This window comes from Sediminibacterium ginsengisoli (assembly GCF_900167075.1).
GTDB lineage: Bacteria > Bacteroidota > Bacteroidia > Chitinophagales > Chitinophagaceae > Sediminibacterium > Sediminibacterium ginsengisoli.
This window is the reverse complement of sequence record NZ_FUWH01000002.1, coordinates 489,582-547,252: the sequence shown is the minus strand read 5'-3', so window position 1 is coordinate 547,252 and position 57,671 is coordinate 489,582. Positions and strand designations below refer to the sequence as shown.

The 57,671-nt window shown below is 46.9% G+C and carries 45 protein-coding genes and 1 tRNA gene (2 of these 46 cut by a window edge); 19 read left to right on the top strand and 27 right to left on the bottom strand.

Annotation, left to right across the window (positions count from 1 at the left end; genetic code table 11):
* Both B5D42_RS05510 and B5D42_RS05505 read right to left on the bottom strand, forming a co-directional pair.
* Positions 1-2,043 carry the 5' portion of a SusC/RagA family TonB-linked outer membrane protein gene (locus tag B5D42_RS05510; RefSeq protein ID WP_078830434.1) on the bottom strand. It extends 1,110 nt beyond the left edge of the window, so 2,043 of the gene's 3,153 nt are visible here — the first part of the coding sequence; its start codon is at positions 2,041-2,043; its stop codon lies beyond the left edge, outside the window.
* 441 nt (positions 2,044-2,484) lie between these two features.
* On the bottom strand, positions 2,485-3,231 hold the full coding sequence (locus tag B5D42_RS05505; RefSeq protein ID WP_078830433.1) for a DeoR/GlpR family DNA-binding transcription regulator: 747 nt from the start codon (positions 3,229-3,231) through the stop codon (positions 2,485-2,487).
* Positions 3,232-3,336: 105 nt separating this feature from the next.
* Between B5D42_RS05505 and dnaG the strand changes: the two genes are divergently transcribed.
* Complete coding sequence (dnaG, locus tag B5D42_RS05500) at positions 3,337-5,271, top strand: DNA primase (RefSeq protein WP_078830432.1); 1,935 nt, start codon at positions 3,337-3,339, stop codon at positions 5,269-5,271.
* A 75-nt stretch (positions 5,272-5,346) separates the two neighbouring features.
* On the opposite strand, the gene B5D42_RS05495 is transcribed toward dnaG, so the two are convergent.
* The 6 genes from B5D42_RS05495 to rpsO all read right to left on the bottom strand — a co-directional run bounded on the left by B5D42_RS05495 (position 5,347) and on the right by rpsO (position 11,298).
* Positions 5,347-5,997, bottom strand: coding sequence for a YdeI/OmpD-associated family protein (locus tag B5D42_RS05495; RefSeq protein WP_139366994.1), 651 nt, complete (start codon positions 5,995-5,997; stop codon positions 5,347-5,349).
* A 160-nt stretch (positions 5,998-6,157) separates the two neighbouring features.
* Positions 6,158-6,973: a M48 family metallopeptidase gene (locus tag B5D42_RS05490; RefSeq protein ID WP_078830512.1), complete on the bottom strand. Its 816-nt coding sequence runs from the start codon at positions 6,971-6,973 to the stop codon at positions 6,158-6,160.
* Positions 6,974-7,068: 95 nt separating this feature from the next.
* Positions 7,069-7,716: a glycerol-3-phosphate 1-O-acyltransferase PlsY gene (plsY, locus tag B5D42_RS05485; RefSeq protein ID WP_078830431.1), complete on the bottom strand. Its 648-nt coding sequence runs from the start codon at positions 7,714-7,716 to the stop codon at positions 7,069-7,071.
* Positions 7,717-7,842: 126 nt separating this feature from the next.
* Positions 7,843-8,661, bottom strand: coding sequence for a 50S ribosomal protein L11 methyltransferase (prmA, locus tag B5D42_RS05480; RefSeq protein ID WP_176112911.1), 819 nt, complete (start codon positions 8,659-8,661; stop codon positions 7,843-7,845).
* A 75-nt stretch (positions 8,662-8,736) separates the two neighbouring features.
* Positions 8,737-10,887, bottom strand: a complete 2,151-nt coding sequence (gene pnp, locus B5D42_RS05475; protein ID WP_078830429.1) for a polyribonucleotide nucleotidyltransferase — start codon at positions 10,885-10,887, stop codon at positions 8,737-8,739.
* A 138-nt stretch (positions 10,888-11,025) separates the two neighbouring features.
* Positions 11,026-11,298, bottom strand: a complete 273-nt coding sequence (rpsO, locus tag B5D42_RS05470; RefSeq protein WP_078830428.1) for a 30S ribosomal protein S15 — start codon at positions 11,296-11,298, stop codon at positions 11,026-11,028.
* Between the two features lie 266 nt (positions 11,299-11,564).
* Here rpsO and B5D42_RS05465 point away from each other — a divergent pair, with 266 nt between their 5' ends.
* The gene (locus tag B5D42_RS05465) at positions 11,565-12,467 is read left to right on the top strand and encodes a ribonuclease Z (RefSeq protein ID WP_078830427.1); all 903 of its coding nucleotides are present in this window, start codon (positions 11,565-11,567) and stop codon (positions 12,465-12,467) included.
* Between the two features lie 5 nt (positions 12,468-12,472).
* On the opposite strand, the gene B5D42_RS05460 is transcribed toward B5D42_RS05465, so the two are convergent.
* From B5D42_RS05460 to B5D42_RS05435, 6 genes are all read right to left on the bottom strand, one after another.
* Positions 12,473-13,573, bottom strand: a complete 1,101-nt coding sequence (locus B5D42_RS05460; protein WP_078830426.1) for an alpha/beta hydrolase-fold protein — start codon at positions 13,571-13,573, stop codon at positions 12,473-12,475.
* 77 nt (positions 13,574-13,650) lie between these two features.
* The gene (gene lolA1, locus B5D42_RS05455) at positions 13,651-14,283 is read right to left on the bottom strand and encodes an outer membrane lipoprotein periplasmic chaperone LolA1 (protein ID WP_078830425.1); all 633 of its coding nucleotides are present in this window, start codon (positions 14,281-14,283) and stop codon (positions 13,651-13,653) included.
* Between the two features lie 127 nt (positions 14,284-14,410).
* Positions 14,411-16,996 (bottom strand): FtsK/SpoIIIE family DNA translocase, encoded by a 2,586-nt coding sequence (locus B5D42_RS05450; protein ID WP_078830424.1) that lies wholly within the window; start codon positions 16,994-16,996, stop codon positions 14,411-14,413.
* An 89-nt stretch (positions 16,997-17,085) separates the two neighbouring features.
* The gene (locus B5D42_RS05445) at positions 17,086-17,472 is read right to left on the bottom strand and encodes a DUF423 domain-containing protein (RefSeq protein WP_078830423.1); all 387 of its coding nucleotides are present in this window, start codon (positions 17,470-17,472) and stop codon (positions 17,086-17,088) included.
* Positions 17,465-17,971: a shikimate kinase gene (locus B5D42_RS05440; protein ID WP_078830422.1), complete on the bottom strand. Its 507-nt coding sequence runs from the start codon at positions 17,969-17,971 to the stop codon at positions 17,465-17,467. The genes B5D42_RS05445 and B5D42_RS05440 overlap by 8 nt, the downstream gene beginning before the upstream one ends.
* A 26-nt stretch (positions 17,972-17,997) precedes the next feature.
* Entirely contained in the window at positions 17,998-19,182 is a 1,185-nt protein-coding gene (locus tag B5D42_RS05435; RefSeq protein ID WP_078830421.1) for an acyl-CoA dehydrogenase family protein, read from the bottom strand.
* Positions 19,183-19,346: 164 nt separating this feature from the next.
* Between B5D42_RS05435 and B5D42_RS05430 the strand changes: the two genes are divergently transcribed.
* Together B5D42_RS05430 and B5D42_RS05425 are read left to right on the top strand one after the other, a co-directional pair.
* On the top strand, positions 19,347-20,285 hold the full coding sequence (locus tag B5D42_RS05430; RefSeq protein ID WP_078830420.1) for a hypothetical protein: 939 nt from the start codon (positions 19,347-19,349) through the stop codon (positions 20,283-20,285).
* A gap of 148 nt (positions 20,286-20,433) precedes the next feature.
* Positions 20,434-21,660, top strand: a complete 1,227-nt coding sequence (locus B5D42_RS05425) for a cation:dicarboxylate symporter family transporter (RefSeq protein WP_245825565.1) — start codon at positions 20,434-20,436, stop codon at positions 21,658-21,660.
* A gap of 2 nt (positions 21,661-21,662) precedes the next feature.
* Here the strand turns inward: B5D42_RS05425 and B5D42_RS05420 are convergent, their stop codons facing one another.
* From B5D42_RS05420 to B5D42_RS05410, 3 genes are all read right to left on the bottom strand, one after another.
* Positions 21,663-22,268, bottom strand: coding sequence for a response regulator transcription factor (locus tag B5D42_RS05420; protein WP_078830418.1), 606 nt, complete (start codon positions 22,266-22,268; stop codon positions 21,663-21,665).
* 17 nt (positions 22,269-22,285) lie between these two features.
* The gene (locus B5D42_RS05415) at positions 22,286-24,442 is read right to left on the bottom strand and encodes a histidine kinase dimerization/phosphoacceptor domain -containing protein (protein WP_078830417.1); all 2,157 of its coding nucleotides are present in this window, start codon (positions 24,440-24,442) and stop codon (positions 22,286-22,288) included.
* A gap of 364 nt (positions 24,443-24,806) precedes the next feature.
* Positions 24,807-27,329: a S9 family peptidase gene (locus B5D42_RS05410; protein ID WP_078830416.1), complete on the bottom strand. Its 2,523-nt coding sequence runs from the start codon at positions 27,327-27,329 to the stop codon at positions 24,807-24,809.
* Between the two features lie 159 nt (positions 27,330-27,488).
* On the opposite strand from B5D42_RS05410, the gene kynU reads away from it, so the two are divergent.
* Together kynU and B5D42_RS05400 are read left to right on the top strand one after the other, a co-directional pair.
* The gene (gene kynU / locus B5D42_RS05405; protein WP_078830415.1) at positions 27,489-28,754 is read left to right on the top strand and encodes a kynureninase; all 1,266 of its coding nucleotides are present in this window, start codon (positions 27,489-27,491) and stop codon (positions 28,752-28,754) included.
* A gap of 59 nt (positions 28,755-28,813) precedes the next feature.
* Positions 28,814-29,443, top strand: a complete 630-nt coding sequence (locus tag B5D42_RS05400) for an SGNH/GDSL hydrolase family protein (protein ID WP_078830511.1) — start codon at positions 28,814-28,816, stop codon at positions 29,441-29,443.
* A gap of 6 nt (positions 29,444-29,449) precedes the next feature.
* On the opposite strand, the gene B5D42_RS05395 is transcribed toward B5D42_RS05400, so the two are convergent.
* The 4 genes from B5D42_RS05395 to B5D42_RS05380 form a co-directional block, all read right to left on the bottom strand.
* Positions 29,450-29,842, bottom strand: a complete 393-nt coding sequence (locus tag B5D42_RS05395) for a hypothetical protein (protein ID WP_078830414.1) — start codon at positions 29,840-29,842, stop codon at positions 29,450-29,452.
* Positions 29,843-29,930: 88 nt separating this feature from the next.
* Positions 29,931-32,171, bottom strand: coding sequence for an SBBP repeat-containing protein (locus B5D42_RS05390; protein ID WP_078830413.1), 2,241 nt, complete (start codon positions 32,169-32,171; stop codon positions 29,931-29,933).
* Positions 32,172-32,464: 293 nt separating this feature from the next.
* Positions 32,465-41,434: a LamG-like jellyroll fold domain-containing protein gene (locus tag B5D42_RS05385; RefSeq protein ID WP_078830412.1), complete on the bottom strand. Its 8,970-nt coding sequence runs from the start codon at positions 41,432-41,434 to the stop codon at positions 32,465-32,467.
* Positions 41,435-41,800: 366 nt separating this feature from the next.
* Positions 41,801-42,679: a GH25 family lysozyme gene (locus B5D42_RS05380; protein ID WP_176112910.1), complete on the bottom strand. Its 879-nt coding sequence runs from the start codon at positions 42,677-42,679 to the stop codon at positions 41,801-41,803.
* Positions 42,680-42,799: 120 nt separating this feature from the next.
* On the opposite strand from B5D42_RS05380, the gene B5D42_RS05375 reads away from it, so the two are divergent.
* Together B5D42_RS05375 and B5D42_RS05370 are read left to right on the top strand one after the other, a co-directional pair.
* The gene (locus tag B5D42_RS05375; protein WP_245825563.1) at positions 42,800-43,174 is read left to right on the top strand and encodes a helix-turn-helix domain-containing protein; all 375 of its coding nucleotides are present in this window, start codon (positions 42,800-42,802) and stop codon (positions 43,172-43,174) included.
* A gap of 46 nt (positions 43,175-43,220) precedes the next feature.
* A complete protein-coding gene (locus B5D42_RS05370; protein WP_078830410.1) occupies positions 43,221-43,985 on the top strand; it encodes an SDR family NAD(P)-dependent oxidoreductase in 765 nt (254 codons plus the stop codon).
* Positions 43,986-44,029: 44 nt separating this feature from the next.
* On the opposite strand, the gene B5D42_RS05365 is transcribed toward B5D42_RS05370, so the two are convergent.
* Positions 44,030-44,320 carry a chaperone modulator CbpM gene (locus tag B5D42_RS05365; protein ID WP_078830409.1) on the bottom strand — a complete coding sequence of 97 codons (291 nt, stop codon included), beginning with the start codon at positions 44,318-44,320 and terminating at the stop codon, positions 44,030-44,032.
* Complete coding sequence (locus tag B5D42_RS05360) at positions 44,307-45,209, bottom strand: DnaJ C-terminal domain-containing protein (protein ID WP_078830408.1); 903 nt, start codon at positions 45,207-45,209, stop codon at positions 44,307-44,309. The genes B5D42_RS05365 and B5D42_RS05360 overlap by 14 nt, the downstream gene beginning before the upstream one ends.
* Before the next feature lie 176 nt (positions 45,210-45,385).
* Between B5D42_RS05360 and B5D42_RS05355 the strand changes: the two genes are divergently transcribed.
* The 4 genes from B5D42_RS05355 (at position 45,386) to B5D42_RS05340 (ending at position 47,524) form a co-directional block, all read left to right on the top strand.
* Positions 45,386-45,685, top strand: a complete 300-nt coding sequence (locus B5D42_RS05355; protein ID WP_139366993.1) for a hypothetical protein — start codon at positions 45,386-45,388, stop codon at positions 45,683-45,685.
* 25 nt (positions 45,686-45,710) lie between these two features.
* The gene (locus B5D42_RS05350; protein WP_078830509.1) at positions 45,711-46,007 is read left to right on the top strand and encodes a hypothetical protein; all 297 of its coding nucleotides are present in this window, start codon (positions 45,711-45,713) and stop codon (positions 46,005-46,007) included.
* A 141-nt stretch (positions 46,008-46,148) separates the two neighbouring features.
* On the top strand, positions 46,149-46,769 hold the full coding sequence (locus B5D42_RS05345; RefSeq protein ID WP_078830406.1) for a SatD family protein: 621 nt from the start codon (positions 46,149-46,151) through the stop codon (positions 46,767-46,769).
* Positions 46,766-47,524 (top strand): DUF3307 domain-containing protein, encoded by a 759-nt coding sequence (locus B5D42_RS05340; RefSeq protein ID WP_245825562.1) that lies wholly within the window; start codon positions 46,766-46,768, stop codon positions 47,522-47,524. Before B5D42_RS05345 ends, B5D42_RS05340 begins: the two co-directional genes overlap by 4 nt.
* Positions 47,525-47,542: 18 nt before the next feature.
* Here B5D42_RS05340 and B5D42_RS05335 read toward each other — a convergent pair whose 3' ends face one another.
* The gene (locus tag B5D42_RS05335; RefSeq protein ID WP_245825560.1) at positions 47,543-48,166 is read right to left on the bottom strand and encodes a class I SAM-dependent DNA methyltransferase; all 624 of its coding nucleotides are present in this window, start codon (positions 48,164-48,166) and stop codon (positions 47,543-47,545) included.
* A gap of 208 nt (positions 48,167-48,374) precedes the next feature.
* Here B5D42_RS05335 and B5D42_RS05330 point away from each other — a divergent pair, with 208 nt between their 5' ends.
* Together B5D42_RS05330 and B5D42_RS05325 are read left to right on the top strand one after the other, a co-directional pair.
* Entirely contained in the window at positions 48,375-49,778 is a 1,404-nt protein-coding gene (locus tag B5D42_RS05330) for a chloride channel protein (RefSeq protein ID WP_078830405.1), read from the top strand.
* 202 nt (positions 49,779-49,980) lie between these two features.
* Positions 49,981-50,619: a hypothetical protein gene (locus tag B5D42_RS05325; protein WP_078830404.1), complete on the top strand. Its 639-nt coding sequence runs from the start codon at positions 49,981-49,983 to the stop codon at positions 50,617-50,619.
* A gap of 78 nt (positions 50,620-50,697) precedes the next feature.
* Here the strand turns inward: B5D42_RS05325 and B5D42_RS05320 are convergent.
* Positions 50,698-50,768: transfer RNA gene (locus B5D42_RS05320), tRNA-Cys, on the bottom strand.
* Between the two features lie 95 nt (positions 50,769-50,863).
* Here B5D42_RS05320 and B5D42_RS05315 point away from each other — a divergent pair.
* The 4 genes from B5D42_RS05315 to B5D42_RS05300 are packed head-to-tail and all read left to right on the top strand — an operon-like array spanning position 50,864 to position 53,987.
* The gene (locus B5D42_RS05315) at positions 50,864-51,742 is read left to right on the top strand and encodes a nucleoside phosphorylase (RefSeq protein WP_078830403.1); all 879 of its coding nucleotides are present in this window, start codon (positions 50,864-50,866) and stop codon (positions 51,740-51,742) included.
* 20 nt (positions 51,743-51,762) lie between these two features.
* The gene (dapF, locus tag B5D42_RS05310) at positions 51,763-52,539 is read left to right on the top strand and encodes a diaminopimelate epimerase (protein ID WP_078830402.1); all 777 of its coding nucleotides are present in this window, start codon (positions 51,763-51,765) and stop codon (positions 52,537-52,539) included.
* Positions 52,540-52,579: 40 nt separating this feature from the next.
* A complete protein-coding gene (locus B5D42_RS05305; protein WP_078830401.1) occupies positions 52,580-53,521 on the top strand; it encodes a magnesium transporter CorA family protein in 942 nt (313 codons plus the stop codon).
* A 1-nt stretch (position 53,522) separates the two neighbouring features.
* The gene (locus tag B5D42_RS05300; RefSeq protein WP_078830400.1) at positions 53,523-53,987 is read left to right on the top strand and encodes an NUDIX domain-containing protein; all 465 of its coding nucleotides are present in this window, start codon (positions 53,523-53,525) and stop codon (positions 53,985-53,987) included.
* Here the strand turns inward: B5D42_RS05300 and B5D42_RS05295 are convergent.
* Entirely contained in the window at positions 53,984-54,790 is an 807-nt protein-coding gene (locus B5D42_RS05295) for a queuosine precursor transporter (protein WP_078830399.1), read from the bottom strand. The genes B5D42_RS05300 and B5D42_RS05295 overlap by 4 nt on opposite strands.
* Complete coding sequence (locus B5D42_RS05290) at positions 54,787-55,092, bottom strand: hypothetical protein (protein WP_078830398.1); 306 nt, start codon at positions 55,090-55,092, stop codon at positions 54,787-54,789. The genes B5D42_RS05295 and B5D42_RS05290 overlap by 4 nt, the downstream gene beginning before the upstream one ends.
* 124 nt (positions 55,093-55,216) lie before the next feature.
* Between B5D42_RS05290 and B5D42_RS05285 the strand changes: the two genes are divergently transcribed.
* A protein-coding gene (locus B5D42_RS05285; protein ID WP_078830397.1) for a YfhO family protein crosses the window boundary here: on the top strand, positions 55,217-57,671 show its 5' portion. It continues 50 nt past the right edge of the window; the window shows 2,455 of its 2,505 coding nt (coding positions 1-2,455); its start codon is at positions 55,217-55,219; the stop codon falls past the right edge of the window.

Sequence of the window (57,671 nt, the reverse complement as noted above, 5' to 3'; positions counted from 1 at the left end):
ATCGATTACATAAGCAGAAGCTGGTCCTTTACCGGTAGTTGCGTAAGAAGCACGCAGTTTACCGAGGCTCAGCCATGATTTGGTTCCTTTCATGAAACCAAGGTCTGAGAAGATAAAGCTTGCAGAAGCAGAACCGTAGTTGAAGAACGGCTGCAGGTCGGCAAATTTAGAAGTCAGGGTTGAAGTACCTTCCCTTGTTCCTGATAAAGTAACATACAACAGGTTGTTGTATCCGAAAGTATAACCGCCGAAGAAGCGGACTTTCCTGGTTCCGATCTGGGTCAGACGGGCAGTTCTGGATACAGGATCTGTATTGTTGATAGAGATAAAGTCTGCCTCGAAGAATTTCTCACCGCGCTGTGCAGTCAGGTAAGTATTGTTGTTCTCGAGGTAAGCTCCCAGGTAGAAATCATTGGAGAATTTATTAGCAACGATCTTTCTGTAGTTGAGACGGGCAGTACCGTTCACGCTTCTGAAGATATTCTGATAGGTACTCAGGTAGCCGCCCAGTGAAAACGCCTGGCTGGATTGAGGGTGATAAGCCATCAGACCCTGAGTGGTTGCCTGGTTAATACCAATGATCGTAGTAGCAGTAAGACCTTTCGCGATGGTAGCGGTCAGGTTCAGGTTACCACTGAAATCATCTTTCTTATCCTGAGATACGTTTTTGTAAACATCCCAGAAAGGACTGTTCAGCTCAGAAGAAAGTGCCACGTTACGGATCGTTTTCCTGGTACCATCCGGATTCTGGTAAACGCTTGCATCGATATCTGTAGGATAAGTGATCAGGTTGGTATAGAAACTACCGGCACCTTTTGTTGCTTTCTGGTTATTAGAGTTGATATAAGACCAGGTAGTGCTCAGCGTGATATTCTTCGCCATTTTGGCAAAAGCAGTGAAACGCAGGTTGATCCTTTTCAGGCTTGTGTTTGGTACAACACCACCATTATCCAGGTAACCACCGGAGAAACGGTAGTTCAGGTCGTTTGAACCTGCTTCCATGGTAATGTTATGCTGTTGTGTAAACGCATTCTGGAAGAAGTTGCGCATATTGTCATAGTGCTTGGTTCCTTCAGGGTATTTAGGACCGAAGAAGATATAACCATAGCTACCATAAGAAGACGGATCGTAAGCACCGTTAGCTCCCCTTGAGTAAGTAGTCTGGATCTCAGGGAACCTGTACACTTGTGAGAAAGAGAAAGAATTGGTATAAGTGATACGTGTTCTTCCTGAAGTTCCTTTTTTGGTAGTGATCACGATCGCACCACCGGCACCGTCAGAACCATAGATAGAAGTAGCTTCAGGTCCTTTCAGTACGGTTACGTTATCGATATCTTCAGGGTTCAGACCAGCGATACCATTGGTGTAGTCACTGTTACGGTTTGCAAGGCTCAGGCTGGCTGCACCTGCAACTGCAGAGGAAGAAGCACTCACGAGATCTTCCTGGTTAACAGAACCGTTGTTCATAGGTACACCATCCACCACGAAGAGCGGCTGGTTGTTACCACCCACAGAAGTACCGCCACGCAGCATTACCGTAGCACTCGCACCAGGTAAACCTGAAGTGGAAGTTACAGTAAGACCGGGTACACGACCCGCCAGTGCGTTCAGGAAGTTATCCCTTCTTGTCTGGGCAATTTCCTCACCTTTTACAACAGGTGCCTGGTAAGCGAGGCTTCGTTTTTCTCTCGACTGACCATAACCTGTAACAACAACGTTACCGAGATCTTTGTCGCCGGAAACCAGCCTGATGCTGATGCTCCTATTATCACCTACCACTACTTCCTTTGCAGTGTAGCTGACATAATTGAAAACCAGTGTCTGGCCTTTTTCGGCAGCGATTGAATAATAACCAGCCTGGTTGGTTTGAGTTGCCTTTTTGGTTTCTCTGTTGGTAACCGTTACGCCAACGAGCGGAGATCCGTCTTCGTCGGCCAGAACAGTACCCGAAACCGTGCCGGGTGTCTGAGCCCATGAGGCAACAGGCGGAGAGAACAGCAGCAATAACATGATTGCCTGTAAAAAGAGTGCTAATCTTCTCATACTAGTAGTTTGGTTGTGTAAAAAACAGTTATTTGATTGGGTGATAATCAGCGAGCGCGGAAAAAGAAAAAAGCGCACAAAGACGCAGGAAACGTCTGGGATTGCAGTTTTCGTTCGGCAGCACTCGTCAATTAGTTGCACGAATATATCGGTTTAAACCAAATAATGTGCACAAAACCGATAATTGTTGAAAAAAACAAAAAAATAGTGCACAAATACGCAATTTACTGCGGCTCTTAGCTTGTTTGAAGGCTTATGATAGAGATAATAACAAGGTAAAAATCAGACTCAGGCAAAAAGTTAATCAACTTTACACTCGAAAACTAACATCAATGCTGTTGGCTTCAGGAATTAATACAATAAAAATGCAACCGGTCTGTTGAATAAAATAAGCCCGGTACTTGCCGGGCTTATGGATATGCATCGTTGATGACAATTTGATTATAAAACAGTAAGACCTTTGTCTTTATAAGGTTGCAGGAAAGGACTCGATGGATCCAGCTCTGTTACCAGTATATCGATCTCTTCCGGCTTACATACCTGCAAACGCTGGATGGTATTCAGCTTTTCTGAGATAGCCAGTGAAATGGTTTTCTGCGCAGCATGGATCATGGCTTTCTTGACTTCGATGATCTCCCACTCCAGGTCGGTGATCCCGTAGGTAGCATCAATACTGTTGGTGCCGAGAATACAAAGATCCGCTTTGATGCCGGACAAACGCTGCACCACTTCCGCTCCTACCGACATCTGTGCATTCTTAGACAGCTTATTCCCAAGGAATATCACTTCGCAGTTAGGGTGCTCCAGTAATTCAAGGGCAATAGGCACACTTACTGTAATGAAAGTGGCATTCAGTTCCGGCGGCAAAGTCTTCACGAGCTCACGTATCGTGGTACCGCCCGACAGTAATACCAGCATACCGTCCTTGATCATATCGATCGTCTTGTACGCAATGCTTTTCTTTTCGGGAAGTGAATAGATGGTGCTGCTTTCCAGCGTGAAGTGGAACGACTTGGACAATGCCCCGCCATGCACTTTAATAAGCTTGCCTTCTTCCGCAAGCTCCTGCAGATCCCGTCGAACGGTATCTTCAGAAACATCCAGCTGTACGCTCAGATCAGACGACAACACTTTGTTGTGGATATTGATCTGCTGGATAATATAAGCCTGTCTTTCTTTCTTAAGCATGGATAAAAATAAGGGAAATGACGGAATTTATATATTACACGGGCAAAATGTAACTTCGTAGCCTTTTTACCCCCCAAGCCCAACTTTAAAGGATCCGGATTTAAAATGATCACGCCCAATACCATACAACAGATTACCAGCAGGATAGACATCATAGACGTGGTGGGCGAATTTGTGAAACTCAAAAAAAGAGGCACCAATTATATAGGTCTTTGCCCTTTCCATAATGAGAAAGGTCCCTCTTTCACAGTCTCTCCCGCCAAAGAGATCTATAAATGCTTCGGTTGCGGGAAAAGCGGTAATACCATCACGTTCCTGATGGAGCATGAGAAATACAGCTACGTGGAAGCGCTCCGCTGGCTGGCCGCCCGTTATCATATAGAAGTGGAAGAAACGGAAACCAGTGCCGAACAGAAGCAGCTGATCCAGACGGCCGACAGTCTCTACGTGATCAACAATTTTGCGCAGAAATTCTTTATAGACCAGCTCTTCAATACCGAGAACGGACAGGCTTATGCACTCTCCTATCTCCGGGAAAGAGGATTTAACGAAGAGATCATTCGGAAGTTCCAGATCGGTTATAATCCCGATTCGAGGGATACACTTACCAAAGCATTGCTGGCAAACCAGTTCAACCCGGAATTGCTGCCCAAAACGGGCCTGGTATCGCAACGCAACGGGAATGAGCTGGTGGATAATTACCGCGGGCGGATCATCTTTCCTATTCACAACAATACGGGCAAAACCATTGGTTTCGGCGCACGTGTGATCGGTAAAGCCGACCGCGCACCGAAATACATCAATACACCGGAAAATGAGATCTATGTTAAAAGCAAGATACTTTACGGTTCTTATTTCGCACGCACCGCTATCGACAAAGCCGATGAATGCCTGCTGGTGGAAGGTTATACCGATGTGGTCAGCCTGCACCAGGCCGGTATTGAAAACGTAGTGGCCAGCGGTGGCACCTCGCTCACGATCGACCAGCTGCGGCTGATCAAAAAATACACGAACAATCTTACCATTATTTATGATGGCGACAGTGCCGGCGTAAAAGCAGCACTTCGCGGGCTCGACATGGCACTCGAAGAAAGCCTTAATGTAAAGCTCGTACTGATCCCCGACAATGAGGATCCGGATAGTTACGTAAACAAAGTAGGTGCTTCTGCTTTCAATGATTTTGTTGCAACATCAAAAAAAGACTTCGTGCTCTTCCAGCTGGAAGTGATGCTGAAAGAAGCCGGTAACGATGTAACTAAAAAAAGCAATGTTGTTAACCAGGTAGCGGAAACACTGAGTAAGATCAGCCGCGCAGAAGACTTTACCAAACAGCAGGATTACATCAGGCAATGCGCCGGCATATTACGTATCGACGAATCCGGGCTTACCAATCTTGTTAACAAATACAAGCGCGATAAGATTGCCAAAGATGAGAAAAAACATGCTTCTTCATTTGAACAGGAAATGCCGCCCGATTTCCAGGGACAGCCGGAAGATGTGCTTTCCGATTCGGAACTGCTGCTCATCCAGGATGAAGCACATGAACGGAATATCCTGCGTTTACTGCTCGAATATGGCCTGAGAAACTGGAACGAACAACAGTCCATCGCTGATCATATTTTCCAGGAACTGGAGCAATTTCACTTCGACAGCGCACCGCTTGCACATTTATTTGAAATCTACCGCCAGCAATATTACCAGGGCCTCGAACCTACTACCAAAACGCTTCTATATCACGATGAAGAACAGGTAAGAAATCTGATTGTAAGCATTACAGTATTTCCTTTTGAACTGAGTCAGAAATGGGATGAAGTAATGGAAAGCATCGATATCGTAAACCAGGATACCAGTCGTGCTGATGTTGAAAAAAGTCTGCTGTATTACAAGCTCCGCAAAATAAAACGCATGCTCGAAGAAAACCAGCGCGACATGGAGAATGCGTCTTTTGACGATTACAAACGCTTACTCGAAGTACATAAACACCTGAAAGACCTGGAACGTGATATTGCGAAACAGTTCGGTTCTGTGATCATCAAATAATAAAATCACAACAGGTTGTGCCAATTGAAAAGGCACTTCATCTGAAGTGCCTTTTCAATGTATATTTTCTGATTGTTATTTTTCCGATGGATTCTTTTTACCTGCCAGCAGTTTTTCGAGCGTGGTCTCTAATCTTCTCTGACGGGTCTCTTCTTTTTTTGCGCCTTCGATCCAGGTCACATATTCTTTCTGGTTGGTGAAAGAAAGTGAGCTGAAGAAATCCTGTGCTTCCTTGTGTTTGGTGAACAGTTTGTTCAGTTCAACAGGAGGAACAACGAGTCTTTTTTCGAAATCGATCCCTTTAAGTTCTTCGCTTTTCATTTCCGAAAAAGCACGGGTTCTGTTGGGGATCTTATCGAGTTTTTTAAAACGGATAGCCGACCAGACATGGTCCAGGGCAACCTGCCTTACAGATTCGTACTCCTTGCATTTCAACATTTCCCAGCTGCAATCGCGGTTAAGATCACTTACGATCTTGCTGGTTGTTTTCGGATAAGCGATCCATAATTTACTGTCTTCATGCAGCGCCGGAAACACTTCTTTCAATACATTGTTCAGTTGCGACTGGCTGAGTGCAAAAATCAAAGCGAAATCTACTTTTTTACTCCTGAGCAAAGGGGTCACATTCTTTGCATAAGAGAGCTTGGCAAACTGCTTTTCAATCGCTGAAGGAAGTCCCTGTATCAACAGGTTCTTTTCGTCCTTTAACTGTAATTTTTCAATCATACGTTGATTTTACAAACCTAAAAAGGAGTTTATGGATTACACTAAAAGTGTGCAAAGTTAAAAAATTGTAACCGTAATTCGCAAGCAAAAACGCCGGAATTTGCGGTTTTGGGTCTTTTTTAACCGATCGAAAAGCAGTATTCAGGCAAATCTCACTTCCTTATTTTACAGGTCTGTAATATTTCGTATATGTATCATTCATGATCTTATTCAGTTCTGCGATCCGGGTTTCATCAGCAGGGTGAGTACTCAGGAATTCCGGTTGTTTGGCGCCAGAGCTGGCTTTTGCCATGCGTTGCCAGAAGCTGATGGCTTCCCGCGGATCATAACCTGCCAGTGCAGAGAACATCAATCCGTAGCGGTCTGCTTCCAGTTCATTCTTACGGCTGAAAGGCAGCATGAGCCCGACATTGGTTCCGATGCCATAAGCGCTGTTGAAAAGATTCTGTGTTTGTGCGGGTTTGTTGGCGATAGCTGTAGATAATGCCACGCCTCCCAGTTGCTGCAGAAGGCCCTGGCTCATACGTTCGCTTCCGTGTTTGGCGAGTGCGTGCGCGATCTCATGGCCCATTACCACCGCCAGTGATGCATCATTCTGGGTAACCGGAAGCAGGCCGGTATATACAACTATCTTTCCGCCGGGCATGCACCAGGCGTTCACTTCCTTATTGTTTACCACATTGATCTCCCAGCTGTAGCCCTGCAGTTCTGCCGAGAGCCCCTGCTGGTTATAATAATTCTTTATGGCATCGATAATGCGGTTCCCTACCCTTTTTACCGTTGCGGCATCTGAACTGCTTGCTGGTACCACACTGTTAGTGGAAAGGAATTCCTTGTATTCTGTAAATGCCATGGCCTGTACCTCTGATTCGGGTACCAGGCTCAGCTGGTTACGGCCCGTGATGGCGTTGCGGTTGCAGGATATCACTGAAAACATGGTTGCCCCTGCCAATAGCATTAGGGTTATCTTTTTCATAGCTTCTTCTTTAGGGAAACAAAGATAATAACTGTGCCAATGAAGCCATGGACTCTTCATTCGCTCCAACAGGTTAAAATATGCGGAATCTGAGATCAGGACCTGCGCTGCCTGCGGCGGTCGCGGTGCTTGAGGATCGGCACCTTGCTTTCCGTCCCTTTCAGTATCCTGCTGATGTTCTTCTGGTGTGTAAGCACCACCATCAGGGCTACCAGTACGGCAAATATGCGGTACAGTGTCTCTTTTTCATTGAAGATAAAAAGGATGAACACCATAAATGAAATGCCCGCCAGGATCGAACTCAGTGATACAAAGCGTGTAAGATATAATACGAGAAGAAAAACGCCGATGCAGCAGATGGCCACTACCGGTTGTATAGCCACTGCCATACCCAGCAGGGTTGCAACACCCTTACCGCCCCGGAAACCAGCCCAGATCGGGAAAATATGGCCTACTACCGCGGCAAGCCCCAGGCCGATCATCAGATTGGTCCTGTCCCATTCGTCGGTAAGATAATAAGGCAGTAATATATATAATGATGTAGCAATAACACCCTTCAGAATATCAACCAGCATTACAAAGCTTCCCCATTTGGAACCCAGTACGCGGAAGGTATTGGTTGCACCGGCATTACCGCTGCCATAATCACGGATATCAATGTCGAAGAAGGATTTACTCACCCAGATGGAGGTAGGTATAGAGCCGATCAGGTAAGCGCATACTATGAGCAACAATTCGTTCATTGGGGGTGGTTGAAGTTTGTTGGTACAAAGATACCAGGAATGAAGATAAGGATAAGTTAACATACGGAGCCTGTTTTGGGGAAAATTATCCCCCTGACAGACAATCACTTAGCTGCAATTCACATTCTATGCCTTAAAACTACAGGCGATCCAGCCGTTCCTGCTGATGGTGATCTGGTGCTGCCACTGGTGCTTGCCTGCCGCTTCAAGAATATCTGCCTCATCCTGTTCCAGCAGGCCACTTAACAATACCGTACCACCGGGCTGCACGGCCGCAGCCAGGTAAGCAATATTATCGAGAATGATGTTCTTGTTGATATTGGCAATGATGATATCGAAGGGTCCGGACTCTTTGCCATCGGTCACTTTTTTAATGGTAATACGACCGCAGTTGTTGATCATACTGTTTTCTGTGGCATTTTCTATACACCAGTCGTCGTTATCCGTGGCCAGCACTTCCCCCGCACCCAGCTTTTCTGCCAGGATGGCGAGGATGCCGGTACCTGTACCGAAATCAAACACCTGCTTACCGGAAAAATCAATATCACGCATCAGTTGCATCACCATATGCGTAGTAGCGTGATGCCCCGTTCCGAAGCTCATTTTCGGGGTGATCACGATCTCATACTGTACGGTATCCCCGAAAGGCGGATGAAAATGGGCCCTGATTCCTGCAAAATCATTTATGGTAACCGGTTCAAAATTCGATTCCCACACTGCATTCCAGTTCTGTTTCTCTACCAGTTCTGCAGTGAATGCGAGCTGGTGGGGCTGTAACAGCGCTTCCAGTATGGCGGCATCGTATAATTCAGCAGGGATATAAGCTTTCAGCTCTGATTCAGTTTCTTCAAATCCGTCGAACCCTGCATCGGCCAGCAATGCAATGATGATCTCCCGCAGATCTGTATTTTCTGTTGTAACGGTAACCTGGTAGTGATTGTTCATATTTTTTCGGCTGCGAATGGGTAAACAAAAGGCCCGCATAGTACGGGCCTTTCGATATATAAAGATGATTACATCTTAGTTTTCAGCAGGAGCTTCCTGGCGTCCGCCACCTTCCGGTCTTGGCATCAGGGCTTTACGGCTCAATTTGAACTTACCGGTTTTAGGATCGAGTCCTACCAGTTTCACTTTTACCATATCTCCTTCTTTGAAAAGACCGTCCATGCTTTCAAGGCGTTTCCAGCTGATCTCACTGATATGCAGCAAGCCCTGTTTGCCCGGCATGAATTCCACGAATGCACCGAATTCCTTGATGCCTTTCACCGGTCCTTCATACACATCTCCTACCTGAGGAACTGCAGCAATACCACGTACCCATGCTACTGCTTTATCAAGTCCTTCTTTGGCAGCAGAGAAGATGCTTACTTCACCTGTGTTGCCCACTTCTTCAATATTGATGGTAGTACCGGTTTCACGCTGGATCTCCTGGATCACTTTACCGCCTGGTCCGATCACCGCTCCGATGAATTCTTTATCGATGATCAGTTTGATCATCCGCGGAGCATGTGGTTTCACTTCCGGACGGGCAGCAGGCATACACTCATACATAGCGTCGAGAATATGGAGACGACCTTTTCTTGCCTGCTCCAGTGCTTCACGCATTACATCCATGCTGAGACCGTCTACTTTGATATCCATCTGAACACCGCAGATACCATCGCGGGTTCCGGTTACTTTAAAGTCCATATCACCCAGGTGATCTTCATCTCCGAGGATATCTGTCAGGATCGCGTATTTACCATCTTCGCGGGTGATCAGTCCCATTGCCACACCACTTACGTGTTTGGGAACCGGTACACCTGCATCCATCAGCGCCAGTGAACCTGCGCAAACCGTTGCCATGGATGAAGAACCATTACTTTCGAGGATATCGCTCACAACACGCACTGTATACGGATATTCACCTTTAGGCATCATCTGTTTCAGTGAACGCATGGCCAGGTTTCCGTGCCCTACTTCGCGACGGCTTTGTCCGCGCATCATTTTCACTTCACCTGTGCTGAATGGAGGGAAATTGTAATGGAGATAGAATTTTGAATCTACTGATTTGGCAGCGCTTTCGATCAGCAGGTCGTCCAGAGCGGTACCGAAAGTAACGGTAGTCAGCGACTGGGTCTCGCCCCTGGTGAAGAGAGAAGAACCGTGCGGTGTAGGCAGCGGATCTACTTCCATGGCGAGCGGCCTTACCTCGTCGAGTTTACGGCCATCGAGGCGGATACGATCTTCGAGGATCATATTACGTACCACTTCCCATTTCAGGTCTTCGTAGTATTTTTTAACGAGTTTTTTGTCGGCATCCGTGATCTCTTCGCCGAAGCTGGCGATCAGTTCATCTTTCAGCACGCTGTATGCATCGCTGCGGTCGTGCTTTGCAGATCCTTTGCGTGAGATCTCGTAAACTTTATCTTTTGCAAAAGAGTAAACACCCTGCCTGATCACTTCGTTGTGCTCAGGTTTCTTGTAATCCCTTTTGGTAGTAACTCCTTTTTTGGTGCGCAGTTCTGCCTGTGCTTTGATCTGGATACGGATTGCATCATGCGCCAGTTCCAGTGCGCGGATGAGGTCTGCCTCATCGCACTCTTTGGCTTCACCTTCCACCATCATCAGGTTCTTTTCAGTAGCTGCGATGATGAATTCGAGGTCAGAAGATTCCAGTTCCGTACGGGTAGGGTTAATAACGAACTGACCGTTGATACGGCCCACCCTTACTTCACTGATGATCTCCTTGATAGGAATATCTGAAACAGCCAGTGCGGCAGAAGCAGCAAGGCAGGCCAGTGAATCAGGCAGTACTTCCGCATCGCTCGACACGAGGCTGAGCAGTACCTGCACATCGCAGAAATAATCTTCAGGGAAAAGCGGGCGCAGCGCACGGTCGATCAGGCGGCTGGTCAATATTTCATAATCGTTCAGTCTTGCTTCACGCTTGAAGAATGAACCCGGGATACGGCCTGCTGCTGCAAACTTCTCCTGGTAATCCACGCTCAGCGGAAAGAAATCCTGACCCTCTTTAGGGTCTTTGTTGGCTACAACAGTAGCCAGGATAACGCAATTGCCCTGGCGAACGGTAACAGCACCATCTGCCTGGCGGGCAAGTTTTCCGGTTTCGATAAATACTTCGCGTCCACCGCCAAGATCGAAACTGACACTTATAGGTTGTGATAACATAATCTGGTTTTGTTAAGGCGCGGAAAATTCCGCGGCTCCTGTGAAGGAATGACATGCAAATGAGAGGCACCAATAGAAATGACTATTCCCAACCGTTGTATAAAATCAGTTGGGAATAGACTATAGCATAGCTGGAAATTACTTTCTCAGACCAAGTTTTTCAATCAGTGCGCGATAACCCATCAGGTTATGCTTTTGCATGTATCCAAGCAGGCGCTTACGCTGACCTACCATCATCATCAGGCCGCGCTGGCTTGAATGATCATGCTTATTGCTCTGTAAGTGCTTGGAAATGTGCGTGATACGCTCAGTCAGCAATGCAACCTGACCTTCGATAGAACCCGTGTTAGTGGCTTTTCCACCAAACTCAGCAAAAATGCTTGCTTTCTTTTCTGTTGTTAAATAAGGCATTTCAAAAAATGTTTAAAAGGACTCCGTTTGTATTCTTTCTTTTTTTATCGCGTGCAAAGGTAGGAAAAATAATATAACATATGGCAATTATCAGGCAGTTTTTAGCTCAGATACTTAAAATTAGCGTATTTAAACGTGTAATTCACCATACCGGCAGCCACAATTCATTCTTTACCAGCTGAAAAAACGCATTTACAGGTAGAAATACAGCAGAAAAATCATTAATTTGTAATAGAAATCACTGTTACTCATTACCCAAGCCATCCATGTTCGGCATTACCATACTCGGCAATAACTCTGCAATTCCGGCTTACGACAGGCATCCTACTGCCCAGGTTGTAACGCTGAACGAACAGTTATTCCTGATCGACTGCGGCGAAGGTACGCAAATGCAGCTGGCCAGGTATAAGGTCAAAAGAGGCCGGATCAACCATATTTTTATTTCACACCTGCATGGCGATCATTATTTCGGGCTGATCGGGCTGATCACAAGCATGGGCTTACTGGGCCGTGAGCAGGATCTGCATATTTACGGACCTCCGATGCTGAAAGACATCATCGATATCCAGCTGCAGGCTGCCGCCACAACGCTGCCCTATCCCCTGCATTTTCATGCGCTAGGTGACGACGGCATTATTGCGGATTACCCGAAATTCACGGTAAGCAGTTTCCAGACACAGCACCGCATTCCGTGCTGGGGTTTTATATTCAGTGAAAAGAAAAAGCCGAGGAAGATCAACAAAGACGCAGCCGTATTGCATGGAATTCCTTCAGCTTATTACGACAAGCTCAAAGATGGTGCAGATTATACTACCCGGTCAGGTGAAAGGATCCCGAACAGCGAAGTGACTTTTGCCAATACTCCGCCCAAAAGTTATGCATTCTGTGCTGACACCGTTTACCATGAAGAACTTGCGGAAAAAACCTCCGGAGCATCCCTTCTGTACCACGAAGCTACCTATCTGAAAGACCTGGAAGAACGGGCAGCCTTACGCTTTCATTCAACCACCGTGCAGGCTGCATCCATTGCTATAAAAGCCGGTGCACAGCGCCTGCTGATCGGGCATTTCAGCAGTAAATACGAAACACTGGACCCATTCCTTTCCGAAGCCCGGGAAATCTTTCCCAACACCCAGCTCGCTATTGAAGGCGTTACTTATGTGATATAGGAGCGTTACAGCCATTTAAAGAAATCATCGAACTCATCACGCCAGTAAGTTTCACTGAACTGGCCGAGCGGATTCAAGACATTTCTTGTTACGAATTTTTCTTTCTGCTGAAGAATATTGAGCAATTTCTGCACTCCGGCAGGAATTGCAGCCGGCTCGCGCGAACCGGTATAGAAATAAAATTTAGCAACCTGTTCCGGTTTGAATTTTTCTGCAATGGTATAAATCAGATCATTGTTGAAAACAGGAGAAAAAACACCGGCGCCGCCAAACACTGCAGGATACTGTAATGCCGTGTAAAGACTGATCACTGCTCCTGATCCGCTTCCGCAGAGATAATTATTCTCAGCGGCTTTACGCGTGCGGTATTTACTGTCGATGTATGGCTTCAATGTCTGTACAAGAAATTCCGCATATGCTTTTCCGTCTGGCTGCGCGGGATCATATTCAGCCTGGCGTTTATCGCCGCCGTTATCTATTCCTACAATAATGTATTCCTTGTTCAGCTTCTGCTGCAATGTATCCATACATTCATCCACGCCCCATTCATGTGCCGTTGCCGTTTTTTCGTTGAACAGGTCCTGGCCGTCCTGCATATAAATAACAGGATAGTTCTTAGATGCGCCTGCATACCCTTTCGGCAGGTAAACCCAGATGCGTCTGGTGCGGTTCAGTTGTGGTATTGCAAAGGCAGTATCCATAACCCGCACCTGCGGCGTAGCAGTGTAGGGCTTTGGCTTTTCAGGATAATCGTCTTTCCAGCCGGCTATGGTAAATTCCTGCGACAGGTCATTGTTTACCTCCAGTACGCGGTCTGCAAGATCCCTGCCATCCGCCGTTGTTTCCATTTTATCTGCTGCCCCGCGGGTGAAACGGAATGCATAGGTGCCGGCAGGCATGTCTTTGATCACAAGACTTTTTCTCGATCCGCCGAATGGCTTGAGTTTGTAGTTCTCATCCTTCGGATTCCAATTGTTGAAATTACCGGAAACGTAAATATCTTCCTGTGCTTTCGTTGCCACCTGCGTAACGATCAGTCTTACCGAAAACTGGGCTTCCGCAAAAGCAGAGACCAGTAATGCCGCCAGTAATGCTATTTTTTTCATGCACTGAAAATACAAAGTCCCGGTTGTTTTACCGGGACTTTATCCTTCAGACCTAAGGTCTTCACAAAGTTTTAATCTTAATCCAGTATTTCCACATCTTTCGGATACTTGCTGCGGTTGAACACAAAGTAACTGTCGGGCAGATCTGCATTTGTTTTCAGGTTGCTGAAAGTAACCACGAGTGTATTGTTGCTCTTATCGAGGATCACGGCTTTGGTGATCAGTGATTTTGATTTATCAACAAATATGTTCACTTTCTGGAAGTTCTTGCGGTTATCGAGCGGCCTCAGTTCTATTTCATGAAAACCGCCTTTTGAAGAGATCAGTTTGTAGCTGAAATCCTTGTCATATGCGCCGGACATGATCTTCTGGGGAGTAAGCGACTGTCCCGGTTCGTCAGCTGCGGAAACGGTGATGGTTTTGCTGCCATCGAAATTATATATTTTGGAACCGTCTGATACAACTTCCATTTTCCCCTGCTTCAGCACATAACGCTGGCCTTTGATAGAAATGGTTCCTGATTTGGTTCCGTTATCTTTTCCTTTGCTGGTAAGCTGCTTGATGGAAAAACCCGTACTGATGCCCTTGAAGCTTTTTACTTTAGCGCTTACCTCATCCAGCACTTTTTTCGCATTCGGGTCATTCTGTGCAGAAACGGAGTTCAGAGCCAATGCAAACATTAACAAAAAAATAGTATACAGTTTCTTCATGTGTGTCTTTATAAAATTCGCGCAAAGATAGGCGTTACTATCCTGTATGACTACCGGCACTTAAAATAGTTTATTAAGGATCGGCTTTCCGGGCTTTTATGTCGGTGAATGCAATTATTGTACCCGGCTATACGAGCGAATCGAGGAAGTCCTGCAATTCCATGTCGGTTTTGAACAATACTTCCCTGGCTTTGCTGCCCTGGTTGGGGCCAACGATGCCCGCGGCTTCCAGTTGATCCATCAGCCTGCCTGCCCGGTTATAACCCAGTTTCATCCTTCGCTGTATGAGGGAAGTAGAGCCCATCTGACTTTGTACAATGAGTCTGGCGGCATCTTCAAAGAGCGGATCACGGTCGCCCGCATCAAAATCCTTGCCCTCGAGTTCTTTTTCATCTACATACTCCGGCAGCAGGAATGCCTGGGGATAACCGCGCTGGTCGCCGATGAATTCGCAGACATGCTCCACTTCAGGCGTGTCTACAAATGCGCATTGGAGCCTCGTGATCTCACCATTATAACTTACAAGCATATCCCCCTTACCGATCAGCTGTTCAGCGCCGCCGGCATCGAGAATGGTACGGCTGTCTATTTTGCTGGACACTTTGAAGGCGATCCTTGCAGGGAAGTTGGCTTTGATGGTACCGGTGATAATATTAACGGACGGACGCTGTGTAGCGATGATCAGGTGTATTCCCACGGCCCGCGCCAGTTGTGCAAGACGTGCGATCGGCATTTCCACTTCTTTGCCGGCGGTCATGATCAGATCCGCAAATTCATCCACCACGAGTACGATGAACGGCAGGTACTGGTGCCCCTTTTCGGGGTTGAGGCGCCGGGCTGTAAATTTCTCGTTATACTCTTTTATATTGCGGCAACCGGCTTCCTTCAGAAGATCGTACCTGTTGTCCATTTCAATACACAATGCGTTCAGTGTATTGATGACTTTCTTGGTATCCGTAATAATAGATTCGTCTTCCCCGGGCAGTTTGGCCAGGAAGTGTTTTTCGATCACACGGTAGAGGCTCAGTTCTACTTTCTTGGGATCCACCAGCACGAACTTCAGCTGTGAAGGATGTTTTTTATACAGCAGGGAAACGAGGATCGCGTTCAGGCCTACAGATTTACCCTGGCCTGTAGCTCCCGCCATCAGCAGGTGCGGCATGCTGGCCAGGTCTACAATAAAATTCTCGTTATCGATCTTCTTACCTATGGCAATAGGCAATGAAAAGGCATTGGTCTGGAATTTTTCGCTGGATAAAAGTGTGCGCATGCTCACGATCGTCTTACGCACATTCGGCACTTCGATACCGATGGTTCCTTTACCAGGTATTGGTGCAATGATACGGATACCCAAAGCTGCAAGACTTAACGCGATATCATCTTCCAGGTTCTTGATCCTGCTGATCCTTACACCCGGCGCAGGAACGATCTCGTACAGTGTAACCGTAGGTCCTACTGTGGCTGCGATACGCTGGATTGCAATATCATAGTTCTTGAGCGTTGCAATGATCTGGTTTTTGTTGGCTTCCAGTTCTGCGGGATCATGCACGATCTTTTCACTTCCGTGGATCTCAAGCAGGTCGATGCCGGGATATTTGTAATTCTTAAGGTCGAGCGTTGCGTCGTAACGTGTGTTCAGTTTTCCGGCCGGAGCAGGTGCAACTGCTTCTTCCGCTTCTTCTTCGGGTGTTTCCTTGATCTCCAGTTCGAGACCATTATCGTCTTCTTCCTCTTCTTCTTCAACTTCAGGCTCTTCTTCCTCTTCTGTTATCTCTTCTTCTGTTTCCATCTCCATGAAAGGAGCTTCCTCTTCTTCCGGCTCAGGTTCTTCTTCAGATTCCGGTTCTGTTTCTTCTTCCGGTTGTTCATCCCTTTCCACTACATCAAATTCATTCATCGGGTTATGTTCGGCCTGCGGCATAATCACCACCACACCTTTGGATTCTCCTTTCAGTTTATTGGGTTTGGGAATCTCTGCTGCAGCATTTTCTTTTTCTTCTGTTATCTCATCATCATCATCATTCCATTCCTTTCTTACTGCGTCTTCTTCCGGCTCCGGTATTATTGGTGTTGCGGCAGGAGCACGGCGCGGTAATACAGGCAGTTTAAATACAGGATTGAATCGCCAGATCACATAAGAGAATACTGCCAGCGCCAGCAATGCGCCCGTTCCTACCCTGCCGATCCATTTCACAAACCACTCATTCAGCAATTCTCCTACAGCGCCCCCCCAGGAAAAATTTCCTTTTCCGGCAACAAATGCAAATGCCATGCTGATCACTACCAATCCCACCACCACATATTTCAGGTTACGCAGCAGGTTGAATACCTTGCGTGCAAAGAGCAGGTTTACACCCAGTACAAAAAAGAAGGAACAGAAAAGATAAGAAGCGAAACCAAAGCCCTTATAGAAAAGATTATGCGCTACATAGGCGCCCAATACACCGAGCAGGTTGTTCACACGGAGATCATCTGTTGCGAAGATCTTCACGCCAAACTGGTGAACTTTATCCTGGTCGTCCTGCCAGGTAAATAAATAAGAGGTAAATGCTACAAAAAGAAATATGGCCAGGAGCAGACTTACTGCACCGGCGATCTTGGCCGTACGCTCATCCTTCACTACTTCGGTAACGGTTACCTGTGTTTCCTTGTCGGCAGTGAGCTTCTCCGGATCGGGCGGCGGCGGTGTTTTCTTTTTTAAGCGGTTTGCCATACTAACAAATATAGGCTAACCAGCAAAGCGCGCATAAAGCAGGGCCACCCATGTGCAAAAACTTGCCATACCGGCGGTAGTTTTCCACTTTACTTCTTTCTTATGCCCAAAAACAGCATAAGCCAGCCTGCGATCAGGAAGGCGCCTCCCAGTGGTGTTACCGGCCCCAGGAACCTCAGACCGCTGATCCCGGCCGCATGGGCATAGGTGAGCAGGTAAAGTGAACCGCTGAATAAAACGATCCCGGTTATAAAGAACCGGCCCGCGAGTTTGAGTCTTGGGTCAGGCCAGTTGCCGTATAATATTCCTGTAAGTGCCAGTGCAAATACATGATAAAACTGGTAACGGACTGCCGTTTCATAAGTGATCAACGCCTGTTCGTCCAGTACGGCTTTCAGTGCATGCGCCCCGAAAGCGCCCAGTATCACGGCTATGGCTCCGATGAGAGCTGCTGCCGACAGGAATCCTTTATGCATGTTCTTTGATGATTTTTGCAAACGTACGGTCGTTGATATCGCCTTCTTTCAGGTGGTAAGTCGCTTTGCTGTAAAATGCACGTCTTTCTTCGAGTTTTTCCCGGAGAAACCCCTGCAATGCCTCATCCGGCAATCCGGCGATCAGCGGGCGGTGTGCTTTTTCGGGCAGCAGGCGTTGCGCCAGTATCTGTACCGGCTCATCAAGCCAGATCGTTATACCCTGGGTGTTCATCCAGTCCATATTATCATTAAAGCAGGGCGTACCGCCACCTGTGGCCAGCACAAAAGATTTTTTTTCCGCAAACCAGCGCAACAATTTGCTTTCTGTTTTGCGGAAATTGGCTTCTCCTTCTTCTGCAAATATCTCTGCGATGCTTCGTTCTTCGTGCGACGTGATTACAAAATCAAGATCATAACCCCCGGTCTTCAGTTTCTTCGACAGCTTTTTAGCCCAATGGCTTTTACCGCTGCCCATTAATCCGATCAGAAATATTTTCATTGGCTGGGTCTGTTATAGCAACTGTTTTATTTAAAAGCATTGATACCGGTCACATCCATTCCTGTAATGAGCAGATGCACATCATGTGTTCCTTCGTAAGTGATCACGCTCTCGAGGTTCATCATATGGCGCATAATGCTGTATTCGCCGGTAATACCCATCCCACCCAGCATCTGTCTTGCATCGCGGGCAATATTCGCTGCGATCTCACAGCTGTTACGTTTTGCCATACTCACCTGTTGCGGGGTTGCTTTTCCTTCGTTCATCAGTACCCCTAATCTCCACACCAGCAGTTGTGCCTTGGTGATCTCGGTGATCATTTCCGCAAGCTTTTTCTGCTGCAGCTGGAAACCGCCGATCGGCCTGTCGAACTGAACACGCTCCTTACTGTAGCGCAATGCCGTATCATAACAATCCATTGCAGCACCCAGTGCACCCCAGGCTATACCGTAACGGGCTTTGGTAAGACAGCCCAGCGGCCCTTTCAGGCCTTTTACATTGGGCAGGATATTTTCTTTGGGAACTTTTACATTGTCGAATACCAGTTCACCGGTTGCGCTGGCCCTGAGGCTCCACTTGCCATGTGTTGTTGGTGTAGAGAAGCCTTCCATTCCGCGTTCAACGATCAGTCCGCGGATATCGCCCTGCTCATCTCTTGCCCATACTACGGCCACCTGTGCAAAAGGCGCATTACTGATCCACATTTTTGCTCCGTTGAGGATCACATGGTCTCCGGCATCGGTGATATTGGTAAGCATACCTGCAGGATTGCTGCCATGATCTGGTTCGGTTAAGCCAAAGCAACCGAGCCATTCGCCGCTTGCCAGTTTTGGCAGGTATTTATGCCTTTGTTCTTCATTACCATATGCATAGATCGGATACATCACCAGGCTTCCCTGCACGCTGGCAGTGCTGCGCACACCGCTGTCGCCTCTTTCCAGCTCCTGCATCATCAGTCCATAGCTGATATAATCCAGTCCGCCGCCACCATATTCAGCAGGAACGGTAGGACCGAAACAGCCCAATTCTCCCATCTGGCGCACGATCTGCTCAGGGAACTCCGCTTTCTGCGCATAATCTTCAATGATCGGGGAAATTTCCTTCTTTACGTAATTACGCACAGATTCCCGGATCAGCTTATGCTCTTCTGTCAGCAGTTCATCTACCATGTAGTAATCGGGCGATTGAAACAGATCAGTTCTTGCAGCCATTGGTTCGTGTTTTATGATTTTTTATTCGGTTAGGCATTGTTGACCGCAAAAGTAACGTCTACGACCGAAGGCCTGCCGTTTTTTGCAGGATTTTATTTGAATGAGCATTCCAACCTTTTTACGGGAACCCACTCTTTTTATTATCACCCGAAAAAACCACCTGTATGAGACATATTATTTTGCTTTTACGCAGCAGCTGCTTTTTACTGGCATTCTTAGCTACCTGCGCTGCGGCACAATCTTCCACCGCGAACGGATCCTGGCCGGTGAAACTGGAGAAAAACTATAGTAAATCCTATCCCATCGGCTCGGAGAAAGTGTACCTGAGCAACCGTTTCGGCGCTATGGACATTGAGATCTGGGATAAAAACGAAGTAAAAGTAGAAGCCGTGGCCAGCGTTGGTGCCCAAACAGAAGAATATGCAAAGAGCATGCTTGAAAATATCCAGATCACGGATGAAAAAAAGGACAGCATCCGGTTCCAGACCAATATCAGGTCTGTGAATAATGGCTGGGAAGAAAATAAAGGCGGTTATGAAATGCGTGTGAACTGGAAGGTATACCTGCCGGCAAATGCAAAAATCTGCGCCCAGAATGATTTCGGCCCTATGACCATCGGAGATTACAAGGGCGAAGCCGAACTCTGCTCCCGTTACGGCAGTCTGCAGGCAGGCAAACTGGCCAATGCCCGCAAGGTAACGGTAGAATTCGGAAAACTGACAGCTGAAAGTCTGAATAACACCATGCTCACCTGCCGTTATTCACGTGTAGATATCAATTCCCTTTCCGGTGAGATCGATGCAAGATTCGATTTCTGCAACAGCATCGATCTGCCGCTGAGCAACAACATTAAGAAGCTCGACCTCAAAAACAATTACACAAGTCTTTATGTGGTGCTCGACAGGTCTTTTGCAGGCACTTACGACATAGCAACCACCAATGCCAGGGTAAGTACAAAATCTGATATTTCCATTTCGGAAGAAAAGAGACCGGACAACAGTTATGGTTATAACCCGAACCATAAATACACGGGAAGCTTTGGCAAGGGCGGCAATTCGCATATCAGCATCAAAAGTAATTCCGGCAATATCCGGCTGCTGTAGAAAGCGGTGGTTCACGGGAAGTGGCAGCAGGTTTGCCAGCATCCGTGGACCCTCGTTTTCTGAAAGGTCTGTAACTTTTATGGTTGCGGGCCTTTTTTGTTTGTGCAATCTTTTTATCTTACTCTTCTTTTTTAAAACGAACCCGGCATTGCAACAGACAAATCATACAACTCCCGTTTCTGTCAGGAAAAAGATACTTACCAATCTTACATTCTATGTACTGATCGCTATTATTATCGGTATTCTGCTGGGGCATTATGCGCCAGCTACCGCAGTAAAAATGGAGATCGTTGGAAAAACATTTGTCGATATCATTAAACTATTCATTGCCCCCATTATCTTTCTTACCATCGTGCTGGGCATCAGCAGTATCGGCAATCTGCGCAAAGTGGGCCGTATCGGCATCAAATCATTATTTTACTTTGAAGTAGTGACCACTGTGGCACTTGCACTGGGCATTGCAGTTGCCTTGCTGATGGAGCCTGGAAAAATAGACAAGTCGGGCCTGCCCATACAGGATGCATCCAGATATACACGCCAGGGAAGCAATACACATTTCGACTGGCTCACCTTCTTTCAATCGAATCTTACACTGCAGGTGCTTGTGATAGCGATCGTCACCGGTATCCTGCTGAACTATTCGCGGCACAGGCTGAAAGCCGTTCACCTGATGGGCCGGGCATCTCATTATGTATTCACGCTGCTCCGGTACGTGATGTACCTGGCGCCGCTGGGGGCATTCGGAGGAATGGCTTATACGATTGGCAAGTTTGGATTGAAAACACTGATCCCGCTTGCGAAGCTTATGGGTTGTGTTTACCTGACCATGTTTCTTTTCATTTTCCTGGTACTTGGGAGCATCATGCGGTATTATAAATTCAGTATCTGGTCTTTCCTTGGTTCTATCCGGGAGGAGCTGCTGCTGGTACTAGGTACTTCTTCTTCGGAAGCGGCGCTGCCATCCATCATGCGGAAACTGGAAAAAATGGGCTGCAGTAAATCCGTTGTAGGGCTCGTGATCCCTACCGGCTATTCTTTCAATCTCGATGGCACGTCCATTTATTTGTCCATGGCTGTGATCTTCCTGGCCCAGCTTTACAATGTACATCTCAGCAATGCAGAGTTATTAACGATACTGCTCATCCTCATGCTCACATCCAAAGGGGCTGCGGGTGTAACGGGAAGTGGTTTTATCGTATTGGCATCTACGCTTGCCGCTATTCATAAAATACCACTTGAAGGACTGGCCTTCCTGCTGGGAGTAGATAAGTTCATGAGCGAAGCAAGAGCTATCACCAATATTATCGGGAATGGCGTGGCAACACTTGTAATTGCAAAAAGCGAGAAAGAATATATACACCCGGACAAACTGTAAGCCTAACGGTTCCTTTCATTGTTCATCCGGTATACGAGTTGGGGGAAGCTGTTGATATTGTTCTTCTGCAGCATACGGCGCCTGTGCGTTTTAACCGTTTCGATGCTGATGGACAATTTATGTGAGATCTGTTTGGATGAAAACCCTTCCGCTACCAGTAATGCAATTTCTCTTTCACGATCGGTCAGTTGCAAGGAGTCCGTGCCGGAAGGCAGCTGCTGCCTGGCGAGCAGCCTGTGAAATGCCATGTGCACCGCTACCAGCAACTGGGTATTGGTGAAAGGTTTTACGATATACATCACGGGATCTGCGGCAAAAGCTGATTGCAGTATCCGGCTATCGCTCAGCGCAGTCAGGAACACGATTTCGCAGTTATAGAGCTTTTTAAGATCGGCAGCCAATTCAATGCCATTGTGATCGCCTTTGATATTGATATCACAAAGCACCACCTGCGGCACCAGCTCATTACGGTTACAGATACGGAGCGCGGTAGCTGCATCTGCGGCAATGCCCGTCACTTCATAATCTTCTTCTTCCAGCAGTTCTTTTATACTTTCTGCGGTAATCAGTTCATCTTCTACAATCAGCACTTTTACATCATTACTCATAGCTGCTTATTTCTTCTTTATGATGTGCTTATCCGGATATCAAAAATTGTTCCATTGCGTTGTGTCACTTCCATAGTAGCGCCGAGCTGTTTTACCAGCGTGCGAACGAGCTTCATCCCGAATGACTGCTCTTTGCCATCAAGTTCCGTATTTGTAATTCCGGTGCCGTTATCCGCTATACGGAGGTTCATGGTTTTTTCGTCCTGCATATTGAGGCTTACGCTCAACCTTGGATCGGTCACTGTTGCAAAAGCATGTTTGAATGCATTGGTTGCAAGCTCGTTTACGATCAGTCCGATCGGTACTGCCATATCGATATCCATCGTGGGCGATTTCAACGCCACATTGGTTTCAACAATGGAATTGCTGAAGCCGAATGTGCTGGCAAGCGACTGCGACAGTTTTTTGAGATAGTCTTCCATATCAACGGCAGCAAGATCATCATTCATATACAACCGCTGGTGTATCATGGCCATGGCATCTACACGGGAGCGGCCTTCGTCCATTGCTTCACGGGCTGCTTTGCTGGAAAGCCTGTTCGACTGCAGCGAGAGCAGGCTCGAGACCACCTGCAGGTTATTTTTAACCCTGTGATGCAGTTCCCTGATCAATACCTCGATCCGTTCATTTTTTTCCGCAAGCGCAGATGCTGTTTTTTTCTTGAGATGATAGCTCCGCATATATAAGACCAATCCTGCGAAAAGCGCCAGTAACAGACCTGTCAGCAGCCATACCAGCTGATTGCGTTTCGATAACTGAACAGACCGCAGTTCTTTATCCTTGCGCTCAATGGCAAGCAGGTTCTCTCGTTTTTCGATCTCGTAATCGGCACGGGCTTTCACGATATTCCTTTCCACATCGGTATTGAATACACTGTCGCGCGCGTTCATGAAGTCTGTCTGGTATTTCAATGCTTCTTCATAATCGCCACTGCTTTTGTAAAATTCATATAAGGCTTTGTAAGCGCTTTGCAGGTTACCCGATTTACCTTTTTTGTGAATATTGAGCGACTGAAGCAATAATGCTTCTGCTTCTTTTTTACGGCCGAGTTTATTCAGTATATTTCCTTTGAAAAGGTAATCGAAGCCAATCGAAAGCCGGGTAGCCCCAGCGGGCGGATTTATAGCTTCGGCCATTTCAACATATTTCAATGCTTCCTCATATTTCTCAATACTGTAATAATAACGGCTGATATTGAGGTATACATTCGATTGCGGCAATTCAAGCTTCGCTTTTTTCAGTACAGCTAATGCGGTATTAAAATACCAGAAAGCAGAATCCTGCTGTTTTTTAAGCGCATGATAATCACCCAGCGAACTTAATGCAATGCCTTCAAAACGGGGGTCATTCTCAGCCCGTGCGATTGCCAGTTGCAGCTGGAGATATTTGTAACGCTCTTCCTGGTTATTGATCTTGGAATAAAAGTTAGCAAGATTTCCATAAGATGAAAGCAGATCGCGCGGCTGGTTCAATTTTTCCTTGATGCGTATTGCTTCATAATACAACACCGCCGCCTCATCGAACTGCCCCTGCTGTTCAAGGAAGTTTGCCTTGTTCATGATAAAACTACCCAGCAACTGTTGCGGCCCGCTGATTTTCCGGATCAGGTTGATAGCAGTATCCGTATATGCTATCGCTTTTACAAGATCACCTCTTCTCATGTAAAGATTTCCCAGCCTGCTGTAGAGGGTTGCCGTAACAGGCGATGGCGGCATGGCCGACTTATACTCCAGCGCACGCTGCATAGCCTTGAATGCAAGGTTGAGCGAATCCATTTTACTGTAATGGATAGACATGTTGCTGTATACCTGGAAAAGAGAACGTTTATCATCCAGCTCAGATGCCAGCTTTAAGGCCATGGAGTCGAATGAAAGGCCTGTCTGAGATTCATTGGTTCCGTTATAATAAGTGGAAAGTGAAAGATATACGTTCAGTATGCCGGCTTTATTATCGCTTTCCCGGTAAATGCCGAGCGCTTCCTGCATACCCGCAAGCGCCTGTTCCCTGTTAGATGCAAGATTCATCCTTGCGAGCTGTAACAGCAACTGTGCCTTTCTTCCATTATCTTTTTCAGCAATGATCTGCGCCTGCAACTGCGCGGGCGTAACGCCCTGGCCCGCTACCTTTAAGGTAACAGCTACTAAAAAGATCAACAACCAGGATAATTGCCTCATGAACTGATATTAGACTATTTTAACACATGATGCTCAGGGGCATTCAATAATCCAATAATACAGCCATTCGGTTTCAGTACAAAATAAAGAAGGAAAAACCCGCCGGATTTCCTTTAATATGCCGATTTCAGGGCAACATATTAAATAGATATGAAATACAATGAAAAAAAAACTGTGCAACGAAAACGCTACACAGCATTTAGCTACCGCCTGCCCCCCAGCATGCGGTATGATGACTTACCGAGGTAAGTTATAAAGTAAAGCAGGCAATTATCCGTGTTAAAAAGCAAAATTGTTGTTATTCGGGCACCCTGCCAATACTCCTTTTGGAGTATAAAACAAAAGCGGCCGGAGCCGCTTTTGTTCATTGTTCTTCTTCAGGTGTTCCACGCCTTTGAGGTGTTTTTCCCTGCTCCTGTTCGCGGGTCATTTCTACGATATCTACCGGTCTTGCTGTTTTATCGCCCAGCAGGTGTTCGGTAAAGTAATCGGCCATGCGCCAGAAGAAATACTCTGTCATGTCGCCGTAGGCATGTCTTTGTCCTGGCAGTATTACAAGGTCAAAACGTTTGTTAGCCCGGATCAGTGCGTTGGCTACACGGATGGTTCCCGCGGGATGTACATTATTGTCTATATCGCCGGTGGTAAGCATCAGGTGACCTTTGAGGTTGCGGGCGAGGTCCTGGTTCTTTTCGATATTGTATACAAAAGAAGTATCTGCCTTATCGCTGATCACTTCTTTCACACCATGGTGTTTCTCACTCCACCAGCGGTTGTAAATTGCGTTATCATGGTTTCCGGATGAGGATACCGCTACCTTAAAGAAATCAGGGTAGACCAGCATAGCCGCTGTACTCATGAAACCTCCGCCGGAATGTCCATGGATACCCACACGGTTGATGTCGATGAAAGGATACCTGTCTGCCAGCTGTTCTACTGCTGCTTTTTTATCGGCAAGACCATAATCGCGCAGGTTACCGTAGCCGAAATTGTGATACCATTTGCTACGGGCAGGGTGTCCGCCCCGGTTACCGATCGTTACCACCACAAAACCCAGTTGCGCCAGGCGGTCCGTTCTGTCCATACCGCGTCCGAAGGCTTTATTTACAGCTTCGGTTTGCGGGCCGGGATATACATATTCGATCACCGGGTATTTTTTTGTGGAATCGAAATCGAACGGCCTGTACATTACGCCATAGAGATCCGTAATACCATCGTCTGCTTTTACTTTGAATGGCTGCGGGAATTTATACCCGGTTGCCATCAGCGAAGAAAGATCTGCGGTTTCAAGATCGAGCAGCTTTCTGCCGTCTGAAGCGTATAATGCCGAACGGGGGCCCGCATTCACCCTGGAATAATTGTCTACAAAGAATGTCTTGCCATCATTCATACCCGATGCATGCTCAAAATCGCCGGGGTTCAGCAGTTTGATGCCGGTGCCATCGAAATTGATACGATACAGGTGTACATAATAAGGATCTTCCCCCTGCTCGCGGCCATTAGCCGTGAAATACAATACCCTTTTTGTTTCATCGATTCCAACGATGTCTTCGCAATGGAATGCACCTGATGTGATCTGGTTTTTGAGTCGGCCATTTTCATCATAAAGATAAAAATGCGCCCAGCCATCGCGTTCACTCCACTGGATAAATTCTTTGCCTTCATTTACCAGTCCGAGTCTTTTGACCTCGATATAGGTATTCAGTCTTTCTTCTATCAGCACTTTCACTGCACCGGTGGTTACATCTACTTTACACACATCTACCCTTTTCAGATCGCGGCTGGTTCTGGTGAAGTAGAATGCTGTATTGGTACCGAGCCATTTCAGTGGTTTGAAATCATCATCGCGGGTATTCACTTTGCCCGGATCGGCCCAGATGGAAATATCCTGATCGCGGAACTGCGACACTTGCATTTCTTTACCCGATTTCAATGTCATATCGAAAAGATAAACATGGTCCACCGGCGCTTCTTTTTCACCCGGCATCCAGTATTTATAGGTTTCAAGCGTAGGGCGCGGATCTGCCACGCTGTTGATTACCCAGAGGTCTTTTACTTTACGGTTGTCTGTACGGCTGAGTGTGAAATATTTCGAATCGGGCGACCAGTATGCCGTTACTGGTCTGCGTTTGTTCTTATTTTTTTCCTTGTCAATATTACTGTCGCCATTTCCTGAAAGATTACCATCGGAGAAATAACCGTAATTCTCGATGCCATCGGTGGTGAGTGCATGATCAACAATGGTTGAATCGTTCTCATTCTGCAAAGCTTTTTCGTAATTGGCTTTGTCCATCCAGTAGAGATTATAATTCCGTCCGAACACAACGGTATTTCCATCCGGTGCAACGGAAGCCCATGATGGTTTACGTTTAGGTTTTTTGAAATCCGGAAGCTCGGTAAGTTCGGCGGTGAGCAGGTTGTATTCAAAATAGAACACTTTCTTTTCCTTTACGGGCGGCGTTCCTTTTTTAGCGGTGGTATCTTTCTTTTCGATCTCCTGTGTGCTTTTCACTTCAAACTGGATCCAGTTCTCGTCTTTGATGAAACGCATACTGTCGAGCCCGAGGTGCTGCGCATCGAACGGATCTTTTACAATGCGGGAGATCTTGGCAGCGAGGTCTGCGTTATCGAACAATTGTTTCTTTTCTCCTTTTACAGGATCAACGATATACCATTTTTTTCCTTCGGTAGTTTCGTACATATACCAGAAACGGTCGGATTTTTTCAGCCAGTGCGGGTCTACGCTGGTGCTGAAAACCAGTTTGCCGATCTTCTGTGGCGAAAACCTTGAAGCCAGCTGGTAATTGGATTTGTGCGAAAGTGTGTTTTGTGCGATTGAACCAGATGCAACCATGCAGAACATCACCACAAGCAGGGTATTTCTCATTTTTTGTCGGTTTTGGAATGCATGAAAATAAGGCAAACCGTGAAATGGAAAAAATACGCACAATCCTGCAAGCCTTTCTCTCCTTCCGTTCGTCCATAAAGTAAGAATGCGAAGTCTGCTATATGCCGGTTCGGCTGTATTTTGCAGAAAATACTTTTTATGCCTGCTGCTTTTGATACATCTTATGATTTTGCATTGCAAGCTGACGCATCGGATAGTCTTGCCCGCTTTAAACAGGAATTTTATTTTCCGAAACATGAAAACAAAGATGTGATCTATTTCTGCGGCAACTCGCTTGGTCTGCAGCCGAAGAATGTGGAAGCCGCTGTAAACACAGAGCTTACTTCCTGGCGTGAACTGGCGGTTGGCGGTTATTTCAATGGCCCGAATCCGTGGTTATATTACCAGCAGTATGCACGTACATCGCTGTCAAAGCTCGTGGGCTGCCTTGAACCGGAAGTGACCGTCATGAATGCCCTTACCGTGAACCTTCACCTGCTGATGCTGAGTTTTTATAAACCGCGGGGAGAACGGAATAAGATCCTGATGGAGGCCGGCGCTTTTCCTTCCGATCAGTATGCGGCAGAGACCCTGTTAAAACATTATGACCTTGATCCGGCTGATTGTATCGTAGAGGTAGCACCACGCACCGGAGAGAAAACGCTGCACACGGAAGATATTCTGCAAACGATCAACGATCTGGGCAACAGCCTTGCCATGGTTTTGTTCGGCGGCATGAATTATTATACAGGGCAACTCTTCGATATGCAGGCGATCACGGCAGCAGCGCATAAGAACGGCGCCGTTGCAGGCTTCGACCTGGCGCATGTGGCGGGAAATGTGCCTGTGCAACTGCATAACTGGGAAGTGGATTTTGCAGTATGGTGCAGTTATAAATACCTGAACGCAGGCCCAGGTGCGGCAGGGGGTGTTTATATTCATGAGAAGCATTCATCGGACATCAATACACCACGGCTCGGTGGCTGGTGGGGTAACAATGAATCTACCCGGTTCAAAATGGAAAAAGGATTTGTGCCGAAAGCAGATGCCGGCGGCTGGAATATCAGTACGGCCCAGGTATTCAATACGGTGGCATTGAAAGCCTCGCTCAGCATTTTTGATGAAGCGGGGATCGATGCGTTAAGGGAGAAAAGCCTCAGGCTTACGGCTTATCTTGAGTACCTGTTGCAACAGCTGAACAATCCTGCATTTGAGATCATCACGCCTGCAGACCCAACTGCAAGAGGAGCCCAGCTATCCTTGTACTTTAAAGAAAAAGGCAAAGAGATACACGAACGCATGATCAGCAACGGCATTATTGTGGATTACCGCGAGCCTGGCGTGATCCGCGTTGCGCCGGCCCCTTTGTACTGTTCTTTTGCCGATGTACATCGTTTTTACAGCATTCTGAAAGAACATTTCTGAACCGGCCGGCCTTATAATTGAAAAGGGAATCAGTAACTTTAAGGAACAACAACATCATCATGACGAAACATCATTTCACTTACCTGGCACTCGGTGATTCTTATACCATCGGCGAATCTGTTCCATTGCATGAAAGTTTCCCCTACCAGGCAGTGCAGTTGTTGCGTAAAGAAGGCTTGCATTTCAATGCCCCGGAAATAGTGGCAAAAACCGGCTGGACCAGCAATGAACTGGCCGAGCATATCCTGCATACCCAGCTGAGTGAGGAATATGATTTTGTAACCCTGCTGATCGGCGTAAACAATCAGTACCGGGGATTACCGGTATCAGATTTCAAAAACGACCTGGTATACCTTGTAAAAAAAGCATTGTATCTGAGCGGCGGGCATGATCACCGCGTATTGCTGTTATCGATACCCGATTGGGGTGTGACGCCTTTTGCCTCAGACGGGGATGGAAAAGCAATCAGCAAAGCCATAGATGAATTCAACGCGGTTTGCAGGGAAGTGGCGGACACATTCAATATCGCCTATTCAGATATTACAACCGGCACAAGAAAGGCAGCGGATGATCACACTTTACTGGCGCCGGACAAACTGCATTATTCCGGGAAAGAACATGCGCATTGGGCAGAAAAAGTGGCATCGTTCATCAGGAATACGGTGGCGCATCCTGAAAAAGAGAAATAAATTCCGTTATTTTTTCTTCTGAACATCCATGCGCGGGAAAAGCGCCATGGCCTGCATGATGATTGCGGCAACGAGCAAAACATATAAGCCTGTTTTTTTCACCGGGCATTCGCCCATCATACAACTCGATACAATAATATAATTACGGATGGCCCAGGCCAGGTTAATCGCATTCAGAAATACATTGGTACGTTTGGCCCAGATACGGGGAATGGCAAATAAAAGCATACAAACAGCACCGACCACAATATTGAATAGTCCCGGCTTACCGAAATTGGTTCCGGCAGCTTCCAGACCGGATACGGTAAGCTGACGGCTTTCTATAAAACTCCAGGGTAAAAAACAAGCTGCTATCAATAACACACCAGCAGCGATACCTATTGTTTGCGAATATTTCATGGACGAACAGCGTGAACGTTTATCTTAACTAATGATCACGCGAAAATACTGATCCTGCAGCGAAAGCCGTTTTTTTGTTTTTGAACTTTTAAGCTCTTGCCTTGATCAGCTGAACTACCTGGCGTTCATTGCCCTGAATCACTTCTGCAAAATAAGTACCGCTTGTCAGTTGCTGACCTACCTGAATATTGCTGTTGGCCTGCACGCCGTTACGGGCTTCAACTACCCGGCCATAAATATCCACGATCCGCAGGCTAACCGGCAATACGCTGCTTGTCTGTACTTTAAGGAGAAAAGAAGATACAGACGGGTTGCCGCCAACCAGCAGGGTAAAAGGAGGATTCGATTTCACAGTAATTTTCACGGGTGCTTTCGGCCCTTCAACACCGTTCTTAATCTGGCTTACCCAATAAGTATAGATACCGGCTGTTCTGGGTAAAATAACGCCGATCACTTTTTTGAGGCTATCGCCGGATGAAATATAATACTGCCATTTCCCGCCTTTTGCAAGACTGAATACAGGTCCCTGAACAGCGCCGCCATTACCAGTTCCGGGATCCAGTACAATTACAGTATCTTTTACAGAAGGCATAGCCGGCATTACACTGATATCCGCAGTTGCTGTGAGGCCACAGCCGGGCTGCCCCTTTATTTCATAAACGATCCTGGCTGCACCTGCATTCAATGCCCGTGCGTTGCCATTGTTACCGATGCTGATCACGGTAGTATCTGAACTTGACCACTGACCGCCGTTTACTTCAGCAGAAAAAGCAAGTTCAGTGAACTCCTGAGGTTGCCTGCTGCCAGTGATAGTTACCGGGCGGGGTTGTTCATTAACGGCAACGCGGAAAGAAACTACCGCTTCGCAGCCGTTTTCATCTTTCACCTGGTAACGGATCATAGTGCTGCCGGCAGCGTAAGCATTTACCAGGCCAAGCTCGTTTACTGAAGCTATAGCCGGATTCTCAGATACCCATTTTCCACCGGCAGTTTCATTACTGAACATTACTTTTCCCGATACACAAAACGCTTCAGTACCGATGATGTTTCCCGCATTAGCCGCAGCATCTACCCTTGCAGAAGAACTGCCTTTAACAGAACCATCCACATTTACGAGCTCCGCGGTATAAATTCCGGCGGCTTCTGCCTGGTAAGAAAAAGATGCGATCCTGTCATTATGTACGTAACGCTGAACCCTGTGATTATACTGATCTGTAATGTATAACCGTCCTTTCGTATCGAGACAGATTGCATAAGGATAACGCAGGGAAGACATATCAGTACCCTGTCCCTTTCCGCCCGCTACAGTGATGCCTGCTGTTGCACCGCTGGCCCAGTATTGAATTCGGTGATTGGTATTGTCTGATATATACAGGCCATTGTTTTCATCCAGCCATATTGCTGAAGGGAAATACAACTGGTCTTCGCGGTTACCTCTTCCTTTGCCTCCGGCGATGATTTGTCCCTGTACGGCTCCCTTTTTCCAGTATTGCACCCTGTCGTTCATCGCATCTGCCACATAAATATTACCTGCTGCATCCACAGCCACACCATTCGGATATTTCAGCTGGTTCAGCTGATCACCGGCTCCGTTACCGCCTGCCACTGTTGTGCCATTTACAGCCCCGGGAGCCCATTTCTGAATACGGTGGTTATAATTGTCTGCTATATAAAGATTGCCTTCGCCGTCTATGGCCAGTCCGTAAGGAAAACTCAGCTGATTGGCTGCCGCTCCCCTGCCGTTACCGCCGGCCACTGTAACACCTTCGGCAGCGCCCGGTGCCCATTTCTGAACCCGGTGATTGTTGGCATCGGCCACATAAATATTACCGGCCTTATCTACAACGATCCCATACGGATAATCGAGTTGATTGGAGAAACTGCCCTGATTATGACCACCGGCTACGGTAATTCCTTCTTTTGCGCCGGGCAGCCATTTCTGAACCCTGTGATTATATTGATCCGCCACATAAACCGCACCCGCCTGGTCTACAAATAAACCCAAGGGGAAACGGAAATTCCGGGCTTCACTCCCCTCAGATCCACCGGCTACAGTAATAATGGGAGCAGGAATATCGGTTACCGCAGCTATCTGGTCGTCTTTTTTCCAATTGATCTGCCTGGTGATTTCCTGGTTGATGCCATTCAGGGTGAGCATGCTGGCACCGCAGTTACCGGAAGATTGTAATTGTACCAGTCCTTTAGACGCTGTACTGTCAGCTGCCGCTTTCGTTTGCCAGGAAATGGCTAATAATATTACCAACGCCAGCCATTTTACGGGTCTGAGATCCGCAGCCTGGTATTTTTCCTGAATAGCCTGACTTTTCATACAATTTCATTTACAGTTCGTGGTAATGATCACCCTGGTACTGTAAAGTGACTGATTATCAGGACGGTTTCCGATAAAGACAGTTGTGAAATTGAAGTAGTCCACCCGAATCGGACAGTAGTTTTGCCACTACAAACTGTAGTATGAAAGCAGTACGGCCGGGATTTGAAAAACCACACAAAATCTGCCGGGTGGTTACTACAGTTTTTTAAGAAATTATCATGTATATACAGAGACACGAAAAAGGGCTGTCGGAAAGACAGCCCTTTTTATGAGAATGGAGGTTAAAATGATTATGGATGCAGCTTGATCAGTTTCAGCACCTGGCGCTGCGTTCCCTGCGTAATCTCAGCATAGAACATTCCGTTACCATAATTATGGCCGATCTGGAGCGTGCTGTTGGCATTCTGATTCAGTTTGGCATCTACCAGTTTTCCGGTTGCATCCACTACCCTGATATTTACCGGCAGACCAGATTTTCCTTCCAGTTTCAGGGTAAAGTAAGTAGTGGTCGGGTTAGGCATTACAGTTACTTTGAGGGTTTCTGCACCTGCCGGCCTGATCGCTTCGGGTTCAGATGTGGCCGAAGTGACAGCAGTATTTACGGAAGTAACAGGGTTGCCGCCACAGTTATTGGCATTCCAGATCACAGGTGTGGTGCTTTCCACTTCGTATGCGATGAACATACCGGTCATGTATACATTCGGATCGCCAGGTGTAGCCACATTGCTTTGCTGTGTAACATTTCCGCAGAACCAGCTCAGGATCCATTTCCACCATGAATCGTAATCGATACAGCTGCTGTTGCTGCTGCTGGTATTGCTGATCTTCAGCTTACCATCAGGCATATATATATTGGCATTGATCCTGGTATCTGCACCTTTCACTGTGAATTTCTCTTCATCACACCTGGTATCACCTACATAGAAGGTCACTTTCACGCCATCAGGATTGATGATTGCGTTGCTGCCCACACTTACCTGGGTGCTTACCAGCACATTGGTATTGTCTGCAAAACGTACATAGCTGTAGCCGTTAGCAGGGCCGTTAGCCAGTTTAAGCTGGTCGATATTTACGGTAGTGGACGTAAAGCGGAGCTGTGCACCTTCTTCCATCGTGATCACACCGAAGATAGTTCCGGTAAGTGTAACGTTAGAGCCTTTACGGAGCGTAACGGTGCTGAAGTTTCCGTTCAGCGTGGTGGTTACATTCTGTGCTACATCTTTACCGGAAAGTCCTTTTGTGCTTGCCCTGTTGTAGATCATAGCCGGCAGTGAAATGGTAGCTGCGCTGGTAATCGATTTCAGGATGTTCACATTGGTTGCATTCTTCGTGATCCTGCTGGCTTTTACAAATGAACCTGCAGAAAGAACCGATGTGTTCTTATCGAATGATGCAATACCGTTTGAAGCAGTCACACCCACGCTTCCACCGTTCACCTGGTTATTCTGGCCGAGGTCTACCTCTTTGGTTCCGATGATCACATAGCTGCCGGAGAGGTTCTGTTTGTTATAGCTGTATGTTCCGCCTGCGCTCTTACAACCGCCGCCGTTGATCGCGTAAACGGTGTAAGTACCTTCTCCGTCACTGCTGCCCAGGTTCAGTTGCTGTGCTTCGCCAACGATATTATTATTATATACCCACTGGTAAGACACATTATTCTGTGTTGCTGCCACCAGCTGAACGCTGCTGCAGAATGCATCAGGTGTTGAAGCTGTAACTGCCGGAGCAGCTGGCAATGCAGTAACCACTACCGTAATGGCGCAAGTACTTACGTTGTTGTTCTTATCCTTCACCGTCCAGGTGATGGTAGACGTTCCGTTATTGAAGTTACCGCTTGCATTAACGCCGCTGCCTGTTCTTGAAGTAGCGCCGGTGATCGCATATGTAGTGCTGCTGATACCGATGGCGCTGCTTTGCTGCAATGCAGGTATTGTGAATTGCTTGCTGCCGTTCTGGTTTGCACAGAATGCCTGGTTACCCGGAGAAACCAGTACCGGTTTCGCACTGAGTACGGTAACCAGTTGTGTAGCCGTAGCTGTGTTACCGCTCAGGTCTGTTACAGTCCAGGTTACCGTTGTAGTACCTACAGGGAATGTTGAAGGAGCATTGTTACGTGCGCCCTGTGCATTGATTCCGCAGTTATCAGACACTACCGCATTACCAAGATTGAAGTTAGCACCGGAGTTGATGGTGATATCTGCAGGCGCTGTGATTACAGGAGCCTGAACATCCTTCACCACTACATTGAAGGTAGCTGTAGACGTATTGTTAGCAGCATCTTTCGCTGTAACGGTTACCACGGTTGTTCCTACAGGGAATGATGTACCTGAAGCCTTGCTGTAAGTAAGAACAGGTGCAATTCCGCTGTTATCGGTTGCAGTTACTGTATAGGTAACCACTGCGCCGCATGCATTATTATCATTGTTCCTGGAGATCGCTGCAGGAACGGTGATCACAGGCGGGGTTGCATCCACTACTGTTACTTTCTGCACCGCTGTTGTGGTATTGCCATTCACATCTGTTACCGACCAGGTTACCATTGTTACGCCCAGCGGGAATACAGCCGGTGCGTTATTGGTAATACCCTGGGCCGAGATACCGGCATTGTCGCTTGCAGTAGCATTGCCGAGGTTAATAACCGATCCGTAGTTCGCAGTAATATCTGCAGGAATGTTCAGTACCGGAGCCTGTACATCTTTGATCACAACATTGAAGGTTGCTGTTGATGTATTACCGGCTGCATCTTTTGCAGTTACAGTTACTACTGTTGTTCCGATCGGGAACACTGAACCCGATGCTTTGCTGTACGTGAGCACAGGTGCGGCACCGCTGTTATCGGCAGCAGTAACAGTGTAGTTTACCACGGCGCCGTTAACATTATTGTCATTATTCTTATTGATAGCTGCCGGCACATTGATCACCGGTGCTGTATTGTCTGTTATCGTCACTACCGCAGTTGCGCTTGCTGTATTACCAGCCGCATCCATTACGGTAAGCGTTACCGTATTGGCTCCGATATTGGCAGCAGTAAAGTTTGTTTTGCTGAGTGCATATGTTACAATACCGCAGTTATCTGAAGATCCGTTGTTCACAGACTGTGGCGTAATCACTGCGTTACCGTTCTCATCCAGTGCTACTGTGATGTTTTTGGTAACCGCTGCAGGATTCACATTATCATCCACTGTTACATTGAAGCTGTAAGTACTTGAAAGCGCACTTGTAGCAGTCCAGGTAATTGTAGTTGTTCCTTTATTCAGCGCCACACCTGCAAGGCTGGTTCCGGTTCCTGTAGTTGCACCTGTAAGTACATAGGTGAGTACCGGTGTTCCGCAGTTATCGGTAGCTGTTGGTGTAAACTCATTGCCATTTACCAGGTAAGTGCAAGATGTAGCCGTAGTATAACGCTGATTATTGCTGTTGCTGCCGATCACCGTTGTGCTTCCGCTTGTAATGGTTCCGGTGAACTTGTTATAAGTATTGGTACCGCTGCTGTGGGTGAACGACTGACCAATAATCTGCCCTGTAATATTCTGGCTGCTCGATTTATTGATCGATGCATATGGCGCAAACAGTGTACCTGTTATGCTTCCGTTACCCTGTACGGTAAGTGCAGTTGTATTATAGAAGTTATACAGGATATAGGAAGAATTCTGATCTCCTACACCACCGCTGTTCCATACATTCCAGTTGAAGTTACCGGGAGCATTAACATTGATGATCAGTATGCGTGAAGCATCAGGCTGGTTGTTGAATGTGAAATTCTGTACGTTGTTCAGATCAGATGCGTTAATGTTCAGCACGTTCACGCCCTGAGCCAGGGTAATCTTAACCTGGTTAGGCATATTGGTATGCGGTATCGCAGTGCCGTTCGGCGTAGTAACATTTGCATTATCCGTCATCGCGCTCATGCCCGCCGAAGACGCTTGCATCTGTGCAAAGGCCGCAGCGAAATCGATCACATTGCTCTGGAATACAGGATTATTGGTAGCGCTCACATTCAGGTTCTGTGAATTGGCCTGCATGTTGATGCGCGGAGAACCATTATAATTATTACCCGGTGTGATACGGATCGGAGAATAAGCGTTATTCTGATCCTTATACCATACATAAGAATTGGTTGCATCGCCGATCTTCACATAGCCGTTCTGGTTCACGTTCACGTTGTTGCCGCTCTGGTAAATCACTTTTCCGCCAACTACCAGTGTTACAGGTACATTGTTCACTTTGAATGTTCCGGCATTGTTATTCGATACAGAATAATTACCCGCCAGTGTCAGATCGCCACCCATTGCAACCGCTCCGTGCGACTGCCCATTGCCAAAATAAACACCGTTGCGGACAAACACGTTGAAGTCAAGTGCAGGCGCAACCGGGTTCATGGTAACTGTGGTTCCGGTGGTTGGTCCGGTGATAACAGGAGCTGTTCCGGTTACTGTGATCACCTGGGTAGCAGTAACGGTATTTCCGGCTGCATCTTTAGCTGTCCAGGTGCGTGTGATCGTATTACCATTTGTTACGGTATTCAGTGTAACAACCGGTGCAGGATCGCATGCATCCGTAGCAGTTACCACAGGTGCAGCAGGCACACTACCGCAGTTAACGGTAACATTTGCAGGCACACCGGTAAGGACAGGTGCAGTATTATCGGTTACTGTGATCACCTGGGTAGCTTCAGCACTGCTGTTGCCGGCAGCATCTGTCGCTTTCCATTTACGTGTGATCGTGTAGTTGTAATAGGATATGTTTGAAGGATTAGTTCCTTTCGTGCTGATCTCAGTAAATGCAATTACAGGATTTGCATCACATGCATCGGTTGCGGTTACTGCTGCTGCCGCAGGAATGGATCCGCAGTTTACTGCTGCATTTGCAGGAACACCAGATAATACAGGTGCGGCTACATCCTGAACAGTGATTACCTGCGTACCGGAAGTAGTATTACCTGTTGCATCTTTTGCAGTCCATTTACGTGTGATAGTATAATTGTAGTAAGCAGCTGATGTAGCATTCGTGCCCTTGGTGCTTGTTTCAACTAGTGTAACCACAGGGTTCGCATCGCAGGCATCTGCTGCTGCTACATTGGCCGGCGCCGGGATTGATCCGCAGATCACTGTCACGTTTGCAGGCACACCGGAGATCATCGGCGGTGCAATGTCCTGTACAGTGATCACCTGGGTACCTGTTACAGTGTTATTGGCTGCGTCCGTACCGGTCCATGTACGGGTAATGGTATAGTTATAATAAGAAGCCGCTGAAGCATTTGTTCCTTTGGTACTCACTTCTGCAAGTGTTACTACAGGATTTGCATCACATGCATCGGTTGCAGTTACTGTTGCTGCTGCAGGAATTGCGCCGCAATTTACTGTTACGTTCGCAGGAACGCCCGACAGTACCGGCGCGGTTACATCCTGCACCGTAATTACCTGTGTGCCGACAGTGATATTGTTGGAGGCATCTTTGCCGGTCCATTTACGGGTAATGGTATAATTATAGAATGAGGCAGCCGCAGGGTTTGTTCCTTTTGTGCTGGTTTCAACAAGCGTAACTGCAGGATTTGCATCGCAAGCATCTGTGGCTGTTACTGTTGCTGCTGCAGGAATTGAACCACAGCTTACAGTTACGTTCGCAGGAACACCAGACAGTACCGGCGCTGTGATATCCTGTACCGTGATCACCTGTGTAGCTGTTGCCACATTACCCGAAGCATCTGTTGCGGTCCATTTACGAGTGATGGTATAATTATAGAATGATGCCGCTGCGGGATTTGTTCCTTTCGTGCTGGTTTCGGCGAAAGTCACTACTGGCGAAGGATCCATGTTATCCGTTACAACCGGGGTTACAGCCGCAGGGATATTACCACAGTTCACAGTTGAATTGGCAGGCACACCTGAGATCACAGGAGGTGTCTGGTCTGCAATGGTACCGGTTACCACAACAGTCTGATCCTGCGTAATAGTATTACCATTACCATCGTTATAAGTCCAGTGAATAGTATAGGTACCCGGGATGTTGTATACCAGCGGACTATTTGTTGTTGCTGCTACAGTTCCTGCACAGTTATCCGTTGCAGTTGGGGTTGTAACAATCATCAGCGGATAATCGCCTGTGATCACCGGCAGATTAGCAACGGTGGGGACCGGTGCCAGGTTATCGGTTGCCAGCACGCTTGTTGCAGCTGAAGTTGCAGCAAAATTACCGGCATCTGTTACACTTACCGTATAACTTCCGGAAGCAGTTGCAATATATTCCCTTTGTGTTGCACCAGGGATCAGCGTTCCATTGCGATACCACTGGTAAGTTTGTGACAGGGTAGCGATCAGTTTTACAGAGCCACCAGGACAGAATGAAACCGGTCCTACTGCTGTAATAGTTGGCAGTTGCCTGATCGTAATATGTTTACTGATGGTATCAGTACAGTTTCTTGCCGTTACAGCAACCAGGTAATTTCCTGTTGCATTGATCTGTGCGTTGATCACAGACGGGTTCTGCAATGTGGAAGCGAAGCCGTTGGGGCCTGTCCACATATAAGTATCACCGCCACCTGCACTCAGCTGGATCGTGCTGCCGATCGGCAGTACAGGTCCGTTGCTGCCGATGGTTGCAATAACCGGTATAAACACAGAACAGTTACCGCTCACTTTTCCTACAACCCAGTTGGAAGTAGCACCGTTCAGTGCGAAGTTGATGAAAGTACCGGAGTTGTTATTAGCGGTCTCATCAGAAAGTGAAGTAGTAATATTAGTGTTATCGATACCGATATAGCCCTGGTTGAACCTGTAGTAGGCAGAAAGTCCAGTCTGCTGCTGCGGAACCACTTCGCAATTCATGTTGTTCAGGATTTCACAGACAGGAAGCGCACGGTTCCATACGCGGATCTCATCCACATTTCCTGCAAAGAATTCTTCATAACCATCCTGGTTACCCAAACGTAATGCGTTCGTATTGGTAGTAATTGCACCGGTCATTGGTCTTGAACCAGCGAGTACACCGTTCAGGTAAATTTTCATGGCAGTACCATCATAAGTAGCTGCAACATGATTCCACTGGTTAACGGCTGCATATGGCGCAGTAAGTGATACCCAGCCCTGACCTGTAATATTCAGATAGAATGTAAATGAATCCCAGCCATCATCCGTACGTGGGAAGATATAACCGGTATTATTGGTACGGCTCGATTTTGCCAGTACATCCTGCACCAGCCTCGTTTTATTTGTTGGATAGATCCATGCTTCAACGGAGATCGCATTGCTTACATTCAATGACGTATTGTTTGGAATGCTGATCTCATCATCGATACCATCAAAATTCAATCCTTTCGCAGGTACAGCTACAGTTACTTTGGTCTGGGCAGTTGCAGAACAGCCACCGCTGGTTACCGTTACAGTATAAGTACCGCTTGCACTTACCTGTGCATTACCGATAGACGGATTCTGCATGGTAGATGTGAAGCCGCTCGGACCGGTCCATGAATAGCTCTGACCGCCTGATGCAGTCAGGTTCAGCACGCTGCCTACGGCAACAACAGGACCATTATTTCCTGCTTCAGGTAATACAGGAGTAACAAGGTTACAGGTGCCGGATGCGCGGCCGTCGAGCCAGTTTGATGTAGCTCCGTTCAGCGCAAAGTTTTCCAGCTGCCCATCGTTATTGTTACCGCTGGCATCTGTAAGAGAGGTAATGCCCGGGTTTGCAACAGCAGGCAGCCCCTGGTTAAATTTATAATAAGCAGCCAGTCCGATCTGGGAAGCTGGCAATTCGCAAAGCATATTGTTGGAGATCTCGCACTGGGTAAGCGCACGGCTCCAGATCCGGGCTTCATCAACTTTACCGGTGAAATACTCATCATATCCAGGCTGCTGGCCCAGTACAACGGCATTGGTATTGGTAGTGATCTTGCCGGTCATCTGCCTTGACGCAACGAGAACACCATCCAGGTAAACTTTCATGAATGAGCCATCATAGGTAGCGGCCACATGATGCCATTTATTGATATCAGGATAAGGTGCAGACAATGACTGCCAGCCTTTTCCTTCAATATTCAGGTAGAATACAAATGAATCCCAGCCATCGTCGGTACGGGGGAAGATATAGCCGGTATTTTCAGTGAGTGTAGATTTTGTCATTACATCCTGACGCGGCCTGATCTTATCGGTTGGATAGATCAGTGCTTCAAGAGAGATCGCATCTGTCATGTTGAGCGATGCATTGTGCGGAACAGTTACCTGATCGTTCACACCGTCGAAATGTAATCCGCCGGCCTGTGCAACGATAGAGATATCTATCGTAGCGCTTTCCGTACAACCATTCCTCGATACATATACGGTATATGTACCGCTTGCGCTGATCTGCGCGTTGGCTATGGTCGGGTTCTGCTGGTTGGAGGTAAATCCGTTAGGACCGGTCCATGAATAGCTTGTGCCACCCGATGCAGTCAGGTTCAGCGTACTTCCGGCAATCAGTACCGGGCCATTGCTGCCAACTACAGGAGCCGGCGCTGCAAATACGGTACAGGTACCGGTTGCTTTTCCTGCCACCCAGTTAGACGTGAGGCCATTCAAAAAGAAATTTTCCAGTGTGCCGTCATTGTTGTTACCGCTTTTATCAGGCAGTGTGGCGAAAAGTGTATTCAGTACGCCGCCCAGCAATCCCTGGTTAAACTGGTAATATGCAACAAGCCCGTTCTGAGGAACGGGTAATTCGCAAAGCATATTATTCCTGATCTCGCATTCTGTCAGCGCCCTGTTCCAGAGACGAACTTCATCCACATTACCGCCGAACGCTTCTTCGTAACCAGGTTGCTGCCCCATCACCAGCGGATTGTTATTCGCTGAAACCGGTCCGCTTGCTGCCATAGATGCCGTCAGGTTTCCGTCGATATATAATTTCATCATGGAACCATCATACGTAGCGGCCACATGATGCCATTGGAACAGTGAAGGGAATGGTGCTGAAAGGATCTGCCACTCATCGTTTATTTTCAGATAGAACGAATAAGACATCCAGCCATCATCCGTACGCGGGAAAATATAACCCGAGTTCTCATCAACGCTCGATTTACATATTACGTTCTGAACGGAGCTGCTACCATTGGTAGGATAGATCCATGCTTCGATCGTGATTGCCGTGGACGGATTCAACGCAGGTTTGTTAGGTATGGTAACCTGGTCGTTCTGGCCATCAAAATTCAGTGCGCCGGCAGTTTGTGAGAAAGCTGCGGAGGCAGAGAAAATCATTAACAAGCAACAGAGTAAAATTCGTTTCATAGAGAACTGTAAAATGATCAGTTAATACAAAACAGTTGTTTATCAGCCTGAAATGCCAATAATCAGCCGCTTTATGTGGTTGACACAGAGATAAAACTGGATTAAAAAATGAAACGGAATTTGGATGGATATTGTCAATCAAAAGGACATATTACTAGTCCTGCGGATGTTGGATAAACAGTTGAATTTGTGATCTTTAAAAAGACCGGAATGCAACTTATGGGCTCAAAAATAACAGATTATTTTACTTTTCCCAGTATTTTTTAACGTTTTTTATGCACTCCGGGGTAAATACCCCCTTCTTCCAGGCCGGCTGACCGGATTTGGGCAAATCGCATTCAACAAAAACAACATATATTATGGTTATCAAACCGCAAGTATGCCCGAAGCAGGGTTATAATGGTTGATGTCCATACTGGCCGGATTTACGATACCCTGCACGGTACCTGTTTCTGTGAACTGCCAGAAAGCCCATTGCGGCCATGAGCCCAGAACAGGCGGTGCTATGGAGGAGTTATAATCTGCAATCCATAACGGGTATTTTGAAAAACCGGAAGGATTTCCCAGCGCATCCCAGGCATTCGGGTTGGTATAAATGATCGGTGTTTTTCCGAAAGCTTTTTCTACCTGTTCCAGCCAGGTATTGATATCATCCATGGTCTGCTGGATAGCAGAAGCTGCTACCGGGAGTTCAAAATCCAGCACAGGAGGCAGGGTCAGCAACTGGTGATTCCCGGTATTGGTGATAAAATTGGATGCCTGGGCCGTGGCGGCTGATCCCAGTTCATAAAAATGGTACGCCCCTACCGGCAAACCTACAGCACCGGCTCCGGCTACATTTGTGGCAAAGGTCTGATCAACACTGTTAGGGCCTGATGCACCGTCCGTTGCTTTTACAAATACGAATTTGATATTCTGCGGATCCTGCTTCACCAGTTCCCAGTTGATCGGGTTTGCTCCATCATTGGAATCATAATGTGCCACATCTATACCCACAAAATCGGCCATCTGAACTGCTGTGCCTGTAAAACCCTGCTGTTCTGCCACAGTATAAGTGCCCGGCCCTACCACACCATCTGCCGTAAGCCCGTTCTTTGTCTGAAAAGCCATGGTTGCTGCCTGGGTCTGCGGACCAAAATTTCCGTCTGCCGTGCTTACATTATACCCGTTCTTCTGTAAAAAAAGCTGCCAGGCTATCACAGCAGCACCTGAACTGTTCAGTTCTATCAATGGTTGTGGTTGCATAAAATTCCGATTGGTTCCAAGATACAGCACGATCCACATATATCAAAAAAATATATTGCAGAACATACATACCTGAAACAATCACCATTCCATACGCCAAAAAAAAACGAACTTTATATTGTGAAAAGAAGCGAAACCATTTATGCTGATTATCTCTCCCTGATCGATCAGCATCTGGACGAAGTGATCGGCGGTAAAACAGACCGCATGTTCGAGCTGCGTGATATTGCCGGCGAGATGTGTATTCATCCCACCCATCTCAGCAATGTAATCAGGGAACTGACCGGCCATCATCCCTGCTATTTTTACGAACATAAGATCCTGGAGCGGGCTAAAATACTCTTGTCAGACCCTTCACGAAGCATTGCCGATGTTGCTTTCCAGCTTACGTACGACAACTCCAATTTCACCAAATGGTTCAAGAAATACAACGGTTCCACACCAAAAGCTTTCCGTATGCAGGTCTTTCAAAATACTGAAACTGTCACCATATAATTTCCGCAGACAATACTGAGCTTTGTGTCATTAATCAGATACTACTATGACACAAACAAATAAGATCGCCCTTATCACAGGCGGAAGCCGTGGTCTTGGCAGAAATATGGCGCTGGCACTGGCCGCAGCAGGTCACAACGTGATCATCACTTACAAAAGCAAAGAAGCCGAAGCAGCGGAAGTGGTAAGGCAGATCGGTGAACAGGGCCGGCAGGCTGCCGCATTGCAACTTGACACTGCGGACCATAAAAGTTTTCCCGCGTTTTGTTCGGAACTCGGTAAAACGCTGCAGGAGAAATGGAACCGCAGCAGTTTTGATTTCCTGGTCAATAATGCAGGTGTTGATGCGCGTGCGTCTATTGAAGACACCACGGAAGAAATGTTTGACCTTCTTGCCAACATCCACTTCAAAGGCGTATTCTTTCTCACGCAGAAAACATTACCGCTGATCGCCAGTGGTGGCAGCATTATCAACCTCAGCACCGGGCTTGCGCGTTTTACCACACCTGGTTATGCCGCTTATGCTGCCATGAAGGGAGCGATCGAAGTATTCACGCGTTACCTGGCAAAAGAAACCGGCAGCCGCGGCATCAGGGTTAATACCGTAGCGCCGGGCATTATTGAAACCGATTTTACGAGAAGCGTTTTCGAGAACAGCCCGGAAGCAATTCGTTATATCGCAGCGAATACAGCTTTACAACGCACCGGTGTTCCTGACGATATCGGCGGCGTGGTAGCTTTCTTATGTTCGGATGCATCACGCTGGGTAAATGCACAGCGCATTGAAGTTTCAGGCGGAATGTTCCTTTAAATCCGGAGCGGGGATCAGTGCTGTTGCTGATCCCCGTTTATTTATTATTCATACAGATCGAGTTTCTGCTGCATTGCCTGCATCTGCTGCTGCATCTGTTTGATACGCGTGAGCAGATGAGCGATCGCCTCCACTCCTTCCAGGTTAATGTCGAGTTCAGTGTGCAGTCGTGCAAGCATCTCGGCATCTTTTATATGTTCCCGGTGCAGAAAAGACTGTTCTTCCACTCTTGTGATTTCCAGCAGCCCGGCTTCTTCGAGCCCGGTGATAAAACTTACGGACACATGGTTGTAATTACAGAACTCATGTATCAATACAAGATCAACTGTTTCCATGTGTTTGATTTTTTAAGGCAGCCAGCTGCGTGAACAATGCTTTTTCTTCTTCTGTAAGCTGAACGGGAATTTCTACATGCCAGGTAATGTACAGATCACCGAAAGACCCTTCCTGTTTGTATACAGGAAATCCTTTTCCCTTCACCCTTGTCTTGCCTCCGTTCTGGGTACCCGCGGGAATTTTCAGTTTTATCTTTCCGGCCATGGTGTCGATCGTCTTTTCACCACCCAGTACAGCCGTATAGAGATCTATGTTAACGGTCAGGTAAAGGTCTGCTCCGGTTCTTTTGTATGGGGTGTTGTTCCGGATCACAAAAGTAACATACAGATCTCCCGCCGGCGCATTTCCTGTTCCCGGCCCTCCATAACCTTTTAATTTGATCACCTGACCATCTTCAACACCTGCAGGAATGGTGATGCGTACTTTCCTGTCGTGTATATTCAATACCTGCTGATGGGTTGTATATGCGTCTGACAATGTCATCTGCAGTGAAGCCTGGTAATCTTCGCCTCTGTACGCTCTTGTGTTTCTCCTTCCGGCGGCTCCTCCGAATGCCTGTTCAAAGAAATCTGAGAAGTCTGCACCTTCCCCACCGAAGCTGCTGAAGCCTTCATAACCCTGCCCGCCCTGCTGCCGGCCGGATTGTTCAAACTGATCTGCCTGTTTCCAGTGTTCTCCATACTGATCGTACTTCTTGCGTTTTTCTGGATCACTCAGTACTTCATTTGCTTCATTGATCTGCTGGAATGTAGCGTTGGCTTCTGTATTTCCGGGATTAAGATCGGGATGATATTTCCTGGCGAGCTTGCGATATGCTTTTTTAATCGCATCGTCGGTAGCGTTTTTGTCGAGCCCTAATACTTTGTAATAATCGATAAATGCGGCCATCTGCAGAACTATTTTAAAACATGGACTTGATCACATTAAGTTACGATTTCATTTTGATACGATGATCACTTTCCGGTTTATCAAACCATGCCGCAAGCTATCCGTTTACGGAAAACTTAACATTGGGAGTATTATCTTATCATTAATTTCATGAATGATCTTTTAAAATTCATATGATGGAAAAACAAGTGAAACCAGTGTCAGCCAAAACTCCTGCAACCAGGACACCGAAACCCTCCCGTAAAAAACAGTTAAAGGAAGACCTGTCGAAAAGACTTCTCCGGGCGCTTGCAGATTTCAATCAGCCCGGACATGAAAAGAAATTGCAGAAACTGGTGAAAAAAGCTTCAAAATTACTGGCAGAAGGCCTTCGTCATCAACACCCCGCAGCAACGCCTGTTAAAGCTCCGGCAAAGAAGACGCCTGTTAAAACCGGTTCAGCTAAAAAATCCGCTGTAAAAAGAAAGACTAAATAAGATGCTGCAACAGCAGGTTATTACAATGGAAAAAAAGAATACATCCCAGCATATCCTCAACACATCTGCTACGCTTTTCGGATTATGTTATGTTGTGCTTACTTCTCTGAAAGCATTAAAGCTGGATGGAGAAACAACAATCGATGAATTTACTGCGGCATCGATGTTCCTTTTCATGCTGAGCTGTCTGCTTTCCTTCTTATCCATGCGTGCCGGCAAAAAACAGGTATTGCTGGAAAAACTGGCTGACTATGTTTTTTTAACGGGCCTTCTCGTCCTGTTTGGCACTACGCTCTTTATCATGTTTCATGTTATTGCCTGACCTGCCCCGGGAACATATCGGGTTAATAGCCGATATGTTTATATATCGGCTATTAACCCGATACATGGAGCCAAACATCCAATAATATCGGCTAAATACCCGATATTTTGAATTATCGGCTAAAAAGCCGATATTAGCAGTATGACAAGCATAATCACAGGAGACATCATCAATTCCAGAGGCTTGATCAATCAGCAAAAATGGATCGCGCCTTTAAAGAAAATACTGACTGATTACGGCAGATCGCCCAAAAGCTGGGAAATATACAGAGGCGACAGTTTTCAGCTGGAAATTAAAAAACCGGAATTGTCACTGCTGGCAGCAATCCGGATCAAAGCCTGCATCAGGGCTGTACCCGGCCTCGATGTAAGGATGGCGATCGGCATTGGCGAAAAAAGCTATGATGCACCAAGGATTACGGAATCGAACGGAAGCGCATTTATCAATTCAGGCGAACAATTTGAATTGTTGAAAAAAATCAGGAAGAACCTCGCTGTTGGATCTCCCTGGCTGGAGCTGGATGCTGAGATCAATATGATGATCAGCCTTGCTTCCATAGCCATGGACAGGTGGAGTCATTCATCGGCAGAAATCATCACCCTCTCTCTATTATACCAGGATCTGTCGCAAAAAGAACTTGGCGACAAAATAAACCGGTCTCAGTCTTCCGTGAGTGAAAGGCAGACCAGGGCCTCTTACAGTGAGATCATGGAACTTGAAAAGTTCTACAGAAAAAAAATAATGCAACAACTACAAATATGATGGTATTGTTAGTGCAATTGTTCCTGGCGCATATCGCCGGAGATTTTTTCCTGCAGCCCGACAAATGGGTGAAGGAAAAAGAAAAACATAAACTCAAATCGGGTTACCTGTACCTGCATGCAGCCGTTCATTTCCTGCTGATCATGGCAATCACGGGCAATCCTGCATTCTGGCAACAGGCATTGATCATTACAGTCATACACCTGCTGACAGACGCAACCAAATTATTACTGCAAACAGAAAAAACTAAACGAGGCTGGTTCTTCGCAGACCAGTTGCTGCATCTGTTCAGCATTGCAGCTGTATGGGCATATGCCGGGCGCAGCTCCCTCAACTGGCATGCACTGTCCGAGGCAGCTGTGCTTATCCCTTTTACGGCAGTGTTATTCCTTCTGAAACCGACATCACTGATCATCAAAAATGTGATTTCAAAATGGCCGCCCAATTCAATGACAACCAGCAAAGAATCCCGGCCAACCGGAGAGCCGGTCATTAAAGTAACGATCAACGAATCTCTTCAGCATGCAGGACAACTGATCGGTATCATGGAGCGGTTAATGGTATTTGTTTTTATCATGTACGGCAAATGGGAAGGCGTGGGATTTCTGCTCGCCGCAAAATCCGTTTTCCGATTTGGTGACCTGAAAGATGCCAGAGACATGAAGCTGACAGAATACGTACTGATCGGAACATTTCTCAGCTTCGGAATTGCCTTGCTGACAGGCTTGCTTACTTTGAAATTATTGGGGAAATGATGCCTGAACACAGTTCCTTCATATAAAAAGATCTGCCTGATCTGTCAACTGCGCCATCCACACTGTGGCATAGCCGCACTCGGGATCATCTTCTTTGTATTGCAACACAGTGAAACCATTGGATTCAAGAAGAGACAGATATTCACTACTGTGAAGTGATCCATGGCACAGATTGACGCCGCCATTCATTCCCCAGGCTTCACCATATTCTTTTCCGGAAGTAAATAATAACACACCCCGGGGGTTCAGGTGCTTTTTGAAAATCCTAAACATGGCAGGTTGGTCTTCCGGCGGAAGATGAAAGAAACTATGCCATGCGATGACTGCATCGAATTTCCGGTCTAAGGAAAGCTTACGCATATCCGCCTGCACAAAATCTTCCGCAGGGAAATTATTTTTTGCGATCTCCAGCATCCTGTAACTGGCATCAACACCTGTAACACGAGTGCCTTTGTTTAAAAGATAACCCATCACGGGCATCCCCGTGCCACAACCAAGGTCGAGTATTTCGGCCGGATTGCCGGTTATGGCAAGTAAGCTGTCGAGATAGGATTTTTCCATCAGATCCTGGCTGCGGTTTTCTGCAAACCATCGGGCGATGATATCGTAGGATTTATAAACGTCCTGTTTTTCGTTGATCATGTTGCGGAAGGTATGAAATGAATGTAGCCTGTTTATTAACATGAGCCTGATAAAGATGGACAATTCCAGTCGAATTGCAAATATTTCGCCACTTCATTCCCACATAACATTAAAATCGACAGCCGATGGTATTGGCACACCCCAACAGCGTAATATCAGTAACTTTACAGGATACAGCTTCAGACAGATCCATTTAAAATCCTGTAAAATGAATATATTTTTCAGACTGAGAAAGATCCTTAAATCAAAATTTGACCAGGTCTCCAATGAACGTTTGAAAAATAATATTCTCAATGCCCTGCCTTTTTGGAGTGGCGCTTTTCTTTCGGGTTGCATCGCAGTATTATATGCAAAGCTTTTCTCCTGGGCCGAGGCCGGAACCTTTTACATTTTTCACAAAGCTTCATGGCTGTTCTTTATCGTCACGCCGCTTTGTTTTTTAATGTCATGGTGGCTGGTTAACAAATACGCTCCTTATGCCAGGGGAAGCGGCATTCCGCAGGTAAGCGCAGCGATAGAGCTGTCAAACCCGAAGCATAGCTACAAGGTGAACAAATTACTCAGTCTCCGTATCATCATTGTAAAAATCATCTCAAGTCTTACAATGGTATTCGGAGGCGGGGTTATTGGCCGTGAAGGACCAACTATCCAGATCTCCGCTTCGATCTTTAAAAAAATAAATGATCTTTTGCCAGCGTGGTACCCGAAAATCTCCAAACGTAATATGATCGTTACAGGTGCAGCAGCGGGTCTTGCAGCAGCTTTCAATACACCTCTCGGAGGAATTGTATTTGCGATTGAAGAATTAACGAAAACGCATTTCAGCTTTTTCAAATCCGCCTTGCTTACCGGCGTTATCATTGCAGGGCTTACCGCACTGAACTTCCTGGGCCCTTACCTCTATCTCGGTTATCCGCATCTCGACGCCCTTCCCGCATGGATCATGCTGCTTGTTATCCCGCTGGCGGTTATAACGGGTTTTGCCGGCAGCTGTATGTGTGAGCTGATATTGTACATTCTGAACAGGAAAAAACTGCTCAGGAAAATGCTGGTAAAAGTATTTTTTGTGGTACTATGTGGATTAATCATTGCTGCACTTGCCGTGCTGATAGATTTTAAAATGATGGGGTCAGGAAAAGAAATTATGGTTTCCACCCTCTTTACTGATGAAAAATACCTGGCCTGGTACGTTCCCCTTTTGAGAATGGGCGGATCAGTGGTATCGTTTGTTGCCGGCGGCGCAGGTGGTATCTTCGCTCCTTCTCTAAGCGCAGGGGCATCTATCGGCGCCGTTTTTGGCGGTTTCTTCAATCTTACCGCATCACAGGCAAACCTGGTTATTTTATGCGGCATGACCGGTTTCCTTACTGCAATCACACGCAGTCCCTTTACTTCTTCGATATTGGTCCTGGAAATGACCAACAGCCATAATGTGATCTTTTATATAATGGCAACGGCGCTTCTTTCCAACATGATTGCCCAGGCAGTAAGCCGGCATTCGTTTTACGACAGATTAAAGGATCAATATGTCAGGGAGATTCACCTGGAACCTGATACCAGGAACCAGGATAATACGGATGCAAAACCTGCTGAAACAAATATCCAAAACTGATGGGGTTAAAGTGATCTTTTACATCCTTGACAATCTGCGTCACAGTAAATTTTGAATTCCTCATATTGACAGTTAAATTTAAGTGCCGTTTCACTTTTTAAACTGTCCGGATTTCAGGGACACTTACAAGTGAGCACAATGATCTTTACAGAACAAGATTCACACTCCGATATCGGAATAAAATAATTCAACCAGGTTTAAGATGCTGCAAAACCGAGTTTCCCCCAATGGTTCTATTATCAGAACCGCAGCCCGTGGCGCATGGCTTGGCAATCGCGGGGTAATACATAACGAGGATAAAGAAATAGTAAGACCATTCACCATCAAAGCATGGATCATATGTATGCTGGAGTTCAGAGGCAGGCATCGTGAAATAATGCAGCCCGGCCTATGGACCGAACTTTTCTTTCTTGATGAAGCAACAGCATTCTCCGCCGGACACAGACCTTGTTTTCAATGCAGGTATAAGGACCATATACGGTTTAAGCAATGTTGGATACAGGGCAACCCACAATACAGTTTTGACATGAAAACGTCCATTAAATCAATTGATGACATTATTCATGCCGAACGCATTGGCAGCAACCGCATAAAAACAACCTATACCGAACAGATCAAAAATTTGCCAGACGGGACATTCATTAATAATAATGATGAATCTTATCTTCTTTCAGAAAGCAGGCTTTATCACTGGACACCATATGGGTATGACAGGTCAGAGAATGCCTTCCCAGAGGAACCCGTTGAAGTATTGACACCGCACTCTATTGTTAATGCATTTAAGGCAGGATATAATCCCCAAATAGACAAGACCGCCGGCAATACAGGCAGTATGTCATAATAGTCGTCATGGTCAGGTATTGAATGTACGGGATATGTAACCAAAAAGGGCTCCCACTTTCGTGAAAACCCTTTTCCGAGGTCCCGAGCGGATTCGAACCGCTGTAGAAGCTTTTGCAGAGCTCTGCCTAGCCACTCGGCCACAGGACCTTTTGTGAAATCCGGCTGCGAAAATAAAGGAATCAGGGGAATTTTAAAATTCTAAAATAGAAAAAGCCGAAATTTGCTTCCTAACCCTTGTAATTATGAACAGGATCGCAGAAAGTGAATTGATCATCAACAGTCGCGGCGCCGTATACCACCTCGATGTAAGACCCGAAGAACTGGCCACTACCATCATTACCGTGGGAGACCCCGACCGTGTGGCAGCTGTGAGTAAACATTTTGACCGCGTGGAGGGTAAATACCAGCACCGCGAGTTTGTAACACATACCGGTTTTATAGGCAATAAACGCATTTCTGTTGTTTCCACAGGTATCGGTACCGATAATATCGATATTGTTCTGAATGAACTGGATGCCCTGGTGAACATCGATTTTGAAACCCGGATGATCAAACCGGAACTGACACATCTGTCTATTATCAGGGTAGGCACGTCCGGATCTCTGCAGGAGGATATCCCGGTTGACAGCTTTGTAGCCAGCACACACGGGCTGGGCATCGATAACCTGCTCAATTTTTACCGGCAGGATAATAATGATGAAGAACAGTTTATCCTGAAAGAATTCGCCAACCATACGCAATTGAGCAGCGGCTCTTTTGCGGCGCCCTATATCGCTTCAGCCGGTGCATCCGTGCTCAAGCATTTTGTGGAAGGATTCCATCATGGCATTACCGTAACCTGTCCTGGTTTCTACGGGCCACAAGGGCGTGTATTGCGTTTACCGCTTACCCATCCTGACCTGATCGATAAGCTGACCGGGTTCCGTTACGGCAATCACAGGATCACGAACTTCGAAATGGAAACAAGCGGCATCTATGGTATCGGTAAACTGCTCGGACATCATTGTCTCAGCCTGAACGCGATCGTAGCCAACCGGGTACGTAAAGAATTCAGCAAAGACGGCGCTGCGGCTGTAGAACAACTGATCCAAAAAGCATTATCGACCATAGCATCCATTTAATACAAACTGCTCCCGAGAACATGACATATACTTTCTACAAATACCAGGGCACCGGTAATGATTTCATCATTATGGATAACAGGGACGGAAATATTTCCCTCACCGAAGAACAGGTAAAACATCTCTGCGACAGGCGCTTCGGCATCGGAGCCGACGGGCTCATGCTGCTCAACACACTGCCAGGTTATGATTTTGAAATGATCTATTACAATTCGGATGGCAGGCCAAGCAGTATGTGCGGCAATGGCGGCCGTTGCCTCACCCGTTTTGCCTATGAGATGGGCATTCATTGTTCCCGGTATCGCTTTATGGCTGTAGATGGCGAGCACGAGGCAGAGCTGGCAGATCATGGCTGGATCAGGCTGAAAATGAAAGACGTGGACGATATCGAAGACCGCCGCGGAGATGCGGTGCTGAATACAGGATCACCGCATTATATAAAACCGGTAACGGATGTGATGGCCCTCGATGTTTATAAAGAAGGCCGCGCCATACGCTACAACAGGGAATTTGAATCGGCGGGAATCAATGTGAATTTTGTTGAGAACGACAATAACAGGATCATTGTACGGACTTACGAACGCGGCGTGGAAGACGAAACCTACAGCTGCGGCACAGGCGTAACGGCATCAGCACTCGTTTTTGCCCATAACGACAACGGCTTCAACCGTGTGGAGGTAAAAACAAAAGGCGGGCACCTGGCGGTGGAATTTGACAAAACCGGGGAAAGCAGTTTCCGTAACATATGGCTCTGCGGTCCGGCTACATTTGTATTCAAAGGCGAAATAAACAGCTGATCATTTCCCCGTTTTACAGATATTTATACCAAACTAACCCATGATCCAGTATTTTAAAAATATCAAAGGGCAGACAGTAGAGATCCACAAGCCCGAACCTGGCATCTGGGTGAACCTGGTGCCGCCCTTCAAGGAAGAAGAATTCATGGAGTTGGGAGAACGCCTTGATATCCCCATTGAATTTCTCCGCGATTCACTCGATATAGATGAACGGCCGCGTTATGAACTGGAAGACAATGTCAAGTTCGTTGTTATCAAAACACCTACAGAGAACAATTCATTCAACGACAGCGACGCGTTCTATATCACGATCCCGATCTGTATCATTCTTACGCAGAACCAGATCGTAACGGTGAACTCCTTCGATAACGGCGCCATCAAGAAATTCCTTAATTCATTTCAGAAACGTCATCCTGATAAACAGAATATGATGATCCTGAAAGTGTTTGAAAAAGTGGTACAGAATTTCATGGAGTTCCTGAAAGAGATCAACCATCGCCGCAACCAGTACGAGACAAGCCTGTACGAAAGCAACAGCAACAAGGATCTGCTGAACCTGATGCGGATCCAGAAAAGCCTGGTGTATTTTGTTACCGCACTCCGCAGCAATGAAATGCTGATGATGAAACTCGAGCGCACCAACTTCCTGGCATTGAATGAAGAAGAAAGAGAATTCCTGAATGACCTCATCGTAGATACCAGCCAGGCGCTTGAAATGGCGAATATCTATACCAATATCCTCACCAGTACCCTCGATGCTTTTGCCAGCATTATCAGCAATAACCTGAACAATGTGATGAAGCGGCTTACATCCATCACCATTATTCTTTCATTGCCGGTTATGGTAGCCAGCCTGTACGGTATGAACGTAGTGGATATTCCTTTTGCCAATTCACCGCATGCGTTCTATGTTCCCATTGCCCTGTCGATTGTACTTGCAGTAGTGATCAGCTGGTATTTTGCAAAAAAGAAATGGTTCTGATATGGCCTGTTTCAATGTACGCGTCTATGGTGTCTTGCTGAACAGTGAACGGCAACTATTGGTGTCGGATGAGCTCATCAAAGGGAATTCCTACACGAAATTACCTGGTGGCGGACTTGAGCCCGGCGAAGGCACCCGTGATTGTCTGAAACGTGAATTCATGGAAGAAACAGGGCTTAACATAGAAGTGGGGAATCATCTTTACACAACCGATTTTTACCAGGTTTCAGCATTCAATCACCGCGACCAGATCATATCCATCTATTATTATGTTCATGTAGCAGAACCAATGAACCTGCCCGCAGCAACAACTCCTTTTGCATTCACGCCCGGACAGGTCAGCAATCCCGATGAAGAAAGCCTCTTATTCAGGTGGATTCCCTGGCAGGAGATCCGCGAAGAGGTCATGACTTTACCTATCGACAAAGTGGTCATGCGTATGCTCAAAAACGAAACGGGCCGTTAACCCGCAGCCGGAATATTCATCATTTCTCCCTCCTCACCCATCGCCGCACGCTTCATCTGACGGGCTTTTGCAGGGCCAACATATTTTTCAATCCTTTTTTCTACAAGATAGATCAGTGGTGTGAGGATGATGGCCATGATAAACTTATAGGTGTAGTTCACCACGCAGATGGCCAGTACGAGCTGCCAGCTCCAGTCCTTCCCGATCTTGAAAGCGATAAACAGCACGATAAAACTATCCACGAGCTGTGATACCATTGTTGATCCCGTTGCACGCAACCAGATCCATTTCTCCCCGGTTCTTTTTTTGATGCGGTGAAAGACGGTCACATCCACGATCTGGCTTACCAGAAATGCCACCAGGCTGCCGAAAATGATCCACATACCCTGGCCGAATATCCCGCCGAACGCATTTTGCATATCCGGGATCCCGTCTTGCTTACCAGACCCGATCCAGAAATCTGCGGGCGCCATATGGATGGCCACATAAAACATCACAAATGCATAAGAGATCAGCGCAACTGCGGTATAACTGATCCGTTTCACCGCTTTGGGGCCGTAATATTCGTTTACAATATCAGTCACAATAAACTCGAGCGGCCAGAGCAGCACGCCACAGGTAAGATTATAGGACAAGCCTTTTTCGCCAAACAATGAAATATTGGCCGGAGGAATACCCAGTATTTTTTCAAGCGAAAATATTTTTCCGCCGATGCATTCTGCGATCAGCGCATTTGCCACGAAAAAGGCAGTGATGCCAAGCAGTAATTTCGTGGGCCGGTCTTTCAGTATATGCTGTATCATGCGGGCAATATAAAATAGATGAAGAACTGAAGTATGAGGAAAAACAGGTTCGCAAATGCCAGCCATCGGGGCAGCCTGAATGGCTTCCTGTTAATGAGCAGGATGGCATAGCTGGTATTTACGCCCAGGTTGAGGAAAGGCGACACGAACCAGCCCAGCACGATCACAATACCACTGATCTCCTGCTGCCCTGCAAAACCCGGGCTGCCATTGGCAAAATGTATCCGCTGTATGATCACACAGACCAGGAAAAAAAGGTTACAGATAAAAGCAAAACGTGAAAAAAATGAAAGGCCTTTCATAAAACCGACGATTTAGCAGCCGGACTCACCACAAATTACAATCCCCGGGCATATAATTGCCCCCGGAAGCGATAAATATCAAAAATTTTTCGTGTAGGTTTGCGAACAAGCATAAACAGATTACATGAAGAACTTCCAATGGAAATCGCTTTTACCACACGTGATCGCTGTGGCCGTATTCGTGATCGTTGCCGTTATTTACTGTAAACCGGCCCTGGAAGGCAAAGTCCTTGCCCAGACCGACGTTATTCACTGGAAAGGAATGGCACAGGATATGGTGAACTACCAGCAAACCCATGACAACAAATGGCCGCTGTGGAACAATAACCTTTTCAGCGGCATGCCCGGTTACCAGGTAGCGATCGGTTCCGACAATGCTTTGTCGCCCGCCCTCTTTCACCAGCTCTTCATGTTGTACCTGCCTAAACCAATCGGGTATTTTTTCCTGCTTTGTATCGGGTTTTACTTCCTGTCGCAGGTCGTCCGCGTTAATCCCTGGCTCGGCATATTAGGCGGCCTGGCTTATGCTTATGCAACTTACAGTCCTATTATTATATCTGTTGGTCACGATACCAAAATGCAGGCGATGGGCTATCTCCCGGCCTTACTGGGAGCGTTATGGCTCATCTACCAGCGCAAATACTGGTGGGGCGGAGCTCTTACCGCTTTATTCACCGCTATGATGATCGCGATGAACCATCCGCAGGTGGCTTATTATTTTGTGCTGATGGCTGTGGTAATGAGCGTTGCCTTTGCCATTCACTGGATCCGTCAAAAAGAATACAAGCACATGCTGCTTGCTTTTGCGATCGCAGCAGTTGCGGCCGCTACCGGTGCAACAACCGGCTTGGTCAATATTGCAACTTCTGCAGATTATGCCAAAGCAACCATGCGGGGCGGAACTGCCAACCTCGATACCACCGCAGCTAATGGTGCGGCAGTTAAAAAAAGTGATGGTCTTCCGATCGACTATGCATTCCATTACGGCAGCGTAGGTGTTGCAGAAACCTATACATTCCTGGTACCCGGCATTTATGGCGGCAGCAGCAGTAATGAGCTCACCGGCAGCTCGCATATTGCCAAAGCGATCATGGCAAAGGGCGCACCGGAAGAACAGGCAGCCCAGATTGCTGCATCCATGCCTACCTACTGGGGTTCACAACCTGGCAACGCAGGACCGGTGTATTTCGGTGCTGTGATCTGCTTCCTGTTCCTGCTGGGCATGGTTTATCTGAAAACATGGCACAGGTGGTGGATTTTAGCTACCTGTATCATCGCCATACTGATGAGCTGGGGCAGCAATTTTATGTCGCTGAACAGCTTCCTCTTCAATCACCTGCCGCTTTACAATAAATTCAGGGCACCGAGCATTATCCTGGTACTTCCGCAATTGCTGTTCCCGCTGCTGGGAGTAATGGCGTTGCAGAAATTCCTGTTTGAAGAAACAGACAAAGCTGCTGCGCTGGCAAAGCTGAAGAAAACAGTATACGTGACTGCAGGTTTTATTATCGTAGCGGTACTGCTTTATCTTTCTTTCGATTATACCGGCAAAATGGACGAGCAGATCAAAGCCAGCTTTACACAAATGCTGGGAGGTAACCAGCAGGAAGGCAATTCATTGTATAGTGCACTGCGGGAAGACCGCAAATCCTTGTTCGGTGCAGATCTGGTACGCAGCATCCTGCTGATCGCTGCATCGGTTGCATTATTATGGCTGGCATTGAAACAGAAATTAAAAGCGATCTATGTAGCCATTGCGCTCCTGGCCCTCAGTTCTTTCGATCTGCTGGCTGTGGGCAGACGCTACCTGAACGATAACAATTACCAGGAAGCGGAAGCCATGAACGATAACTATTTCAAGGCAACACCGATAGATGCTGAGATCAATAAGGATACCACCCATGCCAGGGTATTTAACCTTGCATCGCAGGAAGGACCGTTCAATGACGCGATCACTTCTTATCACCACAGATCGATCGGTGGTTACCATCCTGCCAAACTGAGCATTTATAACGACCTGATCGAATACCAGCTCAGCAGGCAGCCGATGAACATGCAGGTACTGAACATGCTCAATACGCGTTATTTCATATTCCCGAATAACCAGAACGGACAGCCCATGCTGCAGATCAACCCGGATGCACTCGGACCTGTATGGTTTGTAAAACAGGTACATTTTGTGAACGGACCTGCCAACGCCATGAAAGCGCTGAACCATTTCAATGCGAAAGACACCGCGATTGTTGAGGAAAAATACCGCAAAGACATCAGCGCACTACCGGTTGCAGATTCAACTGCCAGGATCAGGCTGGTTAAAAACGATAACGATTACATCCAGTACCATTATAAAGCGGCTACTAACCAGTTCGCCGTATTCAGCGAAGTGTTTTACGATCGCGGCTGGAAAGCGACCATCGACGGTAAAGAACTGCCCATCGTGGCAACCAACTATGTGTTGCGCGGTCTTGCTCTTCCTGCGGGTGAACACGATATCATATTTGAATTCAGACCATCCTCCTACTATACCAGCATGAAAGCAGCTATCGGCGCTTCTGTTATCGTATGGCTGGGACTGATCG

Bases quoted from the DNA above. Each gene is read 5' to 3' on its own strand.
- B5D42_RS05340 (WP_245825562.1), top strand. From the start codon at position 46,766: ATGATGGTATTGTTAGTGCAATTGTTCCTGGCGCATATCGCCGGAGAT.
- B5D42_RS05355 (WP_139366993.1), top strand. From the start codon at position 45,386: ATGGAAAAACAAGTGAAACCAGTGTCAGCCAAAACTCCTGCAACCAGG.
- B5D42_RS05490 (WP_078830512.1), bottom strand. From the start codon at position 6,973: ATGAAAAAGATAACCCTAATGCTATTGGCAGGGGCAACCATGTTTTCA.
- kynU (WP_078830415.1), top strand. From the start codon at position 27,489: ATGCCTGCTGCTTTTGATACATCTTATGATTTTGCATTGCAAGCTGAC.
- B5D42_RS05350 (WP_078830509.1), top strand. From the start codon at position 45,711: ATGGAAAAAAAGAATACATCCCAGCATATCCTCAACACATCTGCTACG.
- prmA (WP_176112911.1), bottom strand. From the start codon at position 8,661: ATGAACAATCACTACCAGGTTACCGTTACAACAGAAAATACAGATCTG.
- B5D42_RS05300 (WP_078830400.1), top strand. From the start codon at position 53,523: ATGGCCTGTTTCAATGTACGCGTCTATGGTGTCTTGCTGAACAGTGAA.
- B5D42_RS05445 (WP_078830423.1), bottom strand. From the start codon at position 17,472: ATGCATAAAGGATTCCTGTCGGCAGCAGCTCTCATCGGAGCCATAGCC.
- dapF (WP_078830402.1), top strand. From the start codon at position 51,763: ATGACATATACTTTCTACAAATACCAGGGCACCGGTAATGATTTCATC.
- B5D42_RS05430 (WP_078830420.1), top strand. From the start codon at position 19,347: ATGAGACATATTATTTTGCTTTTACGCAGCAGCTGCTTTTTACTGGCA.
- B5D42_RS05400 (WP_078830511.1), top strand. From the start codon at position 28,814: ATGACGAAACATCATTTCACTTACCTGGCACTCGGTGATTCTTATACC.
- B5D42_RS05410 (WP_078830416.1), bottom strand. From the start codon at position 27,329: ATGAGAAATACCCTGCTTGTGGTGATGTTCTGCATGGTTGCATCTGGT.
- B5D42_RS05495 (WP_139366994.1), bottom strand. From the start codon at position 5,997: ATGATTGAAAAATTACAGTTAAAGGACGAAAAGAACCTGTTGATACAG.
- B5D42_RS05290 (WP_078830398.1), bottom strand. From the start codon at position 55,092: ATGAAAGGCCTTTCATTTTTTTCACGTTTTGCTTTTATCTGTAACCTT.
- B5D42_RS05450 (WP_078830424.1), bottom strand. From the start codon at position 16,996: ATGGCAAACCGCTTAAAAAAGAAAACACCGCCGCCGCCCGATCCGGAG.
- B5D42_RS05415 (WP_078830417.1), bottom strand. From the start codon at position 24,442: ATGAGGCAATTATCCTGGTTGTTGATCTTTTTAGTAGCTGTTACCTTA.
- B5D42_RS05460 (WP_078830426.1), bottom strand. From the start codon at position 13,573: ATGAAAAAAATAGCATTACTGGCGGCATTACTGGTCTCTGCTTTTGCG.
- B5D42_RS05345 (WP_078830406.1), top strand. From the start codon at position 46,149: ATGACAAGCATAATCACAGGAGACATCATCAATTCCAGAGGCTTGATC.
- B5D42_RS05315 (WP_078830403.1), top strand. From the start codon at position 50,864: ATGAACAGGATCGCAGAAAGTGAATTGATCATCAACAGTCGCGGCGCC.
- B5D42_RS05440 (WP_078830422.1), bottom strand. From the start codon at position 17,971: ATGAAAATATTTCTGATCGGATTAATGGGCAGCGGTAAAAGCCATTGG.
- B5D42_RS05420 (WP_078830418.1), bottom strand. From the start codon at position 22,268: ATGAGTAATGATGTAAAAGTGCTGATTGTAGAAGATGAACTGATTACC.
- B5D42_RS05385 (WP_078830412.1), bottom strand. From the start codon at position 41,434: ATGAAACGAATTTTACTCTGTTGCTTGTTAATGATTTTCTCTGCCTCC.
- dnaG (WP_078830432.1), top strand. From the start codon at position 3,337: ATGATCACGCCCAATACCATACAACAGATTACCAGCAGGATAGACATC.
- B5D42_RS05395 (WP_078830414.1), bottom strand. From the start codon at position 29,842: ATGAAATATTCGCAAACAATAGGTATCGCTGCTGGTGTGTTATTGATA.
- lolA1 (WP_078830425.1), bottom strand. From the start codon at position 14,283: ATGAAGAAACTGTATACTATTTTTTTGTTAATGTTTGCATTGGCTCTG.
- B5D42_RS05295 (WP_078830399.1), bottom strand. From the start codon at position 54,790: ATGATACAGCATATACTGAAAGACCGGCCCACGAAATTACTGCTTGGC.
- B5D42_RS05360 (WP_078830408.1), bottom strand. From the start codon at position 45,209: ATGGCCGCATTTATCGATTATTACAAAGTATTAGGGCTCGACAAAAAC.
- B5D42_RS05325 (WP_078830404.1), top strand. From the start codon at position 49,981: ATGCTGCAAAACCGAGTTTCCCCCAATGGTTCTATTATCAGAACCGCA.
- B5D42_RS05435 (WP_078830421.1), bottom strand. From the start codon at position 19,182: ATGGCTGCAAGAACTGATCTGTTTCAATCGCCCGATTACTACATGGTA.
- B5D42_RS05370 (WP_078830410.1), top strand. From the start codon at position 43,221: ATGACACAAACAAATAAGATCGCCCTTATCACAGGCGGAAGCCGTGGT.
- B5D42_RS05305 (WP_078830401.1), top strand. From the start codon at position 52,580: ATGATCCAGTATTTTAAAAATATCAAAGGGCAGACAGTAGAGATCCAC.
- B5D42_RS05380 (WP_176112910.1), bottom strand. From the start codon at position 42,679: ATGCAACCACAACCATTGATAGAACTGAACAGTTCAGGTGCTGCTGTG.
- B5D42_RS05505 (WP_078830433.1), bottom strand. From the start codon at position 3,231: ATGCTTAAGAAAGAAAGACAGGCTTATATTATCCAGCAGATCAATATC.
- B5D42_RS05330 (WP_078830405.1), top strand. From the start codon at position 48,375: ATGAATATATTTTTCAGACTGAGAAAGATCCTTAAATCAAAATTTGAC.
- pnp (WP_078830429.1), bottom strand. From the start codon at position 10,887: ATGTTATCACAACCTATAAGTGTCAGTTTCGATCTTGGCGGTGGACGC.
- rpsO (WP_078830428.1), bottom strand. From the start codon at position 11,298: ATGCCTTATTTAACAACAGAAAAGAAAGCAAGCATTTTTGCTGAGTTT.
- B5D42_RS05335 (WP_245825560.1), bottom strand. From the start codon at position 48,166: ATGATCAACGAAAAACAGGACGTTTATAAATCCTACGATATCATCGCC.
- B5D42_RS05465 (WP_078830427.1), top strand. From the start codon at position 11,565: ATGTTCGGCATTACCATACTCGGCAATAACTCTGCAATTCCGGCTTAC.
- B5D42_RS05365 (WP_078830409.1), bottom strand. From the start codon at position 44,320: ATGGAAACAGTTGATCTTGTATTGATACATGAGTTCTGTAATTACAAC.
- B5D42_RS05390 (WP_078830413.1), bottom strand. From the start codon at position 32,171: ATGAAAAGTCAGGCTATTCAGGAAAAATACCAGGCTGCGGATCTCAGA.
- plsY (WP_078830431.1), bottom strand. From the start codon at position 7,716: ATGAACGAATTGTTGCTCATAGTATGCGCTTACCTGATCGGCTCTATA.